The following is a 57671-nucleotide window of genomic DNA, read 5'->3' on the forward strand; positions in this document are numbered from 1 at the left end:
TATCCCACAGAAAAACCCACAGAGGCTGATAAAAACAGATTTGAATATAAGCTCAGTGAGAGGAGAAAAAAACAAGATGAAGAGTCAGAGTGAGAGCTATAAAGCAGCAGGTGTGGATATTGTAGCAGGATACCAGGCAGTTGAACTGATGAAGCAGCATATTGCAAAAACAATGACAGCAGGGGTAATGTCCGATATTGGGGGCTTCGGCGGTCTTTTTGAATTGGATATGACAGGAATTACAAAGCCTGTTTTGGTAAGCGGTACAGACGGTGTGGGTACAAAGCTGAAATTGGCATTTTTGATGGACAAGCATGATACTGTTGGCATTGACTGCGTTGCTATGTGCGTAAACGATATTATCTGTGTTGGTGCAAAGCCTTTATTCTTCTTGGATTATATTGCCGTGGGCAAAAACTTCCCTGAAAAAATTGCCTCCATTGTTTCCGGTGTTGCGGAAGGCTGTGTACAGTGCGGTGCGGCGTTAATCGGCGGAGAAACAGCGGAAATGCCCGGCTTTTACCCAGTGGATGAATACGATTTGGCGGGCTTCTCCGTTGGCGTTGTGGATAAAGCGAAAATTTTGAATAATAAGACAATCAAAGAGGGGGATGTGCTGATTGCATTGCCCTCTAGCGGCGTGCATTCCAATGGTTTTTCCTTGGTACGCCGTGTATTTGATGTAGAACATACAGATATGAAGGCACCAGTTGCAGAATTGGGCGGCAAGTCCTTAGGGGAAACCTTGCTGACACCTACAAAAATTTATGTAAAGCCTATGCTGGCTTTGTTTGAAGAGGTGACGGTAAAGGCAGTTTCTCATATTACAGGGGGCGGTTTTTACGAAAACATTCCCAGAAGTATTCCTAAGGGCTTTGGGGCAAGGATTCATAAAGACGCATTGCGCACTTTACCTATCTTTGATTTGCTTGCAAAAAAAGGTAATATTCCTGAAAGAGATATGTTTAATACCTTTAACATGGGCGTTGGCATGAGCGTTGTTGTAGCAAAAGAGGATGCCCCAAAAGCATTGGAAATCTTAAAGTCAAACGGCGAGGACGCATACATTATGGGTGAAATTGTTGTTTCCGAGGAAGGTGTCGTAATATGCTAAAAACAAAAATTGCAGTTTTTGTTTCCGGCGGCGGCACTAACCTTCAGGCATTGATTGATGCCGAAAAAAGAGGAGAAATTCCAAACGGTGAAATTGCTTTGGTTTTGGCAAGCAACGACAGTGCATATGCATTGACCAGAGCGACAGAAAACGGCATAAAAAGCGTTGTTGTAAAAAGAAAAGAATTTCCCTCCCAAGAAACCTATGAAGAGCGGATGAAAGCCATTTTAGACGAAAACGGAATTGAAATGATTGTTTTGGCAGGCTTTATGTCTTTATTAAGCGAAGATTTTACTTCTCTTTATTCCAAAAGAATTGTGAATATCCATCCATCCTTGATTCCTTCTTTTTGCGGTAAAGGCTTTTACGGCTTGCACGTTCATGAGGCTGCTTTGGAATACGGCGTAAAGGTTACGGGCGCAACGGTGCACTATGTGAATGAAATTCCCGATGGCGGTGAAATTATTCTCCAAAAGGCAGTGGATATTTTAGCGGGAGACACCCCAGAAGTGTTGCAAAAAAGAGTCATGGAAGAAGCGGAATGGGTGCTTTTGCCCAAAGCAGTGGAAATGGTAGCCTGTAAATTACGGAAAGGAAACTGATATGGATATTTATAAATTGAACTCCATGAAGGATTTGGTGAAAGACAACCCTTACGTTGGCAGAGGGATTGTGATTGGGAAAACAGTGGACGGAAGCAAGGCGGCAGTTGCATATTTTATTATGGGTCGCAGTGAAAATAGCCGTAACCGTGTTTTTATTGAAAACGGTGAAGAAGTAATTATCAAGCCCTTTGATGAATCTAAGGTGGAAGACCCTTCTTTGATTATTTATTCTCCTATTAAAAAGTTGGAAAATAAGTTGATTGTAACAAATGGTGATCAGACGGATACCATTTATGATTATGTGAAAGCAGGAAAAACCTTTGAAGAGAGCTTGGAAACAAGAGAATTTGAGCCAGACGTACCCAACTTTACACCCAGAATCAGTGGGATGCTGACATTTTCAGATGGTGACTTTGCCTATAAAATGAGTATTCTGAAAAGTACCGATGCAAAGGGCAGTGGTTGTAATCGATATACCTTTGCGTATCCTGGGTTTGATGGCTTGGGACATTTCATTCATACCTATGCTGGCGATGGCAACCCCTTGCCTACGTTCCAAGGCGAACCCGAAAGAGTGGCAATCCCTGAAAAAATTGATGCATTCGTACAGGATATTTGGGAGAACTTGAATGAAGAAAATAAAATCTCTCTTTATGTGAGATATATTGACTTGAAAACAGGAACCATTGAAAACCGTATGATAAATAAGAATAAGTAAGGAGATTGAGATATGAATACTACAAAGGAAATTTATCTTTCCCCCTTTTCAACCAGATATGCCAGCAAGGAGATGCAAGCTGTTTTTTCCGAGAGCTTTAAGTTCCGTACTTGGCGCAAGCTTTGGATTGCTTTGGCAAAAGCGGAAAAAGCTTTGGGTCTTGAAATTACTGATGATCAAATTGCGGAATTAGAAGCGTTCAAAGATGATGTTAATTTTGAGGTTGCGGAAGCAAGAGAAAAAATTGTACGTCACGATGTAATGAGCCATGTGTTTGCTTATGGTCAGCAATGCCCCAAGGCAGAACCCATTATCCATTTGGGCGCAACCTCCTGCTACGTTGGAGATAACACTGACGTGATTATTTTAAAAGAGGCATCTCTTATTATTTTGAAAAAAGCGGCTCAGGTAGTTAAAAATCTTTCGGAATTTGCGGAAGAGTACAAAAGCCTTCCCTGCTTGGCATATACCCATCTTCAGCCTGCGCAGCTGACAACAGTGGGCAAAAGAGCAACCCTTTGGATTTATGAATTGTGTCAGGATATTCATGAAATGGAACATCGCTTGGAAGAACTGCTTTTATTGGGTTCCAAGGGCACTACAGGTACCCAGGCAAGCTTTATGGAGCTGTTTGAAGGGGACGAAGAGAAAATCAAGAAGATGGAAGCAATGATTGCCACGGATATGGGCTTTAAGGGCTGTGTTCCTGTTTCAGGGCAGACCTATTCCCGTAAAGTAGACGCTTATTTCTTATCAGTACTTTCTGGTTTTGCCCAGAGTGCTTATAAATTTTCCAATGATATGCGTATTTTGCAGTCTTTTGAAGAAATGGAAGAGCCTTTTGAAAAAAATCAGATTGGTTCCTCTGCAATGCCTTACAAGAGAAACCCCATGAGAAGCGAAAGAATTTCCGCTTTGGCTCGTTATGTTATTGTGGATTCCTTAAATCCTGCTTTAACCGCAGGAACCCAGTGGTTTGAAAGAACCTTGGATGATTCTGCAAACAAGCGTATTTCCAGCGCAGAGGCGTTTTTGGCGGTGGATTCCATTTTAAATATTTACATGAATGTAACAGCCGGCTTGGTGGTTTATGATAAGGTTGTGGAACGTCGTGTGATGGAAAAACTGCCCTTTATGGCAACGGAAAACATCATGATGAAATCCGTGAAAAAAGGCGGCAACAGACAGGAATTACATGAAGGATTGCGCACCCACTCCCATGCGGCGGCGGCAAAGGTAAAGCTTGAAGGTGGTAAGAACGACTTAATTGAAAGAATTGCGGCGGACGATGCATTCCCCTTGACCTTGGAAGAAATTCAAGCGGAATTGAATCCGGCTTTGTATATCGGCAGAAGTGCATCACAGGTAGATGAGTTTATAAAAGAGGTAGCGCAACCGATTATCAAAAAATGGCATGATGCAGAAATTCAAGCGGAGTTAAAGGTATAAAGAAATATCTTGGAGGCGCTGCCTCCAAACCTCCCCAAGGGACGAGTCCCTTGACCCACCTTAACCCGCATAGAATGCGGGTTATATAAAAGTTTTTGGTCTTGCTTTTTACAAAAAGCAAGCGGGTGGTCATCACTTTTGCTACGCAAAAGCCAGCTTTGCTGTCTGCCCTATCTTGGGCAGTGAGTGGGTGGAACCCAAGGTTTGCCTACGATATGGGGTTCGGGGGCAGAGGCCTGAGGGCTTTTCCTTTACTAGAATACGAATTTATCTTGGACGGGGGAATTTTAAAAATGAAAGAATTTGAATTAAAGTATGGCTGTAATCCAAATCAGAAACCGGCGAGAATTTATATGGCTGATGGTAGCGAACTACCTATCAAAATTTTGAGCGGAAAACCTGGATATATCAATTTTTTGGATGCCTTTAACAGCTGGCAGTTAGTAAAGGAATTAAAGGAAGCCTTGGGTCTGCCTGCGGCAACCTCCTTTAAGCATGTAAGCCCCACTTCTGCGGCGGTAGGGACACCCATGAGCACAGATCTGAAAAAGGCCTGCTTTGTGGGGGATATTGAAGGCTTGGATGAATCCCCTATTGCTTTGGCTTATGCAAGAGCAAGAGGGACAGATCGTTTGTGTTCCTATGGTGACTGGATTGCGTTAAGCGATGTTTGTGATGCAGTAACGGCAATCATGATTAAGAGAGAGGTTTCGGACGGTATCATTGCACCCGGTTACACAGCAGAGGCTTTGGAAATTTTAAAAGCCAAAAGAAACGGTTCCTATAATGTTGTGGAAATTGATGCTGATTTCCTTCCCGAAGAAAAAGAGGTCAAGCAGGTTTTTGGCATTACCTTCGAACAGGGAAGAAATAACTTTAAAATTGACAAGGCACTTTTGGAAAATATTGTAACAGATAATAAGAATTTGACGGAAGAAGCAAAAAGAGATTTGATAGTTGCTTTGATTACCTTAAAATATACCCAGTCTAATTCCGTTTGCTTTGCAAAGGATGGACAGGCAATTGGTGTTGGTGCCGGTCAGCAGTCCCGTATTCATTGCACTCGTCTTGCAGGAAGCAAAGCAGATATTTGGCACTTACGTCAGTGCGAAAAGGTGTTGAACCTGCCATTTTTGCCTTCCATAGCTCGTCCTGCAAGGGATAATGCCATTGATATTTATATTTCTGACGATTATGAGGATGTTTTGGCAGACGGCACTTGGGAAACGATTTTCTCTGTAAAGCCTGAACCCTTGACAAGAGAAGAAAAGAAAGCATACCTTGCTACAATCAAAGGCGTAGCTTTAGGCAGTGATGCTTTCTTCCCTTTTGGTGACAATATCGAAAGAGCGGCAAAAAGCGGCGTTTCCTATATCGCAGAACCCGGCGGTTCTATCCGTGACGATAATGTGATTGAAACCTGTAACAAATATAACATGGTAATGGCGTTTACAGGGATGCGATTGTTCCATCATTAAGAAGCGGAGGGCATTTAGAATGAAAGTTATGGTAATTGGCGGTGGCGGCAGAGAGCATGCCATTGTGAAGAAAATCAAAGAAAATTCCAATGTAACTGAGCTTTTTGTGCTGCCTGGTAACGGTGGGATTGCCCAAGATGCTACTTGCGTGGATATTGGCGTAAAGGAAGTAGAAAAAATCGTTGCCTTTGCAGTGGAAAATAAAATCGAGTTTGCTGTAGTAGCTCCGGATGATCCCCTTGTATTAGGTGTTGTGGATGCGTTGGAAAACGTTGAAATTCCTTGCTTTGGCCCCAACAAAAGAGCGGCGATTTTGGAGGGAAGCAAGGTTTTCTCCAAAAATTTAATGAAAAAATACAACATCCCTACGGCAGAATATGAAGTGTTTGACGATATGGCAAAGGCTTTGGAATATTTGGAAACAGCACCCATTCCTACGGTAATTAAGGCGGATGGCTTGGCCTTGGGAAAAGGGGTTGTGATTGCGGAAACAAGAGAAGCGGCGAAGGCTGCCGTTCGTTCCATGATGGAGGATAAAATTTTTGGCGCTAGCGGTGATCATATTGTCATTGAGGAGTTTCTCACAGGCCCCGAGGTTTCCGTCCTTGCCTTTACCGACGGCAAAACCATGATTCCCATGGTTTCCTCCATGGATCATAAAAGAGCGTTGGATGGAGATAAGGGCTTAAATACAGGGGGCATGGGCACGATTGCACCAAACCCGTATTATACAGATAAAATCGCCGCAGAATGTATGGAAACCATTTTTCTGCCCACCATGGAGGCAATGAATCAAGAGGACAGAACCTTTAAGGGCTGTTTGTATTTCGGCTTGATGCTTACCCCTAATGGCCCAAAGACAATCGAATATAACTGCCGTTTTGGTGATCCCGAAACACAGGTTGTATTACCACTGTTGGAAAGTGACCTTTTGACCATTATGCAGCATATCGCAAAGGGTACCTTGGCAGAAGCAGAGGTGAAGTTTGGAGAAAAAGCTGCCTGCTGTGTAATTATGGCTTCTAACGGTTATCCCGGAAAATATGAAACAGGGTTCCCTATTACTTTACCCGAAAACAGCAACCAGATTTATGTTGCAGGGGCAAAAATCAAGGATGGCGTTATGGTAACAGGCGGCGGACGTGTATTGGGTGTGACGGAAGTGGCTAATTCCTTGGAAGAAGCAATTGGGAAGGCGTATGAAACAGTAAAAACCGTAAAATTCGAGAATGCATATTACCGCAATGATATTGGTAAAAAAGCTTTAGCAGCGGAGGTGTAAGCATGGTTTACAGAGTTTATGTAGAGAAAAAACAAGGGCTTACAGCAGAAGCAGATGCTTTGCGCCATGATATTGTAAGCTTGCTAGGCGTTGAAAGCTTGACCGATTTACGCCTTTTCAATCGCTATGATGTGGAAAACATTGAAAAGGATTTATTTGAGTATTGCAAAACCACTGTTTTTTCCGAACCTCAGCTTGACGATTTAAGGGAAGAATTGCCTGGGGAGCATGCAGTTGTTTTTGCAGTTGAATATTTGCCGGGGCAGTTTGACCAAAGAGCAAATTCTGCGGCAGAATGTATTCAGATTATTTCTAAAAAAGAAAGACCCTTGGTGCGTACGGCGAAGGTTTTTTTCCTGTATGGAAAGCTGACAGAAGAAGAGATTTCTGCCATTAAAAAATATGTAATCAACCCTGTGGAAGCCAGAGAGGCGGCCTTGGACACCTTTGAAACCTTGGCTGTGCAGTACGAAATCCCCACAGAGGTGGCGACGATTGACGGGTTTCTTACATTGGACGAGGCAGGCCTAGATGCTTTTGTAAAGCAGATGGGCTTGGCCATGGATTTGGATGACATTAAGGTTTGCCAGGCTTATTTTAAGCAAGAGAACAGAAATCCTACCATTACGGAAATCAAAATGATTGATACCTATTGGTCTGATCATTGTCGTCATACAACCTTTTTAACAACGATTGATGATATTCAGTTTGAGGACAGTCTGCTACAGTCTGCTTACGAGGAATATTTGAAAACTAGAGAAGCAATCGGGCGTACAAAACCCATCAATTTGATGGATATGGGCACCATTGCAGCAAAGTTTTTAAAGCAACAGGGAAAACTAACCAAGCTGGATGAATCCGAGGAAATTAACGCTTGCACGGTGAAAATCGATGTGAATGTTGAGGGTGAAACTCAAAAATGGCTGTTATTATTCAAAAATGAAACCCATAACCATCCCACAGAGATTGAGCCTTTCGGTGGTGCGGCTACCTGCGTGGGTGGCGCAATTCGTGATCCGTTGTCGGGACGTTCCTATGTATATGCAGCAATGCGTGTAACGGGTGCGGGAGACCCCACGGTACCTGTTTCCCAAACTATCCCAGGAAAGCTTCCTCAGCGCAAAATTGTAACCACAGCGGCGGCAGGCTACAGTTCTTACGGAAACCAGATTGGCCTTGCCACAGGTCAGGTGGATGAAATTTATCATCCCGGTTATGTGGCAAAGAGAATGGAAATCGGCGCAGTCATTGGTGCGGCTCCTGCGGAAAATGTGCGCAGAGAAGAACCTATTGACGGGGATATTATCATCCTTTTAGGGGGACGCACAGGTCGTGACGGCTGTGGTGGCGCAACAGGCTCCTCCAAATCTCACACTGTAGAATCCTTAGAAAGCTGCGGCGCAGAGGTACAGAAGGGAAATGCACCAGAAGAAAGAAAATTACAGCGTCTGTTCCGTAACCAAGAAGCGGCGAAGTTAATTAAGCGTTGCAACGACTTTGGTGCTGGCGGTGTATCTGTTGCTATCGGTGAATTGGCACCGGGCTTAGTGATTGACTTAAATGCTGTACCAAAAAAATACGAAGGACTTGACGGAACAGAACTGGCAATCAGCGAATCTCAGGAGAGAATGGCCGTTGTTGTTGCGGCAGAGGATGTGGAACGTTTTAAAGAATTGGCTTATGGTGAAAACTTAGAGGCTACTGTGGTTGCAGAGGTGAAGGCAGAGCCACGCTTGATAATGCATTGGAATGGCAAGAATATTGTGAATATTTCCCGGAAATTTTTGGATTCCAATGGTGCGGAAAAGCACATTTCCATTGCACCTGAGGCACCCAAAGCCATTACAAAGGAACTTCCTACAAGTTTTAAAGAGGGATTTTTGGCAGTGGCGGAGGATTTGAATGTCTGCTCCAAGCGAGGGCTTTCCGAACGATTTGACTCTACCATCGGCGCAGGAACTGTACTCATGCCTTTTGGCGGAAAAACCCAGAGAACCCCGATTCAAGCAATGGTAAATAAGGTTTCCGTGGAGAAAAAGGATACCACGACCTGTTCCTTAATGGCATGGGGATACAATCCTTTTATCGCCGAGGCAAGTCCTTACCACAGTGCATATCTTGCTGTTGTGGAATCGGTGACAAAACTTGTGGCAACAGGAGCAAAGTTTGAGGATGTTTATTTATCCTTCCAGGAATATTTTGAAAAGCCTTTGAAGGTCGGAAAACGCTGGGGCAAGCCTTTGGCGGCATTACTGGGTGCTTTTATGGCTCAAAAAGGCTTGGAAATTGCTGCCATTGGCGGCAAGGACTCCATGAGTGGCAGTTTTGAGCACATTGATGTACCACCTACCTTGGTATCCTTTGCGGTAACAACGGAAGAAATAAGCAATATTATTTCTCCTGAGTTTAAAGGTGCGGGGCATAAGGTTGCTTTATTATTGCCTGAATATGATGAAAATGGCTTACCTACCACGGAAAGCTTAAAAGCAAACTTTGATTTAATTAATCAATTCATGAGAGCTGGCAAGGTTTTGAGCGCATACACACCCACCTATGGCGGGGTGGCAGAAGCTATTTTAAAAATGTCTATGGGCAATGAACTTGGTTTTACCTTTGCAGAAGGGATTTCCTTGGATACAGTATTCGGGTATCAATATGGCGGATTTCTATTGGAAATGGCAGGAGAAATTGAGGAAGGCATTCTTCTTGGTGAAACAACCGAAAAGCAGGCAATTGTGTGCGAAAAAGAAGAACTTCCTATGGGAGCGTTGATTGATCTTTATGAAGGGAAGCTTGAGAAGGTTTTTCCTTGTAATATTTCTGAAAAATCAGAAGGAATTCCTACCTTTACCTTTAACACAGAGAAAAAGTATCAGGCGAAGCTCTCTTTTGCCCAGCCGAAAGTGTTGATACCTGTATTCCCTGGTACAAATTGTGAGTATGATTCGGCTAAGGCGGTGGAAAGAGCTGGGGCAAAGGCTGAGATTTTTGTCATCAACAACTTATCTGCGGCGGGAATTAGTGATTCTATTCAGAGATTTGCAAAAGAGGTTCAGAATTCCCAGATGATTTTTATTCCCGGAGGTTTTTCCGGCGGAGATGAACCTGACGGTTCCGGTAAATTTATTACGGCGTTTTTCCGTAATCCTGAAATCAAAGAAGTTGTAACACAACTTTTAGAGGAAAAAGACGGGTTAATGTGCGGAATTTGTAATGGATTCCAAGCACTTATTAAATTGGGATTGGTTCCTTTTGGGAAAATAATGGATACAGATGAAACATGCCCTACCCTTTCTTATAATACAATTGGTCGTCACCAATCAAAATTGGTACGCACCAGAATTGCTTCCAACAATTCCCCTTGGTTAATGAATGTGGAACCGGGAGAAATTTTTACCGTCCCTGTTTCTCATGGAGAAGGAAGATTGTTGGTTGATGCTGAATTGGTGAAAGAATTAGCAAAAAACGGCCAAATTCTCACCCAATATGTGGATGACAAAGGAAATGCAACGAATAAAATTCAGTACAATCCAAATGGATCCGTTTCGGCAATTGAAGGATTGATTTCACCGAACGGTCGGATTATTGGAAAAATGGGGCATTCAGAGCGAGTTGGTGATAACTTGTATCAAAATGTACAGGGGAAGTATGATATGAAATTGTTTTTATCAGCAGTACAATATTATAAATAAATTATTGACAATCTCCAAAATATCCCGATAATATAATTATGTCGGGATATTTTTTTAATATGATAATACAAAATGGGAGGTCGGGATATTAAAATAAAAGAGTATTTGTCATAAAATATAAAAAAGTTTTCGCTGTGAATTTTTTAAAATTTTTCGTGGAATACTAACAAAGATTATTAAGTTTTAAAGAAAAACATGGTCTTTTTCAACACAAATGCACAAAAAAAATAAGGTGTATGGTCAATACTACAAATTTTTGTATAAATATTTGTACAAATCGGAAATTGCAATTTTCGGAGTTGTATGATAACTTATAGTACAAGTAATACATGGTGTACGATAAGTATTAGAGCAGTTTTTTAAAGCATCTACGAGAAGAGCCTCCGACAGAATGTTCCGTATTTTCGTGTTGTTTTTGAAACGAAAAGGGGCCATGCAAAAGACTAGGGGAGAGAATCATGGATTACTATAAGGGTAGATTGTCATTAAGTGACGAGGTTTATAATCAAATATTGAACCAGGTTACCAGTGGTGAATGGAAAGTTGGAGATAAGCTGCCTTCTGAAAGCAAGCTTTGCAGTATGTTTGGCGTGAGCAGAACGAGCGTAAGGGCTGCGTTGCAAAATTTGCAGGGCAGTGGAATTATCGTTACAATGCAAGGGGTTGGCTCCTTTGTACATAGAAATCCGGCACAGGGTGTCTTGAATGAGGAACCTGTAGAGGCTTTAAAAGCATCTGATATTACAAGTGAGGAATTTAAAGAGTTTTTTGAGTTTCGACAAGCGGTTGAGTTTAAAGCAATTGAATTTTTTGTAAGAAGATCTACAAAGGAAGATGAAGCAATTCTTAAAAATTTGGTTGAAAAAATGCAGGAAGCTGGAAAAACCGATGATCGCGTTGCTTTTACGAAATATGACTTTGAATTTCATATGGCAGTGATAGAAGGGGCAAAAAATGTGTTTTTGTATAATTCCATGTTGAATTATAAAGATATATTCTTTCATTATATGGAAGAAATTACCCGTCTGACGGATAAACCTATTTCCGTATTGGCGGAGGAACATGTGGAATTATATACCTATCTGGTAGAGAAGAAACCAAAATTGGCGAAGGATTACTTATTCTGTGATAATACGTATTATCATGTTGCGTATTTTAACGGGCGCTAATTTTACGGCATACTAAATAATTTAATAAAAAGGGAACAGAAAGGGCATATTTGCCAGAGTATGGGACTTTTTATAAATGTATGTGCCAGTGGCATATACGCGAAAGCAAGCGTTTTCTCAGCGCTAAGAAACAAATGAGTGGCTGTTTATTGTTTATAAAGTACAATAAAGGACAATTTTGCAGCCGAAAAGTAAAATTGGAAAAATCCAAACAAAACAATGAGGAGGGTAAATGAAATGAAAAAAAGATTATTAGCGGGCATTATGTGTGCTGTTATGGCTCTGGGCGTTGCAGGTTGCGGCGGAAGCGGTAGCAGCAGTGCAGGTAACAGTAACAGCGGTGGTGAGGTTAAGGCGGTAAACCTGAAAATGGCGGTAACACCTTCTGAAACCAGCGTATGGATGGTTGCTGCAAATGAGTTTAAAAAATTAGTTGAGGAACGTACCGAAGGAAGATATACAGTAACAATTTATGGAAATGAGCAGTTGGCAGCAGGCGATCAGACAAAGGGTGTTGAAATGTTGTTCAACGGCACAACAGACGTTGATCTTCATTCTTCTATGATTATCTCAAACGTAGTGCCTGAATTGTCTGTAATCAGTATGCCTTGGTTATTCCCTAATGGCTATGACAGTGTTGATGAATATCTTTTCAACGATGGTGCTGCAGGTGCTGAATATGTTAAAAAAGCAATTGAAGCAAAAGGCGCTCATGTAGTTGGTATCGGTGAAAATGGTTTCCGTCAGATTACAAATAACAAGCGTCCTATTACAAGCGCAGCTGATATGGCTATGTTGAAGATCAGAGTTCCTGCAATTTCTTTATTGTTAGATGTATTTAAGTCTTTGGGTGCTGATCCTACACAGATGCCTTTCGGTGAAGTATTTACAGCTTTACAGCAGGGTGCAATTGATGGTCAGGAAAACCCTTATGACACCATCAGATCCGCAAAAATTCAGGAAGTGCAGAAATACATGACAATTTGGAATTACTGCTACGATCCAATTATCTTAAGCGTTAGCGGTAACATCTGGAACAAATTGAGCGATGCAGACAAGGCTATTTTCGAAGCAGCAGGTAAAGAAGCATGTGCAGCTCAGGTTTCCGCTTCCAGAGCTATGGATGCTGAAATTATTGAACAGTTCAAGGGTATCGGCGTAGAAGTTAACGAATTGTCCCCTGAAGCAATCGAAGAAATGAAGGGCGTTGTTGCTCCTATCTACGATCAGTACAAAGAAAAATTTGGCGAAGAAGCATTTGCTGCTTTTGGTTACGCTTTCCAATAATTTTTTAAGCAATTAAACAATTTTATTGAAGGACCACGAAAACGTAGTGTCGAGAGGGCAGGCGCACTGACCTTGCCCTCTCTTTTTTTGCAAGAGTAATAAAACAGTGGGAATAAAGAAATGTTTTTTAAAAACGAAAGAAAAGAGTGCGCTAAAAGACTAAGGTATAATATTAATTATTCTGTACTAAATATTTTTTAGAAGCAAAAAGTTATTTGGCGTGTATTTCAAATAAAGAACGAAAGAAAGGTGGAGAAAGATGAAATTGCTTGGCAAAATACTAGATTATTTTGAAGAATCGCTCATCATTATTATGATGACGTATATGGCAATTATGAACTTCCTCAACGTTGTATTTAGATATTGTTTTTCCAGTTCCTTTTCTTTTACAGAGGAGTTGACAGTTACAGTATTTGTATGGGTAACGATGTTGGGTGTTGCGGCTGGATTTAAAAGATACGCTCATTTAGGTATGAGCTTTGTCGTTGATTTATTTCATGGTAAGGCTAAAGCCATGTTTGCATTATTTGGCGTAATTTGCAGCTTGGTTTTTATGGTGCTGGTATTTTACTATGGCATTGTAATGGTACAAGGTCAGATTGCTATGGGCGCAAGAACTCCTGTTTTGCAATTGCCACAGGCGGTTCAGGGGCTTTCCATGCCAGTTGGTGCAGCATTTGTAATTATTCGTGTACTGCAGGCTGGCTCTCGTCAGGTGAAAGCTCTGTGGAATGAAGAGAAAGATGGGGGGGCACAGGTATGATGACTTTAATTTTATTTGGTTTGTTCTTCCTGCTGGTGTTCTTGAATGTACCTATTGCAATTTCCCTTGGTATGGCGGCATCGATCGGTTTGATGTATGGTCAATTTCCTCTTTCTGTTATTCCAAGTATCTTGTATTCCGGTACAGCTAAGTTTACCCTGCTTGCAATTCCATTCTTTATTTTAGCGGGTAGCATTATGGAATATGCGGGCATTTCCAGACGCTTAATTCATTTTGCAAATGCTTGCGTTGGTCATAGAAAAGGCGGCTTGATGGCAGTAGTTGTAATTGTAGCATGCTTCTTTGCTGCAATTTCCGGTTCCGGCCCAGCAACTGTTGCAGCCATCGGTCCTATTTTGATTCCTGCAATGGTAAAAGCAGGCTACGGCAAAAATATGCCTGCTGCATTGGTTAGTGCTTCCGGTGCAATCGGTATTATCATCCCTCCCAGTATTGCATATGTAGTGTATGCTTCTTGTACTGATGTATCTGTAGGGGCTTTGTTCACTGCAGGTATTGTTCCCGGTGTTCTTGTAGGTGTTGCTTATTATATGGCGGCTGCCTGGGATTCTAGAGGGAATAAGGAAATTATTCCTCAGCCTAAAATGAGCACTAAGGAAAGAATGGTTGCTTTTAAGGATGCTTTCTGGGGATTAATGACACCTGTTATTATTTTAGGCGGTATTTACGCAGGTGTGTTTACACCAACAGAGGCAGCCGGCGTTGCAGTTATTTATGGTTTGATCGTTGGTATCTTTATTTACAGAGAAATTAAACTGAAGGATTTGTATCATATTTTCATTGAATCCGCTGTATCCTCCGCAACTGTAATGTTTATCATTGCTGCTGCAGCTGTATTTGCATGGATCTTGACAACAAGCCAGATTGCAAGTCAGCTATCTCAGATAGTGCTTTCGGTAAGTGATAATAGATATGTAATCTTACTGTTAATCAATATTATATTCTTGATTGCAGGTTGCTTCCTTGATGCAAACTCTGCATTCTACATTTTGTTGCCAATCATGGTTCCAGTTTTGAATGCAATTGACGTAAGCTTGCTTCATGCCGGTGTATTCTTAACCGTTAACATGGCAATTGGACAGATTACACATCCTGTTGGTATCAACCTTTATGTTGGTTGTAACGTGGCGGACATCCCTGTTGCAGATATCTGCAAGAAGATTATTCCTTTCCTCATCGCAGGTATTGTTGCACTCTTCTTGTTAACATTTGTACCTCAGATTTCGCTGTTCTTACCAAAGCTGATTGGACAAATCTAAAAGCTTTTAGCTAATTAAATTGGTTTACAGGTGCTGCTCTAAACGGCAGCACCTGAAAATAAAATTCATACAAACGATGAAATATGTTAGTTACAAATGATAAAATGCATTTGGGAAACCAAAGAAATAAAAAATAAGGTTAGCCGTAAAAAAAGAAGACGGCTTTTCATTTACTCTTTGCTTGTATTACAGGTGATAGAGGTTAAGCACAACCAACATGATAAGTTACAAGTTGGCAATTGTGATGCAGATTTTATTGGAATTGAAAGCAATGTTACAAAACATAATAAATATTACAATTAAAACTTAAGAAAAGGGTGATTTCATTGGCTAAAAAGAAATATTCTAAAGAAATGCTTATGGACTTGTATCGTACAATGGTTCGTATCAGAGCTTTTGAAACAAGAGCTGCTGAATGCTTCACAAAAGGTATGCTTGCAGGTAATATTCATTTGTGTATCGGCCAGGAAGCAGTTGCAGCAGGTGCTTGCTATGCACTTGACAAGGATGATTACATGGCAACAACACACAGAGGACATGGCCACACAATTGCAAAAGGTGGTCAGTTAGATAAGATGCTTGCAGAATTATTCGGCAAGAAAACAGGCTATTGCAATGGCAAGGGTGGTTCTATGCACATTGCGGATGTTGACGGTTTGCATCACTTGGGCGCAAACGGTATCGTTGGTGCCGGTATTCCTATTGCTGCGGGTTCCGCTTTGGCATCTAAAGTTTTAGGTGACAAGCATGTTACACTTTGCTTTTTTGGCGATAGTGCTTCCAACCAGGGTACTTTCCATGAAGCAATCAACATGGCTGCAGCTTGGAAGCTTCCTGTGGTTTTCCTTTGCGAAAATAACAACTACGGTGTTTCCACAAACATTCACTCCGTAACAAATACAGATACCATTGCTGTACGTGCAAAAGGCTATGACATTCCTGGAAACACAGTTGACGGTAACGATCCCGTTGTTGTTTATGAAGCAGTAAAAGAAGCAGTTGATTTTGCCAGAGAGGGAAATGGCCCTTCTATCGTTGAATGTATGACATACCGTCATCAGGGACACTATTGTGGTGATCCTGCTAACTATCGCCCAGCAGAGTATATGGAACTTGCCCACCAGGATGACGGCATTCCTAATATGAGAGCAAAATTGTTAGAAGAAAAGATTGCAACGGAAGAAGAATTAGTGGCATTAGAAGCTGAAGTAGCAGCTGATATGGAAGCAGCTTATGAATTTGCTGTTAATTCCGAATACCCCGATCCTTCCGAAGCTACAACCGACGTGTATAGCTCTGACAATGAAAGGAGTGTTGTAAGATGAGCAAGAAATTAAGCATCAGCAAGGCAATTGGTGAAGCTTTGCATGAAGAAATGGCAAGAGATGAAAGAGTAATCATCCTTGGTGAAGATATGGGCAAAATGGGTAACGTATTTGGCATCACCGTTGGCTTCCAGGAGGAATTCGGCGAACACAGAGTATACGATACACCAATTTCCGAATCCGGCTTTTGCGGCATGTCCGTTGGGGCAGCCATGAGAGGCCTTCGCCCTGTAGTAGAATTAATGTATGATGACTTTATTATGGTTGCTGCTGATCCAATTATGAATCAGGCAGCAAAGATGAGATATATGACAGGTGGTCAGGCAACCGTTCCTATGGTACTTAGATTGCCTATGGGCGCAGGTAGAAGAAATGCAGGTCAGCATTCTCAGTGTTTGGAAAATGTCTTCTGCCATACACCTGGTTTGAAGGTTGTTGCACCTTCCACAGCTGAAGATGCAAAGGGACTTTTGAAATCCGCTGTTCGCGATGATGACCCTGTTATTTTCTTGGAGCATAAGCTGTTATATGCAAAAAAAGAGGATTTACCTGAAGGCGAATACACAATTCCTTTGGGTGTTGCTGATGTGAAAAGAGAAGGTACTGACTTAACAATTATTACTTGGAGCCGTGAGGTATACTTTGCATTGGAAGCAGCTGAAGAATTAGCAAAAGAAGGTATTAATGTTGAAGTTCTTGACCTTCGTACCTTGGTTCCTTTGGATTGGGATGCAATTGTGAAGTCTGTAACTAAGACACACAATGTCATTGTCCTTTCTGAAGAAGTAAAGAGAGGCAGCTACGCAGGTGAAATTTCTGCTCAGATTGCAGAAGAATTGTTTGATGAATTGGATGCACCTGTAGAACGTGTTTGCGGTCTGAATATTGTTTCTCCTTTCAGCCCTACACTGGAGGATGAAAACTTCCCTCACCCTGCAGATATCGTAAAAGCAGTGAAAAAAGTTTTGAATAAGTAATTTAAGGAGGGAAAATCATGGCTTTTGAAGTAAAGATGCCTCAGCTGGGACTTACCATGGAAGAAGGAACAGTAACCAGATGGGTAAAACAAGAAGGCGACACAGTTAAAGCTGGTGAAATCATTTTAGAAATCACAACAGATAAATTGACAAGCGAAGTGGAAAGTGAATTTGACGGCACATTGTTGAAGATTGTGGCTGGAGAAGGTGAAGACATTCCTGTAAAAGGTTTGTTGGCATATATTGGTGAACCTGGTGAAGCAGTTGGTGGTGCACAAGCAGCACCTGTAGCAGCACCTGTAGTAGAAGCAACACCTGTTGCAGCTGCTCCTGTAGCAGCAGTGGCTGCACCCATTGTAACAGCAAATGGCAGAATTAAAATTTCTCCTTTGGCAAGAAAAACAGCAGCAAAAATGGGTGTGGATTATTCAAGCGTAAAGGGTTCAGGCCCCGCAGGTCGTATCGTTCAAAAAGACATTTTGGCAGCAGCTCAGAATGCACCTGTAGCAGCACCTGTTGTAGCTGCTCCTGTGGCAGCACCTGCACCTGTAACAGCATCCGGCGCTATCGATTTGATGGATGGTGACGAAGTTGTAAAATTGGCGGGCATGAGAAAAGTTGTTGCAGATCGTATGGCGCAATCCCGTAGAGAAATCCCCAGCGTAACACAGAACGTAAAGATTGATGTTACAAACTTAATGAAATTCCGCAAGCAGGTAAATGAAGACCTTGGCGTAAAATATTCCGTAAACGACTTCATTTTGAAGGCAGTTGCAAAGGCGTTGAAAAACAACAAGCACATCCTTGTTACGTTGGATGGTGATAAAATCATTAAGCGTGCCCATGTGAATATTGGTATGGCAGTTGCATTAGACGAAGGCTTGATCGTTCCTGTTTTGAAGGACATTGACAAAATGAGCCTGGAAGAAATTTCTGCCACAGCAAAGGATTTGGCTGAAAGAGCAAGAACAAATAAACTGAATATGGATGAATACAAAGGCTCTACCTTCTCCATCTCTAACTTGGGTATGTTCGGCGTAGAAACCTTTGATCCTATTGTAAATCAGCCTGATTCCGGCATCTTAGGCGTATGCGCAGTGCAGGATGAATTGGTAATGGATGATGAGGGCAATATTTCCAAAAGACAGTTTATGCGTATTTCCTTCACCTTCGACCACAGATTGATTGATGGTGCAACAGCTGCCAAATTTGAATTGGCTATTAAAGAGCTGTTGGAAAATCCTATGAAAATTTTACTTTAATTTTTGATATAGTCTAGTTTTTTGCCAGATTACAAAAGATAAAACGCTGAAAAATACAAAAGATAAAATATTGAAATATACAAAAGATAAATGAAAAAGGGAAGCTCTTACAAAAGAGCAAAAGTCAGGCGGCTTTATAGATGCCCAACTCCAAAAAAATAAAAATTCTTTTATTATCCCAAACCGCTATAAAGCTTTGCCGATTGGGAAGTTCTCCTAGATAATAATTTTATCCAAGGAGAGCTTCACTGGCTTTTGCAAAAGCCCTAGTAAAGAAACAGAAAAAGAAGAGTATAGATTAAGTACCAGAAAGATTAGGAGGAATTCAAATGGCAGTAGAGGTAAAAATGCCTCAGCTTGGCTTGACCATGGAAGAAGGCACCGTTTCCAAGTGGGTCAAGAAGGAAGGCGATACCGTAAAAGTTGGTGATATTCTTGTAGAAATCACAACAGACAAACTGACCAGTGAAGTAGCAAGTGAAGCAGAAGGAACACTGATCAAAATTGTTGCTGGCGAAGGTGAAGATGTGCCCGTTAAGGGTATTTTGGCATATATTGGACAAGCCGGAGAAGCCGTTGGAGGCGCTCCTGTAGCAGCTCCTGTAGCAGCTCCTGTAGCAGCTCCCTCACCGAAAAAAGAAGGCAAAACAACGGTGGCTATCATTGGCGGCGGCCCTGGTGGCTATGTTGCTGCAATTCGTGCCGCACAGCTGGGCGGTGAAGTTACACTTATTGAAAAGAATAAATTGGGCGGTACTTGCTTAAATGTTGGCTGTATTCCTACAAAGGTCCTTTTGCACTCTGCAGAAGCGTTGGCCGAAGCGAAAGAAATGGCTCAATTGGGTATCAATGTAGAAGTAAAAGGCATTGACTGGAGCAAGGTTCAGGCGAAGAAAAGCGCTGTAACCAATCAGTTGGTTAGCGGTGTAAGCGGCTTGATGAAAGCGAATAAAATTAAAGTAATTGAAGGCGTTGCCTCCTTTGCTTCCAAGGACACTCTGACTGTAACAAAGAAGGATGGCTCCAAGGAAAATTTAACCTTTGATAAAATTATTATTGCAGCCGGTTCCGTTCCTGCAGTGCCACCGATTCCGGGTGTAAAGGAAAATGCAAGCTGTGTGGATTCCACAGGCGCCCTTTCCTTCGAAGCAGTTCCCAAGAGCCTGCTTGTCATCGGCGGTGGCGTTATTGGTATCGAATTGGCGACAGCTTATTCCCGCTTTGGTACAGAAGTAACCGTAGTGGAAGCAATGAGCAAGCTTCTGCCTATGATGGATGGCGAGTTAACTGCCCAGCTTCGTAAAATGATGGAAGCAAGAGGCATTAAGATTATGACAGATGCAAAGGTTCAGTCCGTTGAAGCTTCTGGCACAGCTACAAAGGTAAATGTAGAGGTTGGCGGTAAGGTTGAAGCCTTTACAGCAGAAAAAGTATTGGTTGCTGTTGGCAGAAGAACAGATACGGAAGCATTGAATTTGGATGCAGTTGGTATTGCCAATGACAGAGGCCGCATTTCTGTAAACGATAAAATGGAAACAAATGTTGCAAACGTATATGCAATTGGCGATTGCTTAGGCAAGGTTATGCTTGCCCACGTGGCATCTGCTCAGGGTGAAATTGCCGCAGAAAATGCATTGGGTGAAGATGTGCTTTATGATGGTGCAACCAATCCCTCTTGCGTATATACTGATCCTGAATTTGCAGGAGTTGGTTTGACAGAAGAAAAAGCAAAGGAATTGGGAATCGGCTTTAAGGTAGGAAAATTCCCTCTGATGGCCAATGGAAAGGCCTTGATTATGAATGGCGGCGTTGGTATGATTAAGTTCATCATCGGCGAAGAATATAAAGAAGTATTGGGCGTTCATATTCTTGGCCCCAGAGCAACAGACTTAATTGGAGAATGTGCTTTGGCGGTTGGCATGGAGGCTACTGTAGAAGATATTATCGCAACAATTCATGCCCATCCAACTGTAACCGAAGCGGTTAGAGAAGCAGCCCTGGCAGCTGAAAAGAGAGCAATTCATATTCCCAATAAATAATTAGGAGGGACGTCAATGAAGAAGGTTGGTTTTATTGGAATGGGTATCATGGGCCTTCCCATGGCTACTAATATTTTGAAGAAAAGCGGTTGCTCTGTGGTAGGTTTTGACGTGGTTGAGGCTTCCAGAATTAAATTTGCTGAGGCTGGTGGTTTTACAGTTGCAGACATTCAGGAAGTTTATGAAAATTGTGATGTGATTTTCTTGTGTTTGCCTAAAAATGAATTGGTAGAAAGTGCGGTAAAAGAGATTATTGCCCACGGTAAAAAAGGTACAATTATTATTGATTTTAGTTCAACCTTCCCCGGTGTAATCCGTAAGCTGTACCCAGAAGTAAAAGCAGCCGATATGTCGTTGATTGACTCTCCCGTGAGTGGTGGGGAAATAGGTGCAGTTGCAGGCACTTTGGTTGTAATGTGCGGTGGCGATAAGGAAGTGTTTGATGAAGTAGAAGATTTGATTGGCTGTGTTGGGAGCCGAGTAACCTACATGGGCGCTAGTGGATGTGGAGATGTGGCAAAGCTGGCCAATAATATGATTGTTGGCTGCAACTTGATTGCTGTTTCTGAAGCATATGCCTTTGCAGTAAAAGCAGGCTTAGATCCCGAAGTATTGTTCAATGCAATTAAGGATGGCTTTGCACAGAATGCAGTTATGGATGTGAAGGTGCCTAAAATTATCAGCAGAGATTTTAGTGCAAGCGCAAGAATAGCAGTGCACCAAAAAGACATGAAAAATGCTGCACAGCTTGCCAAGGATATGGATGTAGACATTCCTATGTCCGCCCTTGTTTTGCATTATATGAACAGGATGGATGAAGCCGGTTTGATTAATGAAGATCAGTGTGCCCTTGTGAAAATGTTTGAACAAGACATGGGTATAGAGGTAAAATAAATATGTAAGTGAAGGGAACGCTGAGAGCAGTCTTGTTCCTGAGAAAAATCCCTTTGTATTTTGAACTTCATAACCGGAGTTTATTGTCTGGAGGGATTTTTCATTATTATAGGATGATTTTTGTGAGAGATGAGAGTTTGAGAGGAGCGAAATTATGATTTCAACTGCACAGGGTAATATCAAAAGAATCGTTGCTGCAAGAATGAGCCCCGGTGAGGATGTACTTTTGGGGCTTGAAAAAATCTGTAAGGACTACGGCATTAAAGACGGTGTTATTTTAAGCGGTATTGGCAGCTTGGATGGGGCACAGTTTTTTAATCCCGTGCCATTGAAGGAGAAAAAGGCTGGTTATGGTTATGGTGAACCTATTATTTTAAGAGGTCCTATTGAATTGGTAGGTCTGGCTGGTATGATTTGCCATGATGATAAGGGTGAAACGCTGCTTCATGTACACTATAGCTTATCAGACCAGTATGGCACAGGTCATGGCGGCCACTTGATTGAAGGCAATAAGGTGCTTATGACAGTGGATGTCATCATTGGTGAAGTGGATGGCATTGAAATGGGCAGAGGCTACGACGAGGATTTGGAAGTATTCATTTTTGCACCCAAGCAGAAATAATTAGATAAGGCTTGCTTTTTATGAGGGAAGCGTGGTCGAAACGTTAGAACGTAGACAAAGTCAAAACCTTGAGGGCTTTGCCCTCAAACACCCACAAGGGTTTGGGTCAGCACTTTGCGCTGCAAAGCTGTCCTACGGACAGATGGCACTTCTTTGCCATTGCAACCTTGACCCTTTAGAAACCGCATAGTTATGCGGTTTCAATAAAAATTTTTGGTCTTGCTTTTTTCAAAAAGCAAGCAGGTGGTCATCACTTTTGCCACGCAAAAGCCAGCTTCGCTGTCTGCCCTATCTTGGGCAGTGAGTGGGCGGGTCCAAGGTTTGTATTCAGTCTGGGGCGGCTTTTTAGCCGCCTTATTTTAAAAATGTCTAAATTGGTTTGGAGAACATTTATGGAGCAAAAAAGCTATGCCGTATTGGTATCTAACGCTGCGGTACTTGTGGTTCATAAGGGCGTGCGGATATTATTGGACGGGTTGTATAAGGATTTGGGAAAGAACTTCACGGATTTGCCGGAATGGGCATGGAAGTTGATGAAAAAGGGAAAAGGCGAATTGGCAAATGTGGATTATTTATTATTTTCCCATTCACATTATGACCATTACTATTCGCCGTATTTTATGGAATATATGGCAGTAAATGAGGTAAAGGGAATTTGCTTTCCTCCAATTGATGATACAATGGGGTTAGCAGCTGCTGAAGCTGAATTTGCCCATAAGATTATAGAGCTTGATGAGAATCATGAGGCCATTTTGGAGCAGGGCATAGGGCTAAAGGTTTTTACCACAAGACATGTGGATAAAAAATATTACGATGTGCCAAATCAATGTTTTCGTTTAGACTTGGACGGTATAAAGCTTGCATTTTTATCCGATGTTGATTATTTTGAGGAGGATTTTGCGAAGCAAAAAGATTTTACCGCAGATATTGCTTTTGTAACGCCTATTTTTTATAATCATCCTAAGGGACGGAGAATATTGCGTGATGTTTTGAAGGTCAAAGAAACGGTGATTTATCATCTGCCATCCCCTGAGGATGATCGGTTTATGTACTATAAAATGGCGCAAAGAGATGTGGAAAAAAATGTGCAAGACGGGGAAATGGTTTTAATTTGGAATGAAAGCGGACAAAACCTCTCCTTTTAAACATAGAAAGAAGGGTTATGGTGGAAAATCTAATATTTGCTTTTAATGCAGTTGCGCCATCTTTTTGTATTGTAATTTTGGGCAATGTGTTAAAGCGAAGGGGTTTTTTAACAGAAGATTTCGTTACAAAAGGGAATCAACTTTGTTTTAATGTCCTATTCCCACTGCTGGTATTTTTTAATCTTTACGATGCTGTAAGTATTGATTTTACTTATATTAAAATAATTTTGTTTTGCATTGGAGTTATTTTTATTTCGGTTGGTGTATTAACTGTGAGTATTCCCAGATTTGTAAAAGATCGCCGCAAAATTGGCGTTATGATACAATGTATATACCGAGGTAATTTTATGCTATATGGATTGCCGTTTTCAAAAGCTTTGGGAGGGACCCAAAGCCTTACGCTGGCAACGTCAATTATGGCGGCTACATTACCCATATTAAATATTATGGGGATATTTGTTTATGCTGCTTTTGCTGATACAGCGGAGAAACCAAGTGTAAAAAAAGCCGTTTTCAATGCATTGAAAAATCCTATTATTTGGGGTGTAATTTTAGGTTTGATTTTTTATATTTTAAAGCTGCCTATGCCCAGTTTTTTACATACGTCAGGCAATGATGTTGCCAAAATTGCAACACCTTTAGCCTTTTTATTTTTAGGTGCGCAATTTGAATTCCGTACGGCGAGAAGAAATATGAAAGAACTGGCGATAGGGTTAATTGCAAAATTAATTGTTGTGCCCACCATTTTTTTATGGCTAGCTGTTCATTTTCTTCATTTAAGTGGGGCAGAATTAATTCCCGTATTTATTTTTGTTTCAGCGCCAACGGCAATTACTAATTATCAATTAGCAATACAGTTTGAAGCAGATTATGAATTGGCAGGAGACTATCTGATTTATTCCATGATTTTTTCTGCATTTACGTTATTCTTTTTTATTTATGTATTGCGTAATATGGGGCTGATATAGCCACAGCTTTTGTGCAAAAAGTGAATGGCATAAGGAAAGCCATAATTTTGAAGAAGCATATATATAAGTTTATTGTTATGACTTTTGCCATACAAATAACTATATTATGGAAATACTTAACGGTTTATTTATGGGTAAATAAATCTTTTTTGTGTATACTATTCTCAGGGACATTTTTACTACATGTTTCCGGGAATAAGCTGACGAGGAATCCCTCTTTTGCTGGTTTATTCACGGGTAGGGTTTTTACCTATTCCCGCTCCCAAATTCAACTGCCGAAGGGCAGTTGTTTTTTTGCTTCCAAGGGGTAAGATTTTGAAAAGTAAGTTGACGCAAGAAGACGGTGAAAAAGCTTGTTTAATTTGCAGGTTTATGGTTATGGAAATGGTTATTACAAAAAAGCCCTTCTTTATCATAGGGTATATAATAAAGAAGGGGGAACATGTTTTTTTCAAAGAGTAACTTTAGAATCGCAATTATTTATTATTATCGTTTTGGGATGATCTCTAGCCAGTAATTATCTGGGTCATTAATAAAATAAATTCCCATTGCCGGGTTTTCAAAACAAATGCAGCCCATTTTTTTGTGTTTTTCATATGCGGCATCATAATCCTCTGCTTTAAATGCAAGATGGAATTCGTTTTCGCCCAAATTGTATGGTTCGGAGCGATCCTGTAACCAGGTCAATTCTAGTCTAAAATCGGTTACGCCATCACCCAAAAATACCAATTTCCAACTGCCGTCAGGGGCTTCTATCCTGCGAACCTCTTTTAAGCCAAGGGCTTCCTCATAGAATTTTATGCTTTTTTCCAAATTTACAATATTAAAATTGTAGTGGTTGAATGTGAACATATGCTGCCTCCTTTTTTTATGTGGTATATTAATGATGATGGTGATGGTCGTGACCGCAATCACAATCATGGTGATGATGGTGATTAGAGCTGCCATCATCATTAGGATCATCCTCGGGAGCTGCAATGGATTCGTACCCATTATCGGCAAAAACCGTACCAACCTTATCCACAATCAATATTCTTTGTTCATCGGTAGATACGTTGTCAATGGCCTCCATGATGCAATCCATAATATCTTGGACAGTGCCAACAGGAGGCAATGCGCTCAAAAGTGTTTGCATTGCAATTTTCCGTGTTTGAACGGGCAGCGTGTCAAAGCTGTTCCTTGTTTTCGCAATAAAATCATCAATCAGTATATTTTTTTCTTCCTGGGTGGCAAGGGGTAAATCCTGAGGTAGATCAAAGCGAAATAATTCATCATTGAGGTTGCCGAAGAAGCAATCGCGAATAAAATCTTCTGTCATAAGAACCTTCTTTGTATCCTCACTAAAGTCTTCAAAAGAACCAATTTTTTGCAATAAATCATATTCCTTATGACCGATTTCTGTGGCCTTATCAATGACAGGCTCTACCGCTTTTTCAAGCTGTTCATTTAAAGTGTCCAAATAGGCGGCTTTTTCCGTTGAATTCCATTCACCGCCAAAAAAATCACATACAGAATGGTATAAATCGCTATAAGCCACATCCTTTTGTGTTAAATCCTCAAAGGTATAGGTGAGGTAGAACAAAAGAATCAAAGAATTGATATCGTGGAGGATACAGGAAAAGTATTCCTCAATATCTTCTAGGCTTTCCAGCAGCCCATTCATTTCTTCAAATGAAACCGCAAGTTCCTCGTTTGTCAGCTTGTGGGGCAAAAGCATCCGTTTTTTCCCCAGCTCCTCAGCGATTTCGGTAAAATATTTCCCGTAAAGTGCATTGGATTCCGGGCAGCAAAAGCCCTCAAAGGTTTGCAAGGATTTGTCCATAAATTCCTTGCTTTCCTCTGCAAAAGCAGTATTTAAGCATTGCTTTACGTTGGCATAATACTTATCCCTGGTCATGAAAATGGGCACGCATTTTAAAAGCTGACCCATATAGTTGCTTTTTTCCTGTGCTGTTTGTGCGCTTTCTATGAAGGCGTGGCAATCCGCAAAAAATAAAGACCATTCCACCTGCTTTTGCGCAACCCCATCCTCCGTATATTTTCTTAATGTAATTTGGTCGCTGATATTTGTGGAAACAATATTCCATTGAGAAAAATAACTAAATACGATTTCATAAATAGACAAAAGACGTTTTTTCAGCTCCAAGCATTCCGCCAAAGCAAGAGTACGCTCTTGGTCATTGTTTTCCAGTAAATCCTCCAGACGAAGGAGATATTGACGTATTTCTTTTCTGATTTCGGCAAGATCCTGAGGGATTTCGTATGGAAGGGCACTAACACCCATTTCCTCCTCCTCCATGGCGCTCAATAAAAGCAACAGCAGGCTGCCAATAGCTTGCTGATAAATATAGTCTGCCGAAAGGTTTTTTATTTGTTCCTCCGTTGCGTGCTTAGCCAAAAGTAGAGCTCCTTTCTGATAAAAAATTCCAAAACAAGGTTCTTTTCTATTATAAATGAACTTTTATAAAAGTACAATAATACTTTTATGAATGAAAAATCATTATTTTTCAAGAATTTCCAAAAATCATTATTTTTGCGCCTATCCTTGTTAAAAAATCAATTCTTAACTTATAAAATTGCATTTACTTATTTTGGATGGAACGCATACTTTTATTATAATTCTATGGTATAATAACGGAACAAAGAAAGGAGGAGGCTTATGAACGTTATGTTTTTGGGTGGCATTTTAATGCTCATTTTGTTTTTTGGCGGTTTTGTTTTGGCAGGTTTGGCAATCTGGGCGCTGGCAACAAAAAAAGACACCTTACCTCAATGGGGGAAAATTATGCTTTGGGTTTTTGTTGTTTTAGCTGGAATGATATTGATTACAGGGATCGTTTGCATTTTGGTATTTGTAAGAAAATTTTTGTTGTTCTAAATTTGAACATGATTGCCTTGGCTTGAGTGGATTTGAAAGAATTATTACAAGCCCATGGAGGGCAGCAATTCTTTATGGAAGCTATAATAATTTTTTAAAACATTCTAATAGGTTCTTTAAATAGGAAATAACTCCGTTTTAAGGTATTTTTTGTATGGTTTGGGGAAAACTGTAAAGGAAAATATCTTAGGAGGGATGTAGATGGACTTAAAGGGTAGCAAAACTGAGCAAAATCTTATTTCGGCTTTTGCAGGAGAATCCATGGCAGCGAACAGGTATCGGCTTTATGCGGAAAAGGCCCATGAGGAGGGCTATGAGCAAATAAAAAGTGTTTTTGAGGAAACCTCGGAGAACGAAGTTCAGCATGCAAAACGAATTTTGAATTTTATAAATGGTATTGGCAGCACCGAAGCAAACTTAGAGGCCGGTGCCTACGGCGAGCATGAGGAATGGACAAAAATCTATAAGGAAATGGAAGCGGTAGCCAAGGAAGAAGGCTTTGGAGAAATTGCAGCCTTCTTTAAAAACGTTGCTACGGTAGAAAAGGAACACGAAGAACGCTATCAAGCCCTGCATAAATTACTGAAGGAGAAAAAGGTTTTTCAAGGAGATGAAAACACTGTCTGGGTTTGCAAAAACTGTGGCTATGTTTATGTTGGGAAAGAGGCTCCAAAAAAATGCCCGGTATGTATGTATCCACAGGCATATTTTGAGAGAAAAGCAGATAATTATTAAAGCTAAAAAGGAGGAGAGATTTCTCCTCATACATAGGATGTTGGATTTTTTGTGATGGATAAGCAACGAATAAAGAATTTGTTTCAAATGGAGCGTTTGTGATGGTTTATAAAAATATGAAAGAGGCTGTTTTTTTACGGCGAGAGAACCGTTTTTCTGCCTTTGTTTATTTGGAAGGAAAGGAAACGCAGGTTCATGTAAAAAATACAGGGCGCTGCAGGGAATTGTTGCAGCCGGGTGCAAGGGTCTATTTGGAGCCTTCCGATAATCCTCAGCGAAAAACAAAATACTCCCTTATATCTGTTTATAAGGGAAATATGCTGGTTAATATGGATTCTCAAGCGCCAAACCAAGTGGTGGCTGAGGCTATGGCGGAGGGCAGAATTTCTGAGATTGGGGAGGTTTCTGTTTTACGGCGAGAGGTTACGTATGGAAATTCTCGGTTTGATTTGTACTTTGAAGCAGGCATGCGTCGTGGGTTTATTGAAGTAAAGGGAGCAACATTAGAAGAAAATGGGATTTGCAGATTTCCTGATGCTCCAACGCTAAGAGGGCAAAAACACATTTTGGAATTAATTCGGGCCAAAGAGGAGGGCTTTGAGGCTTACGTTTTCTTTGTAATTCAAATGAAGGGAGCCAAAGTGTTTTATCCCCATTGGGAGAGAGATGCGGCGTTTTCAGAAGCTTTGGTAAGGGCAAAGGAGGCCGGTGTGGAAATTTTGGCGTATGATTGTATCGTTGACATTGACGCCTTACAGCTTTCCCAAAAAGTTTTCTCTAAAATAGAAAGAAAGACATAGGGTATATCCACGCTCCTTAGGACATAAACTATTAGGGAACATAGTCTTTGGGGAGGAACGTGCATGAAAAAAAGGATATTGGCGGCAGTGACAGCACTTTTCTGTTTTCTGGCGCCCTTTTGCGTTTGTGCGGAAGAAGGTGACAGCAGTGTCTTACAGCTGCAGTCAAAAAGCGCTGTTTTAATGGATCAGGCCACAGGCACGGTGATTTATGAAAAAAACAGCCACGAGGCAATGCCCCTAGCTAGTGTAACGAAAATAATGACCTTATTGTTAATTTACGAGGCTCATGCAGATGGCAAGTTTGCATGGACAGACGCAGTACAGGTCAGCGAGCATGCAGCGGCGATGGGCGGCTCTCAAGTGTTTTTAGAATCGGGAGAAACGCAAACAGCAGCTGATATGACAAAGTGCATTGCCATAGCATCTGCAAATGATGCGGCAGTGGCTATGGCGGAATTCGTTGCCGGCAGCGAGGAAGCTTTTGTTGAAAAAATGAACGAAAGGGCAAAGGAATTGGGCATGGAGGATACCAAATTTGTAAACGCCTGCGGCTTGGACGTTGATGGTCATGTTTCCAGTGCCTATGATATTGCTTTGATGAGCCGGGCACTGATGAAGGGTTTTCCTGAAATCCAAGAATATACAACGACATGGATGGATACCATTACGCACAAAACAAGAAAAGGAGAGTCTGAGTTTGGCTTAACCAATACCAATAAGCTGATCAAATGGTACGACGGTGCAACTGGGTTAAAAACAGGCTCAACAAGCAAGGCGTTATATTGCCTATCGGGTACAGCGGAGCGAAATGGTTTTGGCCTCATTGCTGTTGTTATGGCAGCTCCTGACTTTAAGATACGTTTTCAAGAGGATATGAAGCTTTTAGACTATGGTTTTGCAAATTATGCCGTGGAAAAAGGATATCCCGTTGGTGAGGATATGGGGATAATTCCGGTGGAGAAGGGCTCAAAGGAAGGCGTTCATGCCATTGTGAAGGATGAAATCTCGGTTCTCATAACCAAGGGGGGCAACGGAGAATGGGAAACCAAAACTGAAATGCTGCCCATGGTAAAGGCGCCTGTTGCCCAAGGCTCTAAGGTTGGCGAATTGATTTATGTTTTGGACGGCAAGGAAGTTGGTAGAACAGATTTGGTTGCTGCTGAAGCCGTGGAAAAGGCAAGCATACATATCATGCTTCAGCGCATGATGACGCATTGGTGTTAAGGCAGAAGGAGTCTTCTTTTGCACAACAGAGAATTAAAATAAAACACCCCAATTACCCCAAGGTAAGGGGTGTTTTTAATATAATGGCCTTTGTAATTCAACCGCCAGACAAGGGAAGAAAATACATAAAATAATTGGTGTGTAGAAAGTGCAAGCTGGAGTTTTTAAGGAATTCATTTCCCAAGAAATCTTTTTATGATTCCTTGTGGATTACATATTAAAACGGATGCTTAGAAATCCACTCCAAATCCACTCCAATGAAAAGGATCTAGCATAGATTTTGTTTTTTTTGCTGTTTATCACAGTACATTTTTTTATCTGCCGCTTGCACAAGGCTTTCTATCGTTGTTGCATTATCTTCGCCATAAACGGAATAGCCTACACTTAGGGACAGTGTGTAGGGCAAGCTTGCGGAAATTTCCACTAAAGAAGCATCAATTTTTTCAATATAAGGCAATGCATCTCCATCTTCATTAGCCATGATTACTGCAAATTCATCACCGCCATATCTTGAAAGAAATGCCTTTGTATCAGAAAAAACTTTTTTTAAAACCTGGGCAACAATGATTAAGGCTTTGTCCCCTTCAACATGACCAAAAGAATCATTGATTATTTTAAAATTATTGATATCAAAGAATATTAAAAAAATAATTTTATTTTTTGAGGCTTTTGTGATTTGGATTAAGTGCTGTTCAAATTTTCTGCGGTTATTTAATTGCGTTAAAGGATCCAAATGAATTTCTTTTTTTAAACTGCAAAGATAAAGCATGACAATGGAAATGATTACTGCTGCGGTTGTAATATGAAGCATTGGAAAAAGGGTGTCAATTCCTTTTCCCAATAGAGGAAATAGGGAATAAAGAAACAAATAAAAGCATATTTTTTGTTTTTCAATTAAATATTCTTTTTTGTACAAAACAAGGGAAGTGGCGGCTCCGGTCAAAATGTACCCATAAACCACTAGATTTTGCAGAAAATATAAATTACCTTGAATGTACTGTTTTTTTTCATTAATATAGAATATCCAATGGGTATAGGGAGAGCATAGAACCATTATACTCACAAAAAAAATTGGCAGGATATATAGAAGGTGGGCAGAAGGGTTGCACTGTTCCTCTGGCAAAAGCTCATGAAAAATAAATGACAGCCAATAATAAGCACCCATCTCCACGGAGATAAGGTATACTATTACCATAAAATATTGGAAAAAAAACGTTTTTTGTAAAGACACTGAATAATACAATAGGGTGTTTGCGGTTAAAGCCAAAACTGTGAAAAAAATTACTCGATAAAAAAATTTGTTGTTTTTTTGTATTTGCATAGAGCGTTTGCCATCTATCATTAGCAGTAGAAACAAAATAATTCCTAAAACATTGATTTCCACAATACTTGTATTCATAGGTTTTCCCCCTAATAGCATTTTAAAAGGCTATATATGGAACAAATTTTATTTTAAAAAAGCAGAAAAAGAAATTGACATTATGTATTTAATCAAGTACAATATAAAAAATTTAATCATATTAAATTACAGAGCTAAAATAGACCTTTGGCGTTGGCCAAACTCACTTGCTTTTTGAAAAAAGCTAGACAAAAACTTTTATGAAACCTTCATTCTATTCGAGTTTACGTCGGTCAAGATTTTGACTTTGTCTACAGTCTGGAATTTAATTATATGAATTGAATTAATAATTTAAATCACATGAGGAAGATAAGTGTTTATAAAGCTTTCCTTGGTGAATATACAAAAGAGAAAGTTTGGGGGTATTATTTTGTTTCAGTGGATAAATTTTTTAACTTATGCAGTCATTACTACAGCAACGCCGGGTCCAAACAATATTATGTCTATGTCAAATGCGGGTCGGGTGGGTCTAAAGAAATCCTATCCCTTTAATTTGGGAATTTGGGCAGGATTTTCGGCGGTTATGATCATTTGTACTGTGTTAAGCAGTGTTTTGAATGCCCTGCTGCCGGTAATTAAAATGCCCATGCTTGTGCTTGGGGGGGCATATATGCTCTATTTGGCTTATAAAACCTTAAAAAGGACGGGAGAAATTGGAGAAAAGCAAGTGAAAAATGGCTTTCTTTCCGGGCTTCTCCTACAATTCATTAATCCTAAAATTTATATTTATGGAATGGTTTCCATGGAGTCCTACATAATGCCCCATTTTCAACATAGTCCCGTAAAGCTTTTCGCCTTTGCCATTTTACTGGCCACAATTGGATGTTTTTTTAATCTTTGCTGGGCGGCATTTGGTTCTGCGTTTCGTCTGTTGTTCTCCCGTTATGCAAGGGCAATTAATACGGTAATGTCTTTACTTTTGGTATATTGTGCGGTTTCGTTGTTTTTATAGAGGGTTGCCTGAGTTTGATTTTTATAAAAAGCAGTCATATCATTTGTAGTTGCAATTGAGAAGGGCTGCTTTTTTGCTGTATATTTTAGAACAAAGTTATTGCAGCCATATCAGAATTCACAAAATTAAATTACTTTATTATATGCACGATAGAAAGAATTGTTAAGAAAAATAATACAAAGTAAGTATTGCTCAAACTAAATCAGTGGGTATGAAGAGGTTGCAAAAATGAAGCTGTTTTGCGGAAGAATAATGATATGTATCTACGAAAAAAGAGCCTGAAGTAAATTTACTCCAGACTCTTCTTTTACCTCATTCAGATAATCTGAGAGGTAATCCAATGGCTTTTGTTAGCCAATGAAATAAATCTTAACAAACAAGCTTCCGAGCTTAGCCCTGAGTTTTGCCTGCCATTGCTCTTTCCTGAGCTTCGATCATTTTCTTTACCATATAGCCGCCAACATAACCATTCTGTGCGGATGTTAAGTCGCCGTTGTAGCCCTTTTTCAAAGGTACGCCGATTTCGTTTGCTACTTCATATTTGAACTGTTCCATAGCTGCTCTAGCTTCGGGGACGTTCATCTTATTGCTTGTGCTGTTAGAAGTTCCACTCATTTTTATTACCTCCTTAAAAATAACTGTGTTTTTGTGTTGCACTAATATTATTGCACCGTCAATTAATATTATGTAGGAACATATTGGAACAATTTTCGGTGGATTTTAGCACCACTTTTTTATAAAATAGGAGGCTTTTCGTTTTTAATTCGTAAAATGTTCTTTTAGATGAAATATATTTTTATGATACGTTAAAAAACCTTCCTTTTGCAGCCTAGAGAGCTCAATGGACATGGCGCTGCGGTCAACGGCTAAATATTCAGCCAGCTGCTGACGGTTAAAAGGAATTTCAAACATTGCAGAGCCTGCTTTAATAGATTCTGCGGAAAGATAGGAAAGTAATTTTTCTTGTGTTGATCTTTTTGTAATATGTTCAATTTTTCCCGTTAGCATTAAATTTTTTCCTGCCAAAACAGAAATTAAATTTCGTATTAAATGGGCGTGAAACAAGCAAGTGGAGGAGCAGGTGGTTAAAATTCGTTTGATATCCAAAAATAAAACCGTTGTTGCCTCTACGGCGATGGCACTGACGGTTAAATCTTGCTTATTTGCACAGGCAAAGGACTCGCCAAACATTTGAGAGGGAGTAATATCACTTAGTATGGTTCGATTACCCCAAAAATCCTCTTTCACGATATGCACACAGCCCGATAAAACAAGCCCCATATAATCTATGGCTTCGCCTTGGTGAAAAATCACTTCATTTTTATCAAATTTTTTTTCTTTGGCACTAAGACAGCCAATTAAAGATTGTATATCATTTGATTCAATGCCGGAAAAGAGCTGAGAATTTTTTATAATCGAAATATAATTCATAAAAACCACCTTTTTGTTGTATTTCCAACAGCAATTCTATGCTTATTATAGTATTCTTTATCCAGAAAGACAAGAATAATTACAAAAAATATTGGGGGGAAAGAAAATGAAAAGAAGAATTATTGAAATCAATCAAGATAAATGCAACGGTTGTGGATTATGTGCAAATGCGTGTCACGAAGGCGCAATAGGCATGGTTGACGGAAAGGCGAAGTTGATTCGTGATGATTATTGTGATGGTCTTGGGGATTGCTTGCCCACTTGTCCTACGGGAGCGATTCAATTTATAGAAAGAGAAGCGCTGCCCTACGATGAGGAAGCCGTTAAGAAGAATATGGCGGCGAAGGGCCATACTTTTGGTTGTCCTGGCAGCCAGTCCCGTATGTTACAGCCACAAGGGGATGAAGCCGATTCAAATGGGCAGAATGCAACACAAGGCGTAAAATCTCAGCTTCGTCAGTGGCCTGTGCAAATTCAGCTGGCACCCACACAGGCACCATATTATCAAGGCGCAAATCTATTGATTGCAGCGGACTGTGCGGCATATGCTTACGGAAATTTTCATAATCAATTTATGAAAAACAAGGTAACATTGATTGGTTGTCCAAAGCTTGATGTGGTAGAGTATTCTCAGAAACTGCAGCAGATTATAATGCAAAACGATATTAAAAGCGTAACTGTTGTAAGAATGCAGGTTCCTTGTTGCGGTGGCATTGAAATGGCCGTAAAAACTGCATTGCAAAATAGCGGAAAATTTCTTCCTTGGCAGGTAGTAACAATTTCCACACAAGGCGAGATTATTGAATAAGTATGCAAACTCCTTTTATTGCGAATCAATAAGAGGAGTTTTTTGTTGTTTAACTTTCTTTATTTGCAAAAATGTAGCCAAGAAGGGTTAATTTTTGAGAAAAGGTGAAAAAGCGGAAAGCCTTGAATTGAAATGAGTTTTTGAAAGCTAAATATTTTTTTGCCTAGAGACTTACAGATTCCCTAAGGGAGAATCTCAGATTGCTACAAAGTCAAAATCTTGAGGGCTTTGCCTTTAAACACCCACATAGGGTTTGGAGTATCACTTTTGCTGCACAAAGCTATCTTTTGGACATATGGCACTTTTTTGACATTGCAACTTTGACCGGTGTAAACTTGCCTTGAATGTGGGGTTCATAAAAGTTTTTGGTCTTGCTTTTTTCAAAAAGCAAGTGGGTTTGGGCAACGCCCAAGGTTTATCTTGTGGGATTCTCAAGGGGGATCTAATTTTTTTATTTAAAAATTGGCTAAATGGAATCACATAAGATTTATTAGAAAATTAAAAAAACTTAATTTAAATTCTTAAAATTTTACACAAATATAATTTTTTTTTATGGTAAGTTATGCTAACGTTTATAAAAAAATATAAAAGCTAATATAAAAACCAAAAAATTCCATTATTCAAGAAAAACAACATAAGTACAATTTTATGAAAGTCATAAGAAAACAAATAAGAAATATTAAAAAGCAATTAAAATGAGGAAAGAAACGCAAATAATTTGCCTTTTTTAACTTATGTTTTCCATGTTTTATGAGTATTATTAACTTGAAAAAAGGAAATTTCAGGTATATAATCTTCTCTCATATAGATACAGAACAATATTTGAGAAATTTAAGAAAAGAGATGAAGATTTATGGAATCTTACAATTTTTTACTGGTATTGGCAATTATATTGTTGGCGACCAAGCTATTTGGCTTATTGACAGAAAGAATAAGCTTGCCTCAGGTTTTGGGCGCGTTAGTGGCAGGTGTTATTCTTGGGCCAAGTGGCTTTGGGGTTATTCAGGAAACTGATTTTTTAACCACTGCATCAGAAATAGGTGTCATTATGCTGATGTTTAGCGCAGGTTTGGGAACTGATATGAATGAGTTAAAATCGGCGGGGAAGACATCCTTCTTGGTTGCAGCGGTGGGCGTAATAATTCCTGTTATTTTTTGCGGCGGCCTCTATTTTATATTTTTCGAAGGTAGTATGAATTACATGAATTTAATCAGAACCATATTTGTCGGTGTTGTTTTCTCGGCAACCTCAGTTAGCATTACCTTAGAAACACTGCGGGAAATGGGAAAGCTCAAAACAAAGGTTGGCACAACAATTATGGGGGCGGCTATTATTGATGATATTATTGGAATTATAGTTTTATCTGTTATTTCCGGCTTAAGCGAGAGTGGTTCCGGTAATCCATTATTGGTATTGGTAAAAATTTGCGGATTTTTTGTATTCGTTGCTGTTATCGGCATTATTGTTCACAGCATATTCAAAATGCTAAATAAGCACCACGGAAAAAGTAAGCGAGTTGCAGTGTATTCTTTGGCATTTTGTTTTTTTATGGCTTATGCGGCTGAAAAACATTTTGGCGTTGCGGATATTACGGGGGCATATTTTGCTGGGGTAACCCTTTGCAATATTACGAAAACAAGGCAATTTGTGTCGGACAAAGTTTCCATCGCATCTTATCTTTTCTTTTCACCTGTTTTTTTTGCAAGCATCGGGATTAATACAAATATAAAGGGGATAGATCCTCGAGACTTGCTTTTTGTACTGCTGCTGTTTGCAGTTGCTGTGATCACAAAGATTGTTGGTTGCGGCGGCACGGCAAAGCTTTGTAAAATGACAACGCAGCAGGCTTTGGGTGTGGGTATCGGTATGGTTTCCAGAGGTGAGGTTGCTTTGATGGTTGCACAAAAGGGTTTAATGCTGAATATGGTGTCGGAAGAAGTTTTCCCCACACTAGTACTGGCAGTTGTTGCAACGGTATTTATTACGCCAATCTTATTAAATAAGACTTTGAAAAATTACACGGAATAGAAAGGTCTGTGTTGTTTAAGCAGCAATATACTTAGGAAAATGTTAATTCATTCTGTGTGCACATCTAAGAGAGTGGTAAATTTGCACTTGGACGGCGTCAAAAAGCTTCGCAAAAGCGTTGCGATTACTGCATTTTTTTCTTGACAGTGGAAAAATTTCCTCCACCATCTGCACACCCCCATTAAATGAGTGCTTTCTTAGAAAAAAGACGAACATGATTTATGAATGGTATCTGCTAAAAAATGTAGATACCATTTTTTTTGTGGCGTTTAGGTATCTAAAAAACATGAAATACTAAATAAGTCAAAGGCAGCCGCCTAAAATTAGTGTTTATTGAATAAGTTTTCTTTAATTTAGTAAAAATTTGCATGTAAAAGTTTTAATAAAATAGAATTTATTTTCTGTAATGGAAATATTTTTAGAACTAACGTTTGCATTTTGTGCTATACTTTTTAAAGCGAATGTGTTATAATTTGTAAGTGTTTATTGCCAGTTTGAAGTAGGATTAGTGGTAGAAATGTATTTTAGTATAGATCGATTATTATCCTTTAAAATGATAAGGATACTTAAATATTGTATGTAAGTATACGAACTTTTTTTCGGAGGTGAAAAAATGAAATTCAAGGTTTATTCTGAATATAAGCCAACGGGAGACCAACCCCAGGCAATTGAAACCCTTGCAAAGGGCTTTCAAGAGGGGAAAAAATTTCAAACTTTGTTGGGCGTTACCGGCAGCGGTAAAACCTTTACTATGGCAAATATTGTTGAAAAATTACAAAAGCCAACCCTTGTCATTGCCCATAATAAAACCCTTGCGGCGCAGCTTTATAACGAATTGAAGGAGTTTTTTCCGGAGAATGCCGTGGAGTATTTTGTTTCTTATTATGACTACTTTCAACCGGAGGCATATGTGCCCAGTACGGATACCTATATTGAGAAGGATTCTTCCGTAAACGATGAAATTGACAAGCTGCGCCATTCGGCAACGGCGGCGCTGGTAGAACGAGAAGACGTTATCGTTGTAGCCAGCGTTTCTTGTATTTATGGATTGGGTGATCCCGAGGAATATTATGGAATGATGCTTTCTTTGCGCCCCGGAATGGAAAAGGATCGGGACGAGGTGCTTCGAAGCTTAATAGAGATGCAATATGACAGAAACGATATGAATTTTGAAAGAGGCTCATTCCGTGTGCGTGGGGATGTGGTGGAAATCTTTCCTGTTGGTTCTTCGGAGCAGGCTGTGCGCGTTGAATTTTTTGGTGATGAAATAGAGCGAATTACGGAAATTGACGTATTAACAGGGGAAATTCTTGGGACAAGAGCCCATATTTCTATTTTTCCTGCTTCTCATTATGTAACGTCATCCGAAAAGCTGAAAATTTCTATTGGGCGTATCGAAAAGGAGCTTCAGGAACGCTTGGACGAGCTGCGCAGGGAGGATAAACTTCTGGAGGCTCAGCGCTTGGAGCAACGCACCAATTATGACCTTGAAATGATGCGTGAAATGGGATTTTGCTCAGGGATTGAAAACTATTCTAGGCATTTATCCCTTAGGGAAGCGGGAAGTACGCCCTTTACGCTCATAGACTTCTTCCCTGATGATTTTTTGATGATTGCGGATGAATCTCATGTTTCTATTCCCCAGATTCGTGGAATGTATGAGGGGGATAGATCAAGAAAAACCACTTTGGTAGACTTCGGCTTCCGCTTGCCCTCTGCTTTGGACAATCGCCCGCTAAAGTTTGCGGAATTTGAACGTAAAATAAATCAGCTGCTATTTGTTTCCGCAACACCCTCTGTGTATGAAAAGGAGCATGCGGAGCAAATTGCAGAGCAAATCATTCGTCCCACGGGGCTTTTGGACCCTGAAATTTCCGTTCGTCCCATTGAAGGGCAAATCGATAACTTGCTTTCTGAGGTTAAGAAAACTACTTCTGCAGGGCGGAAGGTGCTTGTAACAACGCTGACGAAGAAGATGGCGGAGCGCTTGACGGATTATTTGCGAGAGGCGGGTGTGCGGGTGCGTTATCTTCATTCAGATATCGTAACCCTGGAGAGGTTGGAAATTATTCGGGATTTGCGTATGGATGTGTTTGATGTTTTGGTGGGGATCAATCTTTTAAGAGAAGGGCTGGATATTCCCGAGGTAAGTTTGGTTGCTATTTTGGATGCGGATAAAGAGGGCTTTTTGCGTTCGGAAACCTCCTTGATACAAACTGTGGGGCGAGCGGCAAGAAACGCGGATGGACGGGTAATTATGTATGCCAATGTGATGACGGATAGTATGGAGAGAGCCATTCGAGAAACCAATCGCCGCCGGGGTATTCAAGAGGCCTATAATGAGGCTCATGGAATTATCCCCCAAACCATTCAAAAAAAGGTTCATGATATTATCCAAATCAGTAAAACTGTAACGGAAAAGCAAAAGTTCGGCTTGGATAAAGACCCGGAATCGCTGAGCAAAGAGGACTTAAAAAAGCTGATTCAGAAGATGAACAAGGAAATGAAGCAGGCGGCAGTTGAGCTGCAATTTGAGCGAGCCGCAGAATTAAGAGATAAAGTATTGGAAATAAAAAAGCTGTTAGAGGAATGATAGACGGTATTTCCGCCTTTAGGAGGAACTATGAAGGATAAAATTGTAATTCGGGGAGCGAGAGCTCATAATCTAAAAAATGTGGATCTCACTATCCCAAGAGATAAACTGGTTGTATTTACTGGAGTGAGCGGTTCGGGCAAAAGCTCCTTGGCCTTTGATACTTTATATGCGGAGGGGCAGCGACGCTATGTTGAGTCCTTGTCCTCCTATGCACGTCAATTTTTGGGCCAGATGGACAAGCCGGATGTTGATTTAATTGAAGGGCTCTCCCCTGCCATTTCCATAGACCAAAAAACCACGAGCCATAACCCTCGTTCCACGGTAGGTACTGTAACGGAGATTTATGATTATTTGCGTCTGCTTTATGCCCGCATCGGCATTCCCCATTGCCCAAAATGCGGAAAGGAGATTAAAAAGCAAACCATAGACCAAATTGTAGACCGTATTTTGGAATTGCCTGAGCGCACAAAGCTGCAGCTTCTTGCCCCTGTGGTTCGGGGGAGAAAAGGGGAGCATGTAAAGCTTTTAGAGGATGCGAAAAAAAGTGGTTACGTTCGTGTGCGTGTGGATGGAATTTTGTATGACCTTTCCGAAAAAATTCAACTGGAAAAAAATAAGAAGCACACCATAGAGCTTGTCATTGATCGTTTGGTGGTGAAAGAGGGGATACAAAAGCGTTTGACAGAATCCATTGAAACGGTATCAGCTTTGACAGGAGGTCTTTTGGTGGTGGATGTGAACCAGGGAGAAGAGGAACTGGTATTCAGCCAAAATTTTTCTTGTCCCGATTGTGGCATTGATTTAATGGAAATTGAGCCAAGACTGTTTTCCTTTAACAATCCCAGCGGAGCCTGCCCCACCTGCACGGGCTTGGGGATGCAGATGAAGTTTGATGAGAGTCTGCTTGTTCCCAACGATAGTCTTAGTATTTTGGGAGGAGCCATCAATGCGCCCGGTTACAACTCTATTTCCACAAAGGATAGCATGAGTCGTGTGCTGTTTGAGGCATTAGCGGAAAAATATAATTTTTCGTTGGATATTCCTTTTCGTGAACTGCCGGAAAACATAAAAAAAATTATTTTTTACGGTACCGGGGGCGAAAAGTTACGCATTACTTATTCAAATTGCCGCGGAACGGGCACCTATGATTATGATTATGATGGATTAATCCCTAATTTGCAGCGTCGCTACACCGAAACCTCCGAGGCCATGCGTGGGGAATATGAAGAATATATGACGAATATTCAGTGTCCGGATTGCCATGGGCAGCGTTTGCGCCCGGAGGTTCTTGCCATTACCATAGGTGGAAAAAATATTTCTGAATTGACAGACCTTCCCATTTCCTTAACACAAAAATTTTTCCAAAATCTTGTGTTAAGTGGACGGGAAGAAATGATCGCCCATCGTATTTTGAAGGAAGTAAATGCCAGAATTGGTTTTTTAATGGATGTTGGTTTGGAATATCTTACCCTTGCCCGTGCAGCGGGCACCCTTTCAGGGGGAGAAGCACAAAGAATTCGTTTGGCTACCCAAATTGGGTCCGGGTTGGTTGGCGTGGTTTATATTTTGGATGAACCAAGTATCGGTTTGCACCAAAGAGATAATGACAAGCTGCTGAAGTCGTTGCAGCGTCTTCGAGACATTGGGAATTCGCTGATTGTGGTTGAGCATGACGAGGATACCATGTATGCCGCAGACTGCATTGTGGATATCGGACCAGGGGCAGGCAAGGAGGGGGGCGAGGTACTTTGCGTGGGCAGTGTTCAAGAAATTATGGCTTGTGAACGCTCCATTACGGGAGACTATCTCAGCGGCAGGAAAAAAATTGAGGTACCCAAGGAAAGAAGACCCTTTGCCCTTGAAAATGTCATTAAAATTAGCGGTGCTGCGGAAAATAACCTGAAAGATATTGATGTGGAAATTCCGATGGGCGTGTTTACCTGCGTCACAGGGGTAAGCGGCTCGGGCAAAAGCTCCTTAGTCAACGAAATATTGTATAAGCGCTTGGCAAGGGATTTAAACCGCGCGAAACTTCGCCCCGGTGTTCATGAGGAAATGATGGGCTATGAAAAGCTGGATAAGGTTATAGATATTGATCAATCGCCCATTGGTCGTACACCCAGAAGCAATCCTGCCACCTATACGGGGGTTTTTGATATGATTCGTGATGTATTTACCCAAACCACTGAGGCAAAGATGCGGGGATACCAAAAGGGCAGATTTAGTTTTAATGTAAAGGGTGGGCGCTGTGAGGCTTGCGCCGGAGATGGAATCATTAAAATTGAAATGCATTTTTTGCCCGACATTTATGTGCCTTGCGAGGTTTGCCAGGGAAAACGATATAATCGTGAAACCTTGGAGGTAAAGTATAAGGGGAAAACCATTGCCGATGTATTGGAAATGACAGTGGAAGAAGCATTAACTTTTTTTGAAAACATTCCTAGAATAAAAGCAAAGCTTCAGACCCTTTACGATGTGGGGTTATCTTATGTTCATCTGGGACAGTCCTCTACTACCCTTTCCGGCGGCGAGGCGCAAAGAGTGAAGCTGGCAACAGAGTTGAGCAGAAAAAGCACAGGGAAGACTATGTATATATTGGATGAACCAACAACAGGGCTGCATACCGCAGATGTGCATAAATTAGTGCATATCATTCAGCGATTGACCGAAGGCGGCAATACAGTTGTAGTCATTGAGCATAACTTGGATGTAATCAAGACGGCGGATTATATCATTGACTTAGGGCCTGAGGGCGGAGATAAGGGTGGAATGGTGGTGGCCAGTGGAACACCTGAAGAAATCTGTAATATAGCTCATTCCTATACAGGCCAATATTTAAAAGGTGTTATTCAAAAAGGGTAAAAATAAAAATGGTGGGAAATTCAATTTTTTTGATATTTCTCACATTTTTTGTTATAATTCAGAAAAAGGTTTTTGCACAAAAGAAATGTTTATATTGACAAGTCGTTTAGAAATCATTACCATAATAGGTATAAGATTTTTGATAAAGTGGAGGAAGGTATGGCAAAGGCAAAAGAACCAGTGCAGGATTTTGTACAGGCAAGTAAACGGGTGGCTGATTTTTTTGGCAGTGAGGGGGATTTCTTTTTAAAGCCTCTTTTGGATTTGGAATGGACGATACGTCGAGATGATGATTTTTACTTCCTCTGTTATTGGTTAGAAAACGATAAAAAAGTAGAAGCGGTAATTGTGAAAAAAAATGGGGAACCATTGATATATCGTACAAAAGATTACTCTATGGTTGTGGCGATTGATTGCGTAAAAATAGGGTTTGTTTTCCGTAATGGCAAAAGAGCCTCAGAACTCCGGCAATGATGGCTACCATGCAGTAAACGCACCTATAGAAGGACATGAATAGTTTTTTTTCATTCTGACTTCTAAAGGTTTGTTTTTTTGCGTAAACTTAAGTACAGAAGGAACATTGCCGACGAAAATACGGCATAGAAAAGGGGAGAAAGAGATGCATATGGATGGATTGCCGGAAAATAACAATGTTGCCATTGCCGGTAAAATCGTGGAGGAATGTGTGTTTAGCCACGAGGTTTATGGAGAAGGCTTCTATACGTTTAAAATAGCATCTGAGCGCCTAAGCGATCAGGCTGACATCCTTCCGATTACTGTTTCGGAAAGGTTGATCGATAAAAATCAGCTGAGAAGGGGCGTTTGTGTGGATGTCATAGGCCAGCTTCGAAGCTATAATAACTATAATAGCAAGAAGAACAGGCTTGTACTTACTGTTTTTGCCAGAGAAATCTGTATTTTAGCGGAGGATGAAAAAAAGAATATTAATCAAATTTTTATGAATGGATTTATCTGCAAAGAGCCAATTTATAGAAAGACACCATTTGGCCGTGAAATATCAGATGTTTTGGTTGCGGTAAACCGTGCGTACAATAAATCCGACTACATTCCATGTATCGTATGGGGGCGCAACGCAAGATATATGGCTAACCTTAAGGTTGGCGCGAACATTAAGGTTTGGGGCAGAGTGCAAAGCAGAAATTATCAGAAAAAAATGGGTGAGGCTGTTGAAGAGCGTATTGCCTATGAGGTTTCTGTATCTAAAATTGAAATTCCCCATGCTGATGAAAAAATGAATATCGTTGAATTAACTACCGAAGAATAGCAGGAGTTGAATAAAAAGTGAGACAAGGACAGATTTCCGTTTATTATGGTGCAGGCAAAGGAAAAACCTGTGTTGCTGTTGGCAGAGGCTTGCGAGCCATTGGGGATGATATGCGTGTTGTGATGATACAGTTTATGGATTATCATAACAGTAAAGAAATCGAACTGTTAAAAAAACTTGAGCCGGATTTTCGTATTTTTAGATTTGAAAAGAACCGTGCGGAACAAGAGATTAATGATGCTGTTCGCAGGGAAATTACGGATGAAATTAAAAATGCCTTTAATTTTGCCAGAAAAATTGTGGATACAGGGGAATGCGAAATGCTTCTATTGGATGGCATTTTAGAATGCATCAAACAAGGATTTCTTTCTGCGGAGCAGTTGGATGAATTGCTGGATAGACGACCAGATTATATGGATATTATCCTGACGGGGGATTCCTTGCCGCCTTCCATAGCGGAACGGGTACATTGCATTTATCAATTGAAAGCGGAGAAACAGTGAATTTTGTTTTTTAGGGCTACTTAAAAAGAGTACCGCTATATTATGAGTTTTGCGAGGAATTATTAGGTTATTTTTTGATAATTTTAAAAGCATAATGAAAAATATGAGCGTACGAATAGCCGCCGTTTTACAGCGGTTTCAGGGTGCCGATAAAGTTGACACCTTTTGATTAAAGCTCAGCCTGCGGATCCCATTTCATTAGCGTTCTTCTTCGTGCCCATAAACCGCCCGACCAGACACCGAAGGTGTAAAGAGAGGGGTTGTGTAAAGAAAAAAAGCGGTCTTTTTCCAAAGGGAGAAGAAATAACCACTGTTTTTCAAACGCTTCTGTTCTTAAAAATAGGTTATTAGACAGTCTGAAACCTCCTTTATGGTATAATAAATACCATAAAGGAGGTTATTTTTATGATGGGGAAACAAAGCAAACCAATTCAAATAATTATTCAAGATATGGATTTCATGATTGCAGAAAAATATCTTGTGTAACAAATTAAGAACTATGTAAATTTTGATTTCATATATGAAAAAGCAGCGATCTCAGCGTGAAAGACCTAATCAATCTTACGCAAAATCTGAATTGCTTCGAGTTTTACCCAGAAATTGAGGGCGAGGAAGATTTGAGCCACCACTATATTGTTGAAATGTGTACGCTGGAGATTCTGGGGCAGTTGAAGAACTATGTTGATTATGAAGCCTATGGGCCAGATATGAGCATGGGCGAGGCCAGACGCTTTTCTGAAAACGGCTATGTGGTGCGGACAGGCGACAGCTTCAACGAGACTTACATGGGCAAGGATGATATACCAGACGAATATAGGATTTTTGCTTATCCCAAGGGGGAAAAATTATCTATTCGTGACATCCGCAAACGTTATCAGTAGATGATTGACAGCATATTTACTTCCTCAAAGGGACACACCGCCTCGGACTGGGAGGAATGATAAAGCCACCTTCGAGCAAATTTTCTTCAAATGAGAAAGACCAACTATCAAAAGTCAATAGGCAAAAAAACATTTTTAAATATTTGATGGATTTTTATGCATTACAAAAAGACTTGTAAAAGCAAGATTTTTGAAAATATTTAAAGGTAAAGCTATTATTCTCGAGGTCTTTGCACTTCTTAAAGCCACACGCTGTGGAAACAATACGGGTGTGTTGGGTTATAATGACAGAGGTTTACTTATTATCCCAATGTTGTGATAAACAATATTATCCTGATTTTTTATCGGGGTTTTCCTTTTCTTAAGGGATTTTTGTTATCCTTTTTGGATTTTCTAAACAGCAGGATAATTATAGTATTTTAATATTTTTTTTGGTATAATTTTTTCATATGATTGTGTAAGAGGAAATTGTTTCTAGGAAAATTCTAATGAATAACACTTTTAAATGTTCTAGTTTGTAGAGATAGTCAAAACCTTAGAGGTGGTAGAGAAGCAAAGGTAATAAGGGGAATTTTTGAATAGACATTTCTAATGAAAGGGTATTATGCAACAACTACATATTATTAAGGAGGATTATTTATGAAAATTAAATCAATATATTTAAAATCATATGTAACAAAAACTGGGCGATGTTTTACTGCACTGCTTCTGGCCTGCGTTATGATTTTTAGTATAAGTGCTTGTGGAGGGAAAAAAACAAAGGGTGAAGAAATTAAGCCGATTTCCGTTGAGCGTGAGGAGGAGCCCCAAGCTCTGCAAACTGCAAACGAAGCAACTGTGATTGCCCTGCGGCAGTATATTTACGCAAGGCTTGCCACTGAGGCTTTTTTATCTGTGGACGCTTCCTCCATGTCCATAGAGGAACTAAGTGCCATGGCAAATGAGGTTCTTCTAGCGTGGGAAAACGCAGAGACGGTTTCTTCTTCGGCGGTGGATGTTACTGATCATGCCATTTTGCTGTTGGACACCCCCGCTGCAAAGCAGTCTTTAAATATTAATGGAACACAGGCTTCCTTTATGCCCCTTGCTGCCGTAGGTTCGCTCTTCCAGAATGTTGCCTATGCGGCGGAGGGCGGAAGAAAGATTGATCCACAAACTTGGGCGGAAAACCTTACAAAGCAGTATGACGCTTTGTCGGGGGCGAAACGGTATCAACAGCTTGCCCAGCAGTTGGGGACAGATGCAAAATCGGCTTATGAGCAGATGGTGCTTGCGCAGAAAATTATCCGCAACGCCGCTGAGTTGGAGGAGGCTGAGGGTGTAGTAAAGGCTTGGACGGAGAGTATTAATTATCTGCAGGGAGTAAAGACTGCCAGCAAAGTTGGTGTGTTCGTTGTGGGAACAGTGGTTACAGGTGGTGGATCTGTGTCAGCTTTGGGGGCGAGTAGCATGTCATTAGGACAGGCGGGTGGAATTGTTGTGGGCGGCACCGACTGTATCGTAGATATTGCGGCTACGGGAAGCAACATCATTTTGGCAGAAAACCATCAAGTTACAGTGGGTTTCAACGATTTGAAGGATAAGTTGGCGCCTGTTTCGGCGGTGGTAGGCCTTGCTACCTTCAATGCAGGGGAAACTGGAGAACAGCTTACTTATATTGGAGATACGCTGGCGGACTGGTTTTTTGAGGGAAAAATATTGGGCGTGAAGGTGGACAAAAGGAATGTTTCTGCACGCGTGTTTGATAGCGTTGATGGGGTGTCGGCGGAATCCGCATTGGAAAAAGCGGGATATGTTTTTCCGGAAGCAACCAAAACACTGAAGGAGATTATGGATGCGTTACAGTACGATCCTGAGGAAGCCATTGCCAAAATGGACGCTATCGTCTCTCAAATGGCGGAGCTGGAGAGGATGGTAGAAGGCTGGGTTGAGGCGGAAAATGACCAAAGCACTTCTACAGAGAATTCTCTTGGAATTACATCTATTTTCGGTACCTACACATGTACTTTCGTTTACAATGGTTCTGAGGATGAGGGAGAAGATGTTGAAACCATTATGATTCAGGACAAAGGCGATGGCACAGTGGGTTGGATCGACGAGGATGGAGAAGAAACCATCCTAACCTATAACAAAAATACGGGCACATTACACTGGGATGAAGATGGCTTTACCATTTATATTGCTTTTTCTGGAACTGGGAACTCTTTAACGGGAAGTGGTTATATGAAGGGGATTTTTTGGGAAAATCCTTTAGATGTCAGCATAAGTCTTACCAAAATTTCTGATTAACGTAGGAGCGACTATGTTTTACAATCACTGGGAAACACAAAGGGATCCGGACGCCCCGACCACTGTTGGTGGGGGCATTGGCTATGGAGTTCCTTTTGGCATAAAAAACACCCCCCTAGTTATTTACAGTATACCATACTGTTTAACTTTGGGGGTGCAGTTCAATTGTATTGGTTCTGCCCTTAGCTGCCTTTATGCTAAAACATCCTTCATGGAATAAAGTCCAGGGCCTTTATAAGCTAGATATTTTGCGGCTTTTACGGCGCCTACGGCAAAAACTTCACGGGAGGTGGCATGATGGGACAATTCAATCACTTCATCTCTGCCGGCAAATATTACGTCATGATCGCCGACAATATTCCCGCCGCGCACTGCATGAATACCAATTTCCTTGGGTTCTCTTTTTTCTCTAATTTGGGAGCGGTCATACACATAATGAAATTGTTGCTCCATGGCCTCGTTGATTGCATTGGCCAATGCGAGGGCGGTACCGCTGGGGGCATCAATTTTCTGATTATGATGCTTTTCCACAATTTCGATGTCAAAGTTTGCATCATGCAAAATCTGAGCAGCTTTTTGAACCAGTTCAAGCAGTAGGTTTACACCCAAAGACATATTTGCAGATTTTAATACAGCGACACTGTGAGAGGTTTCCGTCATTAATTCTGTGGTTTCGTCTCCGAGAGCGGTGGTGCAAACAACAACGGGTATTTTTTTTGCCTTTGAAAATTCCAATAAAGCCGGCACAGCCATTGCTGTGGAAAAATCTATAATTACGTCTGCTTCAACAGTACAATCAGCGGGCGTGGGGAATACAGGGAAGCTAGCTTCAGACATGCTTGGATCAATACCAGCAACAACTTGACAGGCAGTATCGTTTTCAACGATTTCTGCTACAACCTGTCCCATTTTGCCACCGCAGCCGTGAATAATAATATTAATCATAGGGTACACTCCTTTAAAATCAAACTTTATCCTTGCTTTTTGAATCAATAGACAGAAAATTTTCTCATGCACTCACGGATTCATTAAGACTAGTCCTTTTGCTGACCAACGTCAGCTCTCTGGCGTAAATTTGGCATGTTTTTATTTTCATATAACAGACGGGTGCCTAACGCCACCTAATAATCAGCCGGAGCAAGCACCGCCCGATTACATTGCGCAAGTACAAAAGCATGTACTTGTGCAAGTCTGTTAAAATGCGGCAAAGTTGTCCTTTGCCGCAAGCCAAATCATTATGAAATCAAACCGTAGTTTTTCATTGCTGTTTTCAATGTTTCTAAATTCTTATCTTCCATTGCGCAAAGAGGCATACGGCAAGGCCCAACCTCGTAGCCCATTAAATCTAAAGCTGTTTTTACAGGAATAGGATTCACTTCACAAAACAAAGCGGAGATTAATTCAATAACGCCCAGCTGCAAGTCAATCGAGCCTTTAATATCCCCCTCTAAGAATTTTACAACCATATCATGGGTTTGCTTTGGTGCAATGTTGGAGAGAACGGAGATAACCCCTTTGCCGCCCAAAGACATGATGGGCAAAATTTGGTCATCATTGCCGCTGTATAGATCAAAATCAGGGCCAATCAGGGAGGCAATTTCTGCTACCTGAGATAGGTTTCCACTTGCTTCTTTTAAAGCAACAATATTTTTTACCTTAGACAGCTCTAAAACAGTTTTAGGCGCAATATTACATCCCGTTCTGCCGGGGACATTATACAAAATAATAGGGATGGAAAGGCTTTCGGCCACTGCCGTATAATGCAAAACTAAGCCTTTTTGTGTTGCTTTGTTATAATAGGGTGTTACCAGCAATACTGCGTCAGCCCCCGCATTTTCGCAGCCCTTTGCTAAGTCAATGCAGTGTGCTGTGTCATTACTGCCTGCACCTGCAATCACTGGGACACGACCATTCACGACTTCAACAGCATAGCGTACACATTCAATTTGCACTTCATCGGACAAAGTGGATGCCTCGCCTGTTGTACCGCAAATAATCAGCGCGTCGGTGTCATTGGCAAGTTGGAACTCAATCAGTTCTTTCATTTTTTCAAAATTAACAGTACCATCGGGGAATGTAGGCGTCACTAAGGCAACACCCGCACCTGTAAAAATTGACATAATGCAAGCACCTCCAAAATTTTTTTATGTTAAATTGTTATGCATTCATATTTCTAATAATTTCCTCGGCAATTTGAACTGCATTTGAAGCAGCACCTTTGCGGATATTATCAGCGACTACCCAAAGGTTTACGCCGTTTTCCACACTTTCGTCACGGCGAATACGACCAATGAAAACCTCGTCATGGCCTGTTGCGTCTACGGCTAAAGGATATTCATTGTCTTTGGAATTATTCATGATAACAATGCCGGGAGCATTTTTCAAAGTTTCGATTAATTCGTCCAGCTCAAAGGGATTTTCAAACTCTACATTGATGGATTCGCTGTGAGAGTTGAACACAGGTACACGCACTGTGGTAGCTGTTACCTTCAGGTTTTCGTTATGAAGCATTTTTCTGGTTTCATTTACCATTTTCATTTCTTCTTTTGTGTATCCGTTGTCCAAGAAAACATCAATATGTGGCAAACAGTTATTTGCAATAGGGTGGGGGAACTTTTTGGGTTCTTCGCCCTTTAAGCCGTTTTCAAGATCCATCCAGCCGGCAAGACCTGCACCGCTTACTGCTTGATAAGTGGAGTAAACCACACGTTTAATTTTGTATTTTTCGTTCAAAGGCTTTAATGCAACAACAGCCTGAATTGTGGAGCAGTTGGGGTTTGCAATGATGTTTTTATGCCATGCAATATCCTCGGAATTTACTTCGGGTACAACCAGAGGAACCTGGGGATCCATACGCCACTGGGAGCTGTTGTCAATTACAATGCAGCCATGGGCTGCTGCGATAGGCGCAAATTTTTCACTTGTACTGCCGCCTGCGGAAAACAGTGCAATATCTATGGGTTTATCAAAGGAGTTTTCTGTCAGCTCTTCAACAATATAATCCTTTCCACTAAAAGTAATGGTTTTTCCTGCGGAGCGGCTGGATGCCATAACGTAGAAATTTTCGATAGGCAGCTGTCTTTCTTCTAAAACCTTTAAGAAAGTTCTGCCAACCATACCTGTTGCTCCAACAACTGCGAGATTAATCTTTTTCATTTTAATACTTCCTTCTTTCTTAATATAATAATAAAAAAATGTAGGTATGTGCGAAGAATTAAAAATTCTCCCAAAAAGGTGATGTCCTATGAAAGGGGACAAATAAAGAAAATTTCAAGTGCTCTTCGCTATTTCGGAGCGGTTATGTTCCCAAGCTATGATTTCACCAAAACAAAAAAAGCCGACAAGCGCCGACTTCCAAATTTTGCATACAATAAAAAATATTATTGCAAAAACTTAGTTTGTAGCGCTCCATTGGGGGTACCAATGACAGTTGTACGGTTCTTAACCGGACAACCAGAGAAAAAAAGAAAAGGCTTTTTCCCTCTTCGGCGTTTGACCCTTTCTGCGGACGGCCCTTATCCCTTATGATATTCGCCCGAGTACTCATGTATAACGCACCTCTACTTCAAGAACTATTTACTTACCAAATAGTCTACCATTAGAAATGTATTCTGTCAAATGGTTTTCGCACATATTTTTTTTTCATGGATACAAAACATTAATGAAAAAAATTAAGCTGAAAGGGTAATACTATTTAAAAATATAATAAGAAAGGGGCTTGGGTATGGGTGAAAAAAAGGAACTGACGGAAGCGCAAAAGCGTGATATGGTGATGAAATACGAAATTGCAGAGGAGCTTGGCTTGTTGGAAAAAGTGGAGCAGGTAGGCTGGAAGGGGCTCACATCGAAGGAAAGCGGACGCATTGGCGGTTTGATGGGCAAGAAGAAAAGAGATACTGCCGCAAAGACTAAAAGCCCTTGCAATACATCTAAGGAAAAGTTATAATAAGCTAATGTTTAATTTTAAAAGATGATGCAATGGGAGTAAAGAAAATGGAAGCTTATAAGGGGTTTGCCTCTGTATATGATAGTTTTATGGATGAAATAGACTACCCGGCGTGGGTGCAATATCTTCAGGAAGCATGGACAATGCTTGGCAAAGTGCCTAAAACCGTAATCGACATGGGATGTGGTACTGGGAATATTACCATTCCCCTGGCAAAGGCCGGTTACCGGGTTTTTGGAGTTGATATTTCCGAAGAAATGCTGGCAGAGGCGCAAAGGAAGGCTTTTTTAGAAGGGTTTTCCCTTCCTTTTTATTGCCAGGATATGGTGGGGATGGAGCTGGCACTCCAAGCGGATTGCGTGTTAAGCCTATGTGATTCTTTGAATTATTTGACGGAGGAAGGGGAGCTTTCTGCCGCTTTTTGTGCTGTAAGGAAGCATTTAAATCCCAAAGGACTGTTTTTTTTCGATATGAATACGGAATACAAGTTTAAAAATGTTTTGGGCGATAAAACCTATGCGGCAATGACAGAGGATGCGGCGTATTTTTGGGAAAATTCCTTCGACGAGGTGGAAGGGATTAATGAATACTATGTGAGCTTTTTCTTACGTGAAAAAAACAAAAATACCTACGAGCGTACCGAAGAATATCATTACGAACGGGCATATGGCTTGGAAGAGGTAGAAAAGTGCCTAGAAGATAACGGATTTGAATTATTAGATGTATATGATGGATATTGTTTTGAGCGAGCAAAAGCAGATAGCCAACGCTATTTTTTTGTGGCGCAGTTAAAGGAGGAGTTGTAAAATGAGTGATTATATTGTAAGAGCAACGGCAGGCGGCGGTAGTATTCGTGCTTTTGCTGCCACCACCGGGGAGCTTGTTCAGCATGCAAGAGCGGTGCATCATACTTCACCAGTGGCTTCGGCGGCCCTGGGTAGAATGTTAACGGCAGCGGCGATGATGGGAAGTATGTTGAAAGGGGAAAAGGATTTGGTTACCCTTCAGATCAGAGGCTTAGGCCCTCTGAAAGGAGCGGTAGTAACCTCCGATAGCCATGCAAGGGTAAAGGGCTATGTTTTTAACCCTAACGTGGAAATTCCTTCAAAATATCCCGGGAAATTGGATGTAAGTGGAGCCATTGGAGAAGGATATATGAGTGTCATTAAGGATATTGGATTGAAAGAGCCTTATGCAGGGCGAATTCAGCTTGTTTCCGGAGAAATCGCTGAGGATTTAACGTATTACTATGCCCAGTCGGAGCAAACGCCATCGGCGGTAGGATTAGGTGTTTTGGTGGACACGGACACCTCCATTCGCTGTGCAGGTGGATTTATCATACAGCTTCTGCCTGATGCAACAGAAGACGTGATTTCTACACTGGAAAAGCGCTTAAATGCCATTCCTTATTTTACAGATTTGCTGGATATGGGGCAAACACCGGAAGGGATTTTAGGAATGATTCTCGAAGGTTTGGATATGAAAATTTTGGACAAGGTGCCTACGGAGTTTTATTGCAATTGCACCAAAGAACGCGTGGAAAAAGCATTAATCAGTATGGGCAAGGATGAATTGGAAAAAATTATAAGCGAAGATAAAAAAGCGAATTTGCATTGTCACTTCTGTGCAAAGGAGTATGATTATTCTGAGGAAGAACTGCAAAGGTTGCTGGAGGAAGCAAAATAATTTTTTACTAGAGAGAAGACTTTTATAAAAAAACAGAAGTATAGAAGGGAGGCTTGTCCATGAAACGGGACTTTGCTGTTGCAGTAAAGGCGATTATTGTGAAAGAGGAAAGGGTTCTGATTTTAACAAGATCCCAAGATGAAATGGAATGCAGCTACATGAACAGCCGCCAGAAGTGGGATTTGCCGGGAGGCGGTCTGCATTTTTATGAGCGCAGCCAAGAAGGCTTGAAAAGAGAAATCAAAGAAGAAACGGGTCTGGACGTTTTTGTGGGGGAGCCGGTTTCTCTTTTTGATGTGATAAAGAATCACATTCACTTGTGTATTTTTACATATGTCTGCCGTTGGAAGGAGGGGGAGGTGATTTTAAGCGAGGAGCATGAAGCTTTTTATTGGATGACAGGGGAAGAAGTATGTCAAAGCGAGTTACCCAATTGGATGAAAAGGGACTTGTTACGCGCCTTTACAAGAGAAAAGGAAATGCATATAGAGCGGGATGAGTAGGCTTGGAGAGGAAATCTGAGCTTATTTTTTTATGAATTTTGTGTACAAAGCAGACAATGCTAAGAAAATTTACGAAAAGAATGAAAAATATTTCATTAGAAAACTGTTAAAAGCGTACAGATGAAAATGTCATGTAGAATATTGCACAAACAAAGGAGTTGTTTTTTGTGCAATACTAGCAAAGCTGAAATTTTTTGCGTGTTTAAATTGCTAAATAAAAGTTTTGGGTACTAATAAATTGCATGCAAATTACCTTTCGAAAAGCCTGTAAACATCAAGAACCGGTTCGAGTTTTAAAAATTAACTGATTTTAATTTAACAATTTTTTTTGGAAACAATAAAATAGTACTGTATTGTCGATAAATAATGGGTTATTGACAATGTAAGGCAAATATTTTATTATTTAAGATGAGGTATGTTTTATATTGAGTACATACTGGACGGAGCAGTAATAATTCCTACGCTTTCTGTTATGTTTCCGAAAAAAAACAACCTTTTTTTCATGATTTATGAAGGATCAGGAGAAAGCCCAATGAAAGACCTTTTCTTTTTTCAACAAAAGAAATGTTATTAGTTTAACAAAAAAAGAGGTCTCTCCCCAGTGAGAAATGCATACGATACAATTTGCTAGGCAGGTTGTAAACAAGAGAGGTGATGGTAATGGCTTATGAGATTCTGAAGAGCATCGTAGAGGCTGAGGAACGAGCTGCTCAGATCGTAAAACAGGCCACGCAAGACGCAGAGGCTTTGAAAAAAGATGCGCAAAAACAAAGGGATGAGCTTTTGCAACAGGTGCAGCTGCAAGGAAAGGAATTGATGCAGCTTGTTGCCAAGCAGGCGGAGGAAGAAAGCCGAGTCGAAATCCAGAACATCCAAAAAAATACGGATGATGCTTGTTTGAAAACCAAAGAACGAGCGGAACAAAAGAAAGAAGAGGCTGTTCAGGCAGTTATTGGAAGGGTCGTGGGAGCGTATGGCAGTCGTTGAGATGCGAAAGCTTACTGTCATTGGTCTAAATATTGGACGCACTCCTTTTGTTCACGAATTAATGCATTTGGGCGTTGTGGAAATCAATTCTCAAGAAGGCATTGTGAACGATGAAGAATGGATGCCTGATATTTTTAGAACCAGTAACAGTGCGGATGTTTCACGTTTAGAAGCGGACATAGCCCGTGTTGGTACTGCAATTGAGGCCATTAATCGCTATGACACAAGTAAAAAACCTTTATTCCAAGTCCGAGAAGAACTTATTCGTAATGATTTTATCGACCATATGGATCGGACAAAAACGGAAACGGAACGCAATGTGGATACAGCGGATTTGAGCTATAGGCAAATTGCAGATGGGCAAAACGAAATCAATCGTTTGAAAGGTATTATTACAGGGTTAAAGCCCTGGGAAAGTCTGGACTTGCCTTTGCAAATGAAGGAAACGGAATGTTCCGCAGTCATTCTTGGAACGGTAAGTAGTAAAATTAGATTTGAAGATTTATTGCAAAAAGTTTTGGAAAAAGTTCCCTCTGCCGTTGTTCAGCAGGTTAATGCTGACGTTCAGCAGCTGTATATTTCGGTGATCTGTTTAAAAGAGGAACGGGAAATGGTGCAGGAAGCCCTGCGGGAATTCGCATTTAACCCGATTACTTTTGGTGATCACAAGGGAACGGCAAGGGAAGCAATTAAGCAATTTGAATTTGAAATAGAAGAAAATCAACAAGTAATTCTTGCCAGCGAGAAGTCTTTGGCTGATTTGGCAACGGCAAAGAAGAATATCGAATATCTTTATGACAGTTTGTCCATGCGCCGCGATCGGGCAAAAATCGTTGGTGATATGCTTAGTACGGAGATGGTATTTTACTTTGATGGCTGGATGCCTAAAAATGCCCAGCCAGAGGTAGAGGAGCTTTTAAGAAAATTTGAATTCTATTATGAATTCAATGAGCCGGAGGCGGAGGAAGAGATCCCAGTATGCCTAAATAATGACGGTTTTTCCACTCCCTTTGAGGCAGTTACAAATATGTATAGCTTGCCTTCAAGGCAGGATATCGATCCAACAAAATTCTTGGCACCATTTTATTTTATTTTCTTTGGCATGATGCTTAGTGATGCGGCTTACGGTATTATTATGGCGGCAGGTTGTTGGATTTTGTTGAAGAAATATAAGCTGGAAGGCATGACACATCGGATGATCAAAATGTTCTTCTATTGTGGCATTTCAACTTTTTTCTGGGGTGTGCTTTTTGGAGGATGGTTTGGTGATTTCTTCACGGTAGCGGCAAAAACGCTATTCGGAGCGGATTTTGTAATTAAGCCGGTTTGGTTTGATCCTATGGCAGAACCAATGAAATTATTGATTTTCTCGCTGATACTCGGCGGGGTTCACCTATTTGTTGGTATGGGAATTCAGGCTTATATGTCCATCAGAAATGGTCGTCCGTTGGATGCGTTGTTTGACATTGGCCTTTGGTACGTATTGTTAATTGGGTTGGTTTTGTTTGGCTTAGGTGGCAGCGTAGGCCCTGCAATGGTTTCCGTAGGCAAGGGAATGTCTATTATAGGTGCGGTTGGCATTTTGTTGACTGGCGGTAGAAATAAAAAAGGAATTTTTGGCAAGATTACAGGTGGTCTTGGTAGCCTTTACGGTATTACCGGCTATTTATCGGATGTTCTTTCTTACTCCAGACTTCTTGCGTTAGGCTTGGCAACGGGGGTTGTAGCAAAGGTAATCAATACCCTGGGTTCCTTGGCGGGCGGCGGAGTAAAGGGCGCAATTGTTTTGCTAATCGCATTTGTACTTGGTACAATATTCAACATTGCAATCAATGCGTTGGGCGCATTTGTGCATTCTTGCAGATTGCAGTATGTAGAGTTTTTTGGAAAATTCTATACCGGCGGTGGCAGACCTTTCGCACCTTTTGAAAGAAAAACGAAATATATCAAGATACTCAAGGAGGAGAAGTATAATGGTTGAGAGTTTATTCAGTGGTGAATTTTTAGCGTTGGCGGGTGCGGCAATTGCTGCTCTTGCAGGTATAGGTAGCGCAATTGGTGTTGGCGTTGCCGGTGAAGCGGCTGCGGGCGTTGTTTCGGAAGATCCGAACAAATTTGGTCAGGTTTTGTTATTGCAGGCTTTGCCTGGTACACAGGGTATTTACGGCTTGCTGATTGCGTTCTTGGTAATGGTAAAGGTAGGCCTTTTGGGCGGCGACGGTATGATTGAACTAACAATGATTCAGGGTGCAGGTATTTTTGCAGCAGCTTTGCCCATTGGCTTTGTTGGCATCTTCTCTGGCATTGCTCAGGGAAAAGCAGCAGCAGCAGGCATTATGTTGGTTGGTAAGAAGCCCAGTGAATTGGCAAAAGGTATGCTTTTCGCAGCGATGGTTGAAACATATGCGGTATTAGCTCTGCTCGTTTCCTTCCTAATGCTCAACAGCATCCATGTATAATGAACTTGAAAGAAAAGGAGGCGCACTCCTATGAATGACGGTAAAATTATCATCGATAAAATCATAGAGAAGGCAGAAGCGGAAGCGAAGGCAATCAAAGAAAAGGCCAATTTGGAAGTGGAAGCAGTATTAAAGGCGGCAGAGGAAAAGGCGAAGCGCGAAAGTGAAGCTTTGAAAAAAAATGCTGAGGCTGAAGCGGAAAAAGTGAAGGCGAAAGCCATTTCCGGCGCAGACTTACAAGGGAAGATTTCAGTTTTACAAGAAAAGCAAAGCATTATTGAAGGGGTTATTGCTGAGGCAAAGAAACGTTTGGAAACCTTGCCCGATGCTCAGTATGCAGAAATGATTGGCAATATGCTTGATGGCTTAGATAAAGAAAATGGAACGGAAATTATTGTTTCCGAAAAGGATAGAGAACGCCTGGCAAAGGTTATTTCCCAGAAAGGCTTTATCCTTTCCAATGAAAACAGAGAACTTGACGGTGGGTTTATTGTGAAAAATGGAGATATTGAATACAATTATTCTTTTGATTCCATTATCGCAGTGGAGCAAGAAGAGATTAGACAAATAGCTGCAAAAATTTTATTTTAGGGAGGGGATTCTTGATGTCAAAAAATAAGATTTACCCTTTCGCCGTAGCCAGTGTTCGTTCTATGGAAAACTCCTTGATGACAAAGCAAAAGTTAATGCAGATGGCTGATGCGAAAACAGCCGAGGAGGCCCTCCGCATTTTGTCTGATAGTGCCTACGGAAAAACGCAGATCAAAGGCATTTATGAATTTGAAAAGATGATTGGGAATCATCTTGAGGAAACCTATCAGGCGGTGGCCGGATTAATTCCTCAGGAAACGTTTATTGATATTTTCCTCTATAAAAACGATTACCATAATATTAAGGTTCTTTTGAAGGAGGAAGTGTCCAAGGCAAGCGGCAAAAAGTTTTTGATACAAGGCGGAACAATCCCCATAGAAACGCTGCGTAAAAATTTGCGGGAAAGAAATTATATTGAATTACCTAATATTAATGGTGAAGCTGTGGAAGAAGCTGTTAATATGTATGCAAAGACCCATAATGGAAGATATATTGATTCGATTTTGGATAAGGCTTGTTTTTCTACCATGGAAAAGGCAGCAAAGAAACTGGGGAATGCCTATGTTTCAAAATATGTACAGATGCTGGCTGACATCACAAATCTAAAAACACTTTTGCGAGTGAAAAAGATGGATCGGGATTATCAGGTTTTAGAAGAAAGCTTCGTGCCAGGTGGAGGCGTTGGGCTCGAATTTTTTTCCAGGGCGTTTCGCAGTGATTCCCCAGTGGCGGTTTTAAAGGAAACACCCTATGGT

General features: G+C 40.7%; 52 protein-coding genes and 1 riboswitch (2 of these 53 running past the window's edge). Of the genes, 44 read left to right on the forward strand and 8 right to left on the reverse strand.

Annotation, left to right across the window (positions count from 1 at the left end):
- The 21 genes from purF to CLNEO_RS11700 form a co-directional block, all read left to right on the forward strand.
- A protein-coding gene (gene purF / locus CLNEO_RS11600; RefSeq protein WP_066089091.1) for an amidophosphoribosyltransferase crosses the window boundary here: on the forward strand, positions 1-93 show its end. The gene continues 1368 nt to the left of window position 1, outside the view; the window shows 93 of its 1461 coding nt (coding positions 1369-1461); its start codon lies beyond the left edge, outside the window; it ends in the stop codon at positions 91-93.
- Positions 77-1114: a phosphoribosylformylglycinamidine cyclo-ligase gene (gene purM / locus CLNEO_RS11605; protein ID WP_066089094.1), complete on the forward strand. Its 1038-nt coding sequence runs from the start codon at positions 77-79 to the stop codon at positions 1112-1114. The genes purF and purM overlap by 17 nt, the downstream gene beginning before the upstream one ends.
- Positions 1108-1716, forward strand: coding sequence for a phosphoribosylglycinamide formyltransferase (gene purN / locus CLNEO_RS11610; RefSeq protein ID WP_066089100.1), 609 nt, complete (start codon positions 1108-1110; stop codon positions 1714-1716). The genes purM and purN overlap by 7 nt, the downstream gene beginning before the upstream one ends.
- 1 nt (position 1717) lies before the next feature.
- Positions 1718-2437 (forward strand): IMP cyclohydrolase, encoded by a 720-nt coding sequence (locus CLNEO_RS11615; protein WP_066089103.1) that lies wholly within the window; start codon positions 1718-1720, stop codon positions 2435-2437.
- A 12-nt stretch (positions 2438-2449) separates the two neighbouring features.
- Positions 2450-3886, forward strand: a complete 1437-nt coding sequence (gene purB / locus CLNEO_RS11620; protein WP_066089106.1) for an adenylosuccinate lyase — start codon at positions 2450-2452, stop codon at positions 3884-3886.
- Positions 3887-4179: 293 nt separating this feature from the next.
- Positions 4180-5364: a phosphoribosylaminoimidazolecarboxamide formyltransferase gene (locus CLNEO_RS11625; RefSeq protein ID WP_066089271.1), complete on the forward strand. Its 1185-nt coding sequence runs from the start codon at positions 4180-4182 to the stop codon at positions 5362-5364.
- A gap of 19 nt (positions 5365-5383) precedes the next feature.
- On the forward strand, positions 5384-6646 hold the full coding sequence (gene purD / locus CLNEO_RS11630) for a phosphoribosylamine--glycine ligase (protein ID WP_066089110.1): 1263 nt from the start codon (positions 5384-5386) through the stop codon (positions 6644-6646).
- Positions 6647-6648: 2 nt separating this feature from the next.
- A complete protein-coding gene (locus CLNEO_RS11635) occupies positions 6649-10338 on the forward strand; it encodes a phosphoribosylformylglycinamidine synthase (protein WP_066089113.1) in 3690 nt (1229 codons plus the stop codon).
- A 458-nt stretch (positions 10339-10796) separates the two neighbouring features.
- Entirely contained in the window at positions 10797-11507 is a 711-nt protein-coding gene (locus CLNEO_RS11640) for a FadR/GntR family transcriptional regulator (RefSeq protein ID WP_066089116.1), read from the forward strand.
- 237 nt (positions 11508-11744) lie between these two features.
- A complete protein-coding gene (dctP, locus tag CLNEO_RS11645; RefSeq protein WP_066089119.1) occupies positions 11745-12794 on the forward strand; it encodes a TRAP transporter substrate-binding protein DctP in 1050 nt (349 codons plus the stop codon).
- Positions 12795-13053: 259 nt separating this feature from the next.
- The gene (locus CLNEO_RS11650) at positions 13054-13557 is read left to right on the forward strand and encodes a TRAP transporter small permease (protein ID WP_066089122.1); all 504 of its coding nucleotides are present in this window, start codon (positions 13054-13056) and stop codon (positions 13555-13557) included.
- Positions 13554-14837 carry a TRAP transporter large permease gene (locus CLNEO_RS11655; RefSeq protein WP_066089126.1) on the forward strand — a complete coding sequence of 428 codons (1284 nt, stop codon included), beginning with the start codon at positions 13554-13556 and terminating at the stop codon, positions 14835-14837. Before CLNEO_RS11650 ends, CLNEO_RS11655 begins: the two co-directional genes overlap by 4 nt.
- A gap of 326 nt (positions 14838-15163) precedes the next feature.
- Entirely contained in the window at positions 15164-16162 is a 999-nt protein-coding gene (locus CLNEO_RS11665; protein WP_330382595.1) for a thiamine pyrophosphate-dependent dehydrogenase E1 component subunit alpha, read from the forward strand.
- Positions 16159-17139, forward strand: coding sequence for an alpha-ketoacid dehydrogenase subunit beta (locus CLNEO_RS11670; RefSeq protein WP_066089133.1), 981 nt, complete (start codon positions 16159-16161; stop codon positions 17137-17139). Before CLNEO_RS11665 ends, CLNEO_RS11670 begins: the two co-directional genes overlap by 4 nt.
- A 17-nt stretch (positions 17140-17156) precedes the next feature.
- Positions 17157-18401: a dihydrolipoamide acetyltransferase family protein gene (locus CLNEO_RS11675; RefSeq protein ID WP_083531991.1), complete on the forward strand. Its 1245-nt coding sequence runs from the start codon at positions 17157-17159 to the stop codon at positions 18399-18401.
- A 329-nt stretch (positions 18402-18730) separates the two neighbouring features.
- Positions 18731-20440, forward strand: a complete 1710-nt coding sequence (gene lpdA / locus CLNEO_RS11680; RefSeq protein WP_066089136.1) for a dihydrolipoyl dehydrogenase — start codon at positions 18731-18733, stop codon at positions 20438-20440.
- Between the two features lie 15 nt (positions 20441-20455).
- The gene (locus tag CLNEO_RS11685) at positions 20456-21334 is read left to right on the forward strand and encodes an NAD(P)-dependent oxidoreductase (protein WP_066089139.1); all 879 of its coding nucleotides are present in this window, start codon (positions 20456-20458) and stop codon (positions 21332-21334) included.
- Positions 21335-21488: 154 nt separating this feature from the next.
- Complete coding sequence (locus CLNEO_RS11690) at positions 21489-21956, forward strand: PPC domain-containing DNA-binding protein (RefSeq protein WP_066089142.1); 468 nt, start codon at positions 21489-21491, stop codon at positions 21954-21956.
- A 31-nt stretch (positions 21957-21987) separates the two neighbouring features.
- A complete protein-coding gene (locus CLNEO_RS15880; protein WP_157723557.1) occupies positions 21988-22146 on the forward strand; it encodes a hypothetical protein in 159 nt (52 codons plus the stop codon).
- Positions 22147-22348: 202 nt separating this feature from the next.
- Positions 22349-23101 (forward strand): MBL fold metallo-hydrolase, encoded by a 753-nt coding sequence (locus tag CLNEO_RS11695; RefSeq protein WP_066089145.1) that lies wholly within the window; start codon positions 22349-22351, stop codon positions 23099-23101.
- 20 nt (positions 23102-23121) lie between these two features.
- Positions 23122-24069 (forward strand): AEC family transporter, encoded by a 948-nt coding sequence (locus CLNEO_RS11700; protein WP_162266476.1) that lies wholly within the window; start codon positions 23122-23124, stop codon positions 24067-24069.
- A 486-nt stretch (positions 24070-24555) separates the two neighbouring features.
- Here CLNEO_RS11700 and CLNEO_RS11710 read toward each other — a convergent pair whose 3' ends face one another.
- Both CLNEO_RS11710 and CLNEO_RS11715 read right to left on the reverse strand, forming a co-directional pair.
- On the reverse strand, positions 24556-24921 hold the full coding sequence (locus CLNEO_RS11710; RefSeq protein WP_066089155.1) for a VOC family protein: 366 nt from the start codon (positions 24919-24921) through the stop codon (positions 24556-24558).
- Between the two features lie 28 nt (positions 24922-24949).
- Positions 24950-26467 carry a hypothetical protein gene (locus tag CLNEO_RS11715; protein WP_066089158.1) on the reverse strand — a complete coding sequence of 506 codons (1518 nt, stop codon included), beginning with the start codon at positions 26465-26467 and terminating at the stop codon, positions 24950-24952.
- Between the two features lie 261 nt (positions 26468-26728).
- On the opposite strand from CLNEO_RS11715, the gene CLNEO_RS11720 reads away from it, so the two are divergent.
- The 4 genes from CLNEO_RS11720 (at position 26729) to CLNEO_RS11735 (ending at position 29709) form a co-directional block, all read left to right on the forward strand.
- Positions 26729-26947: a hypothetical protein gene (locus CLNEO_RS11720; protein WP_066089161.1), complete on the forward strand. Its 219-nt coding sequence runs from the start codon at positions 26729-26731 to the stop codon at positions 26945-26947.
- A 201-nt stretch (positions 26948-27148) separates the two neighbouring features.
- On the forward strand, positions 27149-27682 hold the full coding sequence (rbr, locus tag CLNEO_RS11725) for a rubrerythrin (RefSeq protein WP_066089164.1): 534 nt from the start codon (positions 27149-27151) through the stop codon (positions 27680-27682).
- A 101-nt stretch (positions 27683-27783) separates the two neighbouring features.
- The gene (sfsA, locus tag CLNEO_RS11730; protein ID WP_066089167.1) at positions 27784-28482 is read left to right on the forward strand and encodes a DNA/RNA nuclease SfsA; all 699 of its coding nucleotides are present in this window, start codon (positions 27784-27786) and stop codon (positions 28480-28482) included.
- A 63-nt stretch (positions 28483-28545) separates the two neighbouring features.
- Positions 28546-29709: a D-alanyl-D-alanine carboxypeptidase family protein gene (locus tag CLNEO_RS11735; RefSeq protein ID WP_066089169.1), complete on the forward strand. Its 1164-nt coding sequence runs from the start codon at positions 28546-28548 to the stop codon at positions 29707-29709.
- Positions 29710-29977: 268 nt separating this feature from the next.
- Here CLNEO_RS11735 and CLNEO_RS16065 read toward each other — a convergent pair whose 3' ends face one another.
- Positions 29978-31108 carry a GGDEF domain-containing protein gene (locus CLNEO_RS16065; protein WP_066089172.1) on the reverse strand — a complete coding sequence of 377 codons (1131 nt, stop codon included), beginning with the start codon at positions 31106-31108 and terminating at the stop codon, positions 29978-29980.
- Between the two features lie 370 nt (positions 31109-31478).
- On the opposite strand from CLNEO_RS16065, the gene CLNEO_RS11745 reads away from it, so the two are divergent.
- On the forward strand, positions 31479-32060 hold the full coding sequence (locus tag CLNEO_RS11745; protein ID WP_066089280.1) for a LysE family transporter: 582 nt from the start codon (positions 31479-31481) through the stop codon (positions 32058-32060).
- 390 nt (positions 32061-32450) lie between these two features.
- Here the strand turns inward: CLNEO_RS11745 and CLNEO_RS11750 are convergent, their stop codons facing one another.
- Together CLNEO_RS11750 and CLNEO_RS11755 are read right to left on the reverse strand one after the other, a co-directional pair.
- Positions 32451-32675, reverse strand: a complete 225-nt coding sequence (locus CLNEO_RS11750; protein ID WP_066089175.1) for an alpha/beta-type small acid-soluble spore protein — start codon at positions 32673-32675, stop codon at positions 32451-32453.
- Between the two features lie 144 nt (positions 32676-32819).
- The gene (locus CLNEO_RS11755; protein ID WP_066089178.1) at positions 32820-33491 is read right to left on the reverse strand and encodes a Crp/Fnr family transcriptional regulator; all 672 of its coding nucleotides are present in this window, start codon (positions 33489-33491) and stop codon (positions 32820-32822) included.
- Positions 33492-33597: 106 nt separating this feature from the next.
- Here CLNEO_RS11755 and CLNEO_RS11760 point away from each other — a divergent pair, with 106 nt between their 5' ends.
- The 9 genes from CLNEO_RS11760 (at position 33598) to CLNEO_RS11800 (ending at position 46744) form a co-directional block, all read left to right on the forward strand.
- The gene (locus tag CLNEO_RS11760; RefSeq protein ID WP_066089182.1) at positions 33598-34299 is read left to right on the forward strand and encodes a 4Fe-4S binding protein; all 702 of its coding nucleotides are present in this window, start codon (positions 33598-33600) and stop codon (positions 34297-34299) included.
- An 853-nt stretch (positions 34300-35152) separates the two neighbouring features.
- Positions 35153-36328, forward strand: a complete 1176-nt coding sequence (locus tag CLNEO_RS11765; RefSeq protein WP_066089186.1) for a cation:proton antiporter — start codon at positions 35153-35155, stop codon at positions 36326-36328.
- Between the two features lie 613 nt (positions 36329-36941).
- Positions 36942-38921 (forward strand): excinuclease ABC subunit UvrB, encoded by a 1980-nt coding sequence (gene uvrB / locus CLNEO_RS11770; RefSeq protein ID WP_066089189.1) that lies wholly within the window; start codon positions 36942-36944, stop codon positions 38919-38921.
- Between the two features lie 30 nt (positions 38922-38951).
- On the forward strand, positions 38952-41786 hold the full coding sequence (gene uvrA / locus CLNEO_RS11775) for an excinuclease ABC subunit UvrA (RefSeq protein ID WP_066089192.1): 2835 nt from the start codon (positions 38952-38954) through the stop codon (positions 41784-41786).
- Between the two features lie 159 nt (positions 41787-41945).
- Positions 41946-42260 (forward strand): hypothetical protein, encoded by a 315-nt coding sequence (locus CLNEO_RS11780; RefSeq protein ID WP_066089195.1) that lies wholly within the window; start codon positions 41946-41948, stop codon positions 42258-42260.
- A 145-nt stretch (positions 42261-42405) separates the two neighbouring features.
- Complete coding sequence (locus tag CLNEO_RS11785) at positions 42406-43071, forward strand: single-stranded DNA-binding protein (RefSeq protein WP_083531994.1); 666 nt, start codon at positions 42406-42408, stop codon at positions 43069-43071.
- Positions 43072-43088: 17 nt separating this feature from the next.
- Positions 43089-43574 (forward strand): cob(I)yrinic acid a,c-diamide adenosyltransferase, encoded by a 486-nt coding sequence (locus CLNEO_RS11790; RefSeq protein ID WP_066089198.1) that lies wholly within the window; start codon positions 43089-43091, stop codon positions 43572-43574.
- A 542-nt stretch (positions 43575-44116) separates the two neighbouring features.
- Positions 44117-44455 (forward strand): antirestriction protein ArdA, encoded by a 339-nt coding sequence (locus CLNEO_RS11795; protein WP_083531995.1) that lies wholly within the window; start codon positions 44117-44119, stop codon positions 44453-44455.
- A gap of 639 nt (positions 44456-45094) precedes the next feature.
- Positions 45095-46744, forward strand: a complete 1650-nt coding sequence (locus CLNEO_RS11800) for a hypothetical protein (RefSeq protein ID WP_066089202.1) — start codon at positions 45095-45097, stop codon at positions 46742-46744.
- A 192-nt stretch (positions 46745-46936) separates the two neighbouring features.
- On the opposite strand, the gene dapB is transcribed toward CLNEO_RS11800, so the two are convergent.
- The 3 genes from dapB to CLNEO_RS11820 all read right to left on the reverse strand — a co-directional run bounded on the left by dapB (position 46937) and on the right by CLNEO_RS11820 (position 49900).
- On the reverse strand, positions 46937-47689 hold the full coding sequence (dapB, locus tag CLNEO_RS11810; RefSeq protein ID WP_066089207.1) for a 4-hydroxy-tetrahydrodipicolinate reductase: 753 nt from the start codon (positions 47687-47689) through the stop codon (positions 46937-46939).
- Positions 47690-47979: 290 nt separating this feature from the next.
- Positions 47980-48864 (reverse strand): 4-hydroxy-tetrahydrodipicolinate synthase, encoded by an 885-nt coding sequence (gene dapA / locus CLNEO_RS11815; protein ID WP_066089210.1) that lies wholly within the window; start codon positions 48862-48864, stop codon positions 47980-47982.
- Positions 48865-48901: 37 nt separating this feature from the next.
- The gene (locus CLNEO_RS11820; RefSeq protein WP_066089213.1) at positions 48902-49900 is read right to left on the reverse strand and encodes an aspartate-semialdehyde dehydrogenase; all 999 of its coding nucleotides are present in this window, start codon (positions 49898-49900) and stop codon (positions 48902-48904) included.
- A gap of 237 nt (positions 49901-50137) precedes the next feature.
- A riboswitch (Lysine riboswitch) is annotated at positions 50138-50315 on the reverse strand.
- A gap of 153 nt (positions 50316-50468) precedes the next feature.
- Here CLNEO_RS11820 and CLNEO_RS11830 point away from each other — a divergent pair.
- From CLNEO_RS11830 to CLNEO_RS11870, 9 genes are all read left to right on the forward strand, one after another.
- A complete protein-coding gene (locus CLNEO_RS11830) occupies positions 50469-50690 on the forward strand; it encodes a small, acid-soluble spore protein, alpha/beta type (protein WP_066089219.1) in 222 nt (73 codons plus the stop codon).
- A 47-nt stretch (positions 50691-50737) separates the two neighbouring features.
- Positions 50738-51496, forward strand: a complete 759-nt coding sequence (locus CLNEO_RS11835) for a class I SAM-dependent DNA methyltransferase (protein ID WP_066089222.1) — start codon at positions 50738-50740, stop codon at positions 51494-51496.
- 1 nt (position 51497) lies between these two features.
- The gene (gene hslO / locus CLNEO_RS11840) at positions 51498-52376 is read left to right on the forward strand and encodes an Hsp33 family molecular chaperone HslO (RefSeq protein WP_066089225.1); all 879 of its coding nucleotides are present in this window, start codon (positions 51498-51500) and stop codon (positions 52374-52376) included.
- Between the two features lie 59 nt (positions 52377-52435).
- Positions 52436-52879 (forward strand): NUDIX domain-containing protein, encoded by a 444-nt coding sequence (locus CLNEO_RS11845; protein WP_066089228.1) that lies wholly within the window; start codon positions 52436-52438, stop codon positions 52877-52879.
- Between the two features lie 660 nt (positions 52880-53539).
- Entirely contained in the window at positions 53540-53866 is a 327-nt protein-coding gene (locus tag CLNEO_RS11850; protein ID WP_066089232.1) for a hypothetical protein, read from the forward strand.
- Positions 53853-55847: a V-type ATP synthase subunit I gene (locus CLNEO_RS11855; RefSeq protein ID WP_066089235.1), complete on the forward strand. Its 1995-nt coding sequence runs from the start codon at positions 53853-53855 to the stop codon at positions 55845-55847. The genes CLNEO_RS11850 and CLNEO_RS11855 overlap by 14 nt, the downstream gene beginning before the upstream one ends.
- Entirely contained in the window at positions 55840-56325 is a 486-nt protein-coding gene (locus CLNEO_RS11860; RefSeq protein ID WP_066089238.1) for a V-type ATP synthase subunit K, read from the forward strand. Before CLNEO_RS11855 ends, CLNEO_RS11860 begins: the two co-directional genes overlap by 8 nt.
- A gap of 30 nt (positions 56326-56355) precedes the next feature.
- Positions 56356-56916, forward strand: a complete 561-nt coding sequence (locus CLNEO_RS11865; RefSeq protein ID WP_066089239.1) for a V-type ATP synthase subunit E — start codon at positions 56356-56358, stop codon at positions 56914-56916.
- Between the two features lie 14 nt (positions 56917-56930).
- Positions 56931-57671 carry the 5' portion of a V-type ATP synthase subunit C gene (locus CLNEO_RS11870; RefSeq protein ID WP_066089242.1) on the forward strand. It continues 237 nt past the right edge of the window, so only the first 741 of its 978 coding nucleotides appear in the window; it begins with the start codon at positions 56931-56933; its stop codon lies beyond the right edge, outside the window.

The organism is Anaerotignum neopropionicum (genome assembly GCF_001571775.1).
Taxonomy (GTDB): domain Bacteria; phylum Bacillota; class Clostridia; order Lachnospirales; family Anaerotignaceae; genus Chakrabartyella; species Chakrabartyella neopropionicum.

Bases quoted from the DNA above. Each gene is read 5' to 3' on its own strand.
- rbr (WP_066089164.1), top strand. From the start codon at position 27,149: ATGGACTTAAAGGGTAGCAAAACTGAGCAAAATCTTATTTCGGCTTTT.
- CLNEO_RS11640 (WP_066089116.1), top strand. From the start codon at position 10,797: ATGGATTACTATAAGGGTAGATTGTCATTAAGTGACGAGGTTTATAAT.
- CLNEO_RS11690 (WP_066089142.1), top strand. From the start codon at position 21,489: ATGATTTCAACTGCACAGGGTAATATCAAAAGAATCGTTGCTGCAAGA.
- uvrA (WP_066089192.1), top strand. From the start codon at position 38,952: ATGAAGGATAAAATTGTAATTCGGGGAGCGAGAGCTCATAATCTAAAA.
- purM (WP_066089094.1), top strand. From the start codon at position 77: ATGAAGAGTCAGAGTGAGAGCTATAAAGCAGCAGGTGTGGATATTGTA.
- CLNEO_RS11710 (WP_066089155.1), bottom strand. From the start codon at position 24,921: ATGTTCACATTCAACCACTACAATTTTAATATTGTAAATTTGGAAAAA.
- CLNEO_RS11830 (WP_066089219.1), top strand. From the start codon at position 50,469: ATGGGTGAAAAAAAGGAACTGACGGAAGCGCAAAAGCGTGATATGGTG.
- hslO (WP_066089225.1), top strand. From the start codon at position 51,498: ATGAGTGATTATATTGTAAGAGCAACGGCAGGCGGCGGTAGTATTCGT.
- CLNEO_RS11755 (WP_066089178.1), bottom strand. From the start codon at position 33,491: ATGAATTATATTTCGATTATAAAAAATTCTCAGCTCTTTTCCGGCATT.
- CLNEO_RS11845 (WP_066089228.1), top strand. From the start codon at position 52,436: ATGAAACGGGACTTTGCTGTTGCAGTAAAGGCGATTATTGTGAAAGAG.
- uvrB (WP_066089189.1), top strand. From the start codon at position 36,942: ATGAAATTCAAGGTTTATTCTGAATATAAGCCAACGGGAGACCAACCC.
- CLNEO_RS11855 (WP_066089235.1), top strand. From the start codon at position 53,853: ATGGCAGTCGTTGAGATGCGAAAGCTTACTGTCATTGGTCTAAATATT.
- CLNEO_RS11835 (WP_066089222.1), top strand. From the start codon at position 50,738: ATGGAAGCTTATAAGGGGTTTGCCTCTGTATATGATAGTTTTATGGAT.
- CLNEO_RS11750 (WP_066089175.1), bottom strand. From the start codon at position 32,675: ATGAGTGGAACTTCTAACAGCACAAGCAATAAGATGAACGTCCCCGAA.
- CLNEO_RS11800 (WP_066089202.1), top strand. From the start codon at position 45,095: ATGAAAATTAAATCAATATATTTAAAATCATATGTAACAAAAACTGGG.
- purD (WP_066089110.1), top strand. From the start codon at position 5,384: ATGAAAGTTATGGTAATTGGCGGTGGCGGCAGAGAGCATGCCATTGTG.
- CLNEO_RS11865 (WP_066089239.1), top strand. From the start codon at position 56,356: ATGAATGACGGTAAAATTATCATCGATAAAATCATAGAGAAGGCAGAA.
- CLNEO_RS11625 (WP_066089271.1), top strand. From the start codon at position 4,180: ATGAAAGAATTTGAATTAAAGTATGGCTGTAATCCAAATCAGAAACCG.
- lpdA (WP_066089136.1), top strand. From the start codon at position 18,731: ATGGCAGTAGAGGTAAAAATGCCTCAGCTTGGCTTGACCATGGAAGAA.
- CLNEO_RS11785 (WP_083531994.1), top strand. From the start codon at position 42,406: ATGCATATGGATGGATTGCCGGAAAATAACAATGTTGCCATTGCCGGT.
- dapA (WP_066089210.1), bottom strand. From the start codon at position 48,864: ATGTCAATTTTTACAGGTGCGGGTGTTGCCTTAGTGACGCCTACATTC.
- CLNEO_RS11735 (WP_066089169.1), top strand. From the start codon at position 28,546: ATGAAAAAAAGGATATTGGCGGCAGTGACAGCACTTTTCTGTTTTCTG.
- CLNEO_RS11720 (WP_066089161.1), top strand. From the start codon at position 26,729: ATGAACGTTATGTTTTTGGGTGGCATTTTAATGCTCATTTTGTTTTTT.
- CLNEO_RS11655 (WP_066089126.1), top strand. From the start codon at position 13,554: ATGATGACTTTAATTTTATTTGGTTTGTTCTTCCTGCTGGTGTTCTTG.
- sfsA (WP_066089167.1), top strand. From the start codon at position 27,784: ATGGTTTATAAAAATATGAAAGAGGCTGTTTTTTTACGGCGAGAGAAC.
- CLNEO_RS11760 (WP_066089182.1), top strand. From the start codon at position 33,598: ATGAAAAGAAGAATTATTGAAATCAATCAAGATAAATGCAACGGTTGT.
- CLNEO_RS11685 (WP_066089139.1), top strand. From the start codon at position 20,456: ATGAAGAAGGTTGGTTTTATTGGAATGGGTATCATGGGCCTTCCCATG.
- CLNEO_RS11850 (WP_066089232.1), top strand. From the start codon at position 53,540: ATGGCTTATGAGATTCTGAAGAGCATCGTAGAGGCTGAGGAACGAGCT.
- CLNEO_RS11695 (WP_066089145.1), top strand. From the start codon at position 22,349: ATGGAGCAAAAAAGCTATGCCGTATTGGTATCTAACGCTGCGGTACTT.
- CLNEO_RS11635 (WP_066089113.1), top strand. From the start codon at position 6,649: ATGGTTTACAGAGTTTATGTAGAGAAAAAACAAGGGCTTACAGCAGAA.
- CLNEO_RS11820 (WP_066089213.1), bottom strand. From the start codon at position 49,900: ATGAAAAAGATTAATCTCGCAGTTGTTGGAGCAACAGGTATGGTTGGC.
- dctP (WP_066089119.1), top strand. From the start codon at position 11,745: ATGAAAAAAAGATTATTAGCGGGCATTATGTGTGCTGTTATGGCTCTG.
- CLNEO_RS16065 (WP_066089172.1), bottom strand. From the start codon at position 31,108: ATGAATACAAGTATTGTGGAAATCAATGTTTTAGGAATTATTTTGTTT.
- CLNEO_RS11650 (WP_066089122.1), top strand. From the start codon at position 13,054: ATGAAATTGCTTGGCAAAATACTAGATTATTTTGAAGAATCGCTCATC.
- CLNEO_RS11860 (WP_066089238.1), top strand. From the start codon at position 55,840: ATGGTTGAGAGTTTATTCAGTGGTGAATTTTTAGCGTTGGCGGGTGCG.
- dapB (WP_066089207.1), bottom strand. From the start codon at position 47,689: ATGATTAATATTATTATTCACGGCTGCGGTGGCAAAATGGGACAGGTT.
- CLNEO_RS11670 (WP_066089133.1), top strand. From the start codon at position 16,159: ATGAGCAAGAAATTAAGCATCAGCAAGGCAATTGGTGAAGCTTTGCAT.
- purB (WP_066089106.1), top strand. From the start codon at position 2,450: ATGAATACTACAAAGGAAATTTATCTTTCCCCCTTTTCAACCAGATAT.
- CLNEO_RS11780 (WP_066089195.1), top strand. From the start codon at position 41,946: ATGGCAAAGGCAAAAGAACCAGTGCAGGATTTTGTACAGGCAAGTAAA.
- CLNEO_RS11615 (WP_066089103.1), top strand. From the start codon at position 1,718: ATGGATATTTATAAATTGAACTCCATGAAGGATTTGGTGAAAGACAAC.
- CLNEO_RS11675 (WP_083531991.1), top strand. From the start codon at position 17,157: ATGGCTTTTGAAGTAAAGATGCCTCAGCTGGGACTTACCATGGAAGAA.
- purN (WP_066089100.1), top strand. From the start codon at position 1,108: ATGCTAAAAACAAAAATTGCAGTTTTTGTTTCCGGCGGCGGCACTAAC.
- CLNEO_RS11765 (WP_066089186.1), top strand. From the start codon at position 35,153: ATGGAATCTTACAATTTTTTACTGGTATTGGCAATTATATTGTTGGCG.